We start from the raw sequence: 54,686 nt of genomic DNA on the forward strand, positions 1-54,686 counted from the left end.
CGACCCGCTGAAGGATTTCGAGTACGTGGGCCAGGTGGCCGACGTGCCGATGACCATGCTCGGCAAGAAGGACCTGCCGCCCAACACCGCCGCCGAGCTGATCAAGTACGCGCAGCAGAACAAGGACAAGGTCAATCTCGCCAACGCGGGCCTGGGCGCCGTCTCGCAGCTGTGCGGGCTGCTGTTCGAGCAGGCCGTGGGCGTCAAATTCAACGTGATCCCGTTCCAGGGCACCGCGCCTGCGCTGAACGCGCTGCTGGGCGGGCAGGTCGATCTGCTGTGCGACCAGACGACCTCGACGCTGCCGCATATCGCGGCCGGCAAGGTCAAGATGTATGGCGTCACCACGCCCGAGCGCATCAAGGCGTTGCCCAACGCGCCGACGCTGCAGGAAGGCGGTCTGAAGGGCTTCGACATGAAGGTGTGGCACGGCGTGTATGCGCCCAAGGGAACGCCGCCCGACGCTGTCGCCAAGCTGACGGCCGCGCTCCAGGCGGCGCTGAAGGACCCGGCGGTCGTCAAGCGCATGCAGGACCTTGGCGCCGAGATCGTGCCCGCCTCCAAGCAGACGCCGGAGGGCCTGAAGACCAGGCTCAAGGCGGAAAGCGACAAGTGGCAGCCCATGCTGAAACGCGCTGGCGCGGTGGCGGACTGACCGCGGAGCATCAAGCGGGCGCCCGCATGCCGTGATGGCCGCGGGCGTTTTTTATTGGCGTTCCGGCTCGCCGCCCTGCGCTGCCCCGCCCGCGGCGGGCCGCGCCAGCAGGGCGCGGATCGTCGGCAGTTCATCGGTCAGGATGCCGCCGGCATAGCCGGGCGGAATCTGCGCGAGCTGCTCGGCCGTATCGATGCCGGTCATCGCCCCGCCACCCGCGTAGGGTCCGACGACATAGACAGGACTACCCACCGACGCCATCCGGGCGACGAAACGTTGCGGCCAGCCCCAGAGCCATGGCGCGATGTCCAGCGGGACCAGCACCAGTTGCCGCGCACAGGCGTCGGGCACCACGCCGGTCCAGCCATACGCCAGATAACGCACCAGGCAGGACTTCAGCGACTGCCGCGACATCGACACCAGCGCCGGCATGCGCCGCCGGATCTCGGCCAGCGGCCGGTCGCCGCCATAGACCATCAGCAGATCGCGCTGGGCAGGCGCGAGTCCAGCGAGATAGGCGGCGAGCTTCGCGCCTTCGTCCGCGTCGTTGCTTTTGACATTGAGCAGGAAGCGATGGCCGGGAAAGGCCGCCAGCACCTCGGCCAGCGACGGCATCAGCCCCACCCCCTTGCCGCGGAACGGGAACGTGCGCCCGTCATCGGCGGTATAGCCGTAGCCGATGTCGAGCCGCTTCAGTTCCGCCATCGACCGTTCCCGCGTCGGCCCCGTACCCTCGGTGCGGCAGTCCAGCGTCCAATCGTGAAAGACGGCGAACTGCCCGTCGGTGGTGGGATGCACGTCGATCTCCACCACGTCGGCACCGGCTGCGAAGGCGGCGCCCATGGAGGGAATCGTGTTTTCGAGGTAATCGTGCTGCGGCGGGTGGATCCGCCGCGCGGTGCAGGTCTCGTGCGCGAGATTCGCGGTATCGAAGCGCTGGGCGATGCCGCGATGGGCGAGCACCGACGGCGTGACGGCAGGCTGCGCGCCGGCCGGCGCGGCGGCCACGGCGTGAAGGAACACCGTCGCCATCAGCAGCGACAGGACTGGCGGGATCTTCGTTGTCATCGGGGAGCAAAGCGCCTGAGGGAATCGGCTCCGCGGCATTATCATCTGCTTTTCCCGGCGCCTCCGTGCCCATACACCCGGACCGCCCGCGCCGCGGTCCTCGCACAAGCCATGACAACGCAACCGGAAACCACCACGCATGCCCCGCCGGAGCCTTCGGCCGCGCTGGCAACCCGCCCCACCGTCACCGTGCGCGATGCGCAGCCCTCGGACATGGCTGCCGTGCAGGCCATCTACGCCCATCACGTGCTGCACAGCCTCGCGACCTTCGAGGAAACCCCGCCGACCGTCGAGGAACTGCTGGCGCGGCGCGACACGGTGCTGCGCGCGGGCCTGCCCTATCTCGTCGCCGAACTCGACGGCCTGGTCGTGGGCTACACGTATGCCACCGCCTACCGGCCACGGCCCGCGTACCGGCACACCATCGAGGATTCCGTCTACGTCGCCGACGGCATGGCCGGCTACGGCATCGGCAGCGCCCTGCTGAGCGAGCTGATCGCGCGCTGCGAACGTGGCCCGTGGCGGCAGATGCTGGCCGTGATCGGCAACAGCGGCAACGCCGGTTCGCTGGCATTGCACCGGCGCATGGGATTCCAGCCGGTGGGCACGCTGACCTCGGTCGGCTTCAAGTTCGGGCAGTGGGTGGATACGGTGCTGATGCAGCGGCCGCTGGGGGATGGGGATGGGACGTTGGTCGGTGAGGGGAATACGGGCTGAGGCTTCGATCGGGCGGTCAGCCTCACCCTCACCCTCTCCCGCGCGCGGGAGAGGAGAAAAAACCGACGGCATGGCAGAGACTGCTGGTTTGCGCCCCTGTCCCGCCAGCGGGAGAGGCGCGGGGGTGAAGGTGACCGCCCGCCATCGCCCCAGCTGGCAAGCCACCCAGGATCACGCCTCGACCACCCCGCCCCGCGCCGCCACCACCGCCGGCATCGCCAGTTGCGCGAGCAACCGCAGCGTGGTCACCTCGACCGGCGTCCAGGCATGCCGCGCCGCCAGGAAGTTGAACGTGCCCACGCACCGCCCATGCTGGCACACCGGCACGTTGACCACCGCCGTCAGCCCCAGCCCTCGAATGGTGGCCACATCGTCGAACACCTCGGCCAGCGCGGCATCGCCCTCGCCCACATAGACCTCGCCACGATGCAGCACCTGCCGCGTCCATGGCGTATCGCCCTTGGACTTGCGACCGCCCACGGGATAGGACTGCGGATCGCTGGACCACAGCCGCACGACCTCCGACGATGCCTTCGCATAGGCGTTGATGGTCAGCAGCCCCGGGCCCAGCAGCGTAGTGGTTGCCGCGCCCAACGCGGTGAAGGTGGCCGCCTCGTCCGCGCCCGACAGCGCGTCGCACAGGGCCGCGGCCATGGCTTCGGGCCAGTCCAGGTGCGCCCCGCTCATCGGAACGGCTTGATTCACGCTCATTCTCCCTTGATCCCCAGTTCGCGGATCAGCTTGCCGTAGCGGTCGGCATCGCGGCGCAGGATGGCGCCGAACTGCTGCGGCGTCGAGGTGGCCGTTTCCACGCCGATGGCCGTCATCTTGGCCTTCACCTCGGGCAGTGCCATCACCTTGTTGATTTCGCTGTTCAGGCGCGCGACCAGCGCGGGCGGCATGCCGACCGGACCGAACGCGCCGTACCACACCGACAGCTCATAGCCCGGCACGGTCTCCGCCACGGTAGCGGTATCGGGCAGCAGCGGCGAACGCTTGGCTTCGGTGACGGCGAGCAGCTTGAGCTTGTTCGCCTTCACGTGCGGCAGCGTCTGCGTCCCGGCGGAGAACAGCAGCTGGGTCTGGCCCGCGACGGTATCGACCACGGCAGGTGCGCCGCCCTTGTACGGCACGTGCAGCATCTCGACGCCGGCCATCTTCTCGAACAGCACGGCGCTCAGGTGGTTGGTCGAGCCGGGTCCGGCGCTCGCGTAGGCCAGCTTGCCCGGATTGGCGCGGGCGTAGGCGATCAGCTCCTTCACGTTGTTCGCCGGCACCGACGGGTTGATCACCATGGTGTTGGTCACATAGGCCAGCAAGCCCAGCGGCGTGAAATCCTCGACGCCGCGGAACGGCATATTGGGCATCAGCGCCGGGTTCATCGCGTGCGTGCTCATGGAGCCGATCAGCAGCGTATAGCCGTCGGGCTTGGCGCGCACGACCATGGCCGAGCCGATATTGCCCGAGGCACCGGGTTTGTTGTCGACGATCACCGGCTGGCCCAGCGAACGGGTCAGGTGTTCGGACAGCACCCGAGCCAGGATGTCGGTCGAGCCGCCCGGTGCCCACGGCACGATCAGCGTGACCGGCTTCTGCGGATAGTTGTCCGCCGCGGCGGCCGTGGTCGCGGCCGCGCACAGCGTCAGCGCCGCGATGGATCCCAGCAGGCCCTTGAATATCGTCTTCATGTCATTTCCCCCAGTGTTGCCCTTCAACCTCGAATATCGCGGATCGCATCGCGCGATCCGGCCCCATCAAAACCTGTCGATGCCGCGCGGTACGGTTCAGCGCCCGACCGCATATCCCTGCATGCCGCGCGCGTTCGCGCCGGCCTTGAGTACCAGCCGCCCCCGCGCATCGCGCTCGCGCGTGCAGGCCGACATGCGTCCCTCGGACCACGGATCGCCCACCCTGACCTCGTGCCCGCGCGCGCGCAGCGCCTCGATCGTCTGCTCCGGCAGGCGCGATTCCACCGAGATGCGGTTGCGCACGGTCTGGCGCGGCCAGAACGAGCCGGGAAAATGGTCGATGTGCCAGGCCGGCGCATCGATCGCCTCCTGCAGGTTCATGCCGTGCACCGCATGGCGCAGGAAGAAGGCGACCGACCACTGGTCCTGCTGGTCGCCGCCCGGCGTGCCGAACACCATGTATGGTTCGCCATCGCGCAGCGCCAGCGAGGGCGACAGCGTGGTGCACGGACGCTTGCCCGGCGCGAGGGTATTGGGCAGGCCCGGCTCCAGCCAGGTCATCTGCAGCCGCGTGTTCAGCGCGAAGCCCAGCGTCGGGATCGCGGGGCTGGACGACAGCCAGCCGCCCGACGGCGTGGCCGCGACCATGTTGCCGTCGCGGTCGATCACATCGAGATGGCAGGTATCGCCCACGAAGATCTCGCGCTCGGCCCATTCCTGCACCGGCGGCAGCGCGGCGAATGTGGGTTCACCCACGCCGAAACGGATATCGGCATCGCGCAGCGTGCGCTCGGCCGCGCCCAGATCGGGCAGCTGCGGCGCCAGCCGGCCGACCGCGCCGGGGACGATCTCGGTGGAGGCACGCTCGCCGATCAGCGCGGCGCGCGCGCGCAGGTAATCGGCATCGAGCAGGCCGGCCAGCGGCACGTCGACGAAGTCGGGGTCGCCATACCAGGCGAGGCGGTCAGCCATCGCCAGCTTGGCGGCTTCCGCGACGCGGTGGACGAACTCGGGCGAGGTCGGCGCGTGGGCGTCGAGCTGGGCGTGGCGCAGCATGCCCAGCTGCTGCAGGAAGACCGGGCCCTGGCTCCAGACGCCGCACTTGGCCACGGTATGGCGGCCGAAGTCCATCGTGACGGGGGCCTCCACCGTGGGCCGCCAGTTGGCCATGTCGTCCAGGCGCAGCAGGCCGTGGTGCTTCTCCCCGGTGGTATCGCGCACGGCCTCGGTGCGGCAGAAATCATCGATGGCACGCGCCACGAAGCCGCGATACCAGCAATCGAGCGCCGCATCGATCTGCGCCACGCGCGAATCGCCGGCGGCGTGGGCCGTCTCGACGATGCGTTGGTAGGTGGCGGCAAGCGTCGGAGTGGCATGCAGCGCGCCGGGCTTGGGCACCCGCCCGTCCGGCAGCCACATCGCCGCGGAGCTGTGCCATTCGTTGAGAAAGAGTTCGCGCACGGCAAGGATGGCCTGCGAGATGCGCGGCACCAGCGGAAAGCCATCGCGCGCATAGCCGATGGCCGGGGCCAGCACATCGGCCAGCGACCAGGTGCCGTAGTCGCGCAGCATCGTCAGCCAGGCGCCGAAGGCACCGGGCACCGTCGCGGGCAGCAGGCCGATGCCGGGCACGAGGTCCAGTCCCCTTGCGCGCATCGCAGCGGGATCCGCCAGTGCCGGTGCCGGGCCCTGCCCGCACACGGCGCGCACCGCGCGCTCGCGTTCGCTCCACAGCAGGATGGGCACCTCGCCGCCGGGGCCGTTCAGATGGGGCTCCACCACCTGCAGCACGAAACCGCCCGCCACCGCGGCATCGAAGGCGTTGCCGCCGCGCTCCAGCACGCTCATCGCGGTCTGCGACGCGAGCCAGTGGGTGGACGACACCACGCCAAAGGTGCCGGTGATTTCGGGACGAGTGGTGAACATGGGAACGGCGCGCGAGGCGTCTCAGCGATGGGAACGTTCGCAGTATACGCGCCAGGAATAACCGCAAATGGCTATTGCATTATCATGGCATTCCATTCTGGTTATATGACCTTGCCACCCGCGAGCGCCGTTCAGGATCCGCCGCCATGATCGATCCCGCCGAAAAACTGCAGCACAACCTTGTCTCCCGCCTGCGGCTGAAGCATTTGTCGCTGCTGCTCGCACTCGATCGCGAGCGCTCGGTGTCGCGCGTGGCGGCCGAGCTGGACCTGTCGCAGCCCGCCGTCACGAAGGCACTGCGCGAGATCGAGGACATCTTCCTGGTGCCGCTATTCGCGCGCACGCGCAACGGGCTGGAGCCCACCGATACCGGCGTGGCGGTGCTGGCGCACGCGCGCCTGGCGATGGCCGACACCACGGCGCTCGGGCGAGAGCTGGCGGTCATCGGCGCGGGCTTGCGGGGACGGCTGCGTATCGGCGTGATTCCGTTCGTCGCCCCGGCCGTGCTCGATGCCGCCTGCACGCATGGGCTGCAGCAGCAGCCGCGGGTATCGGTGCTGGTGCGCGAGGGCACCACCGACGAACTGGTGGCGGCGTTGCGCGCGCATGAACTCGATTGCGCGGTCGCGCGCTCGTTCTACACGAGCGGCGACGACATCATGCACATCCCGCTATACCGCGAGGAGCCCACGCTGGTGGTGCCGGCACGGGCCGCGGCGCGGCTCGGCCGCGGCCGGCTGGACTGGGCGCAGCTTGCCGCGCTGGACTGGATCCTGCCGCCCGCGCATACGCCGATCCGGCGCACCATCAACACGATGTTCGCCACCGCGGGGGTCGCGCCGCCCACGCCGATGGTGGAGACCTACTCGATCAAGACCATGGCGACGCTGCTGCGCAACCAGCCGCGCGCCATCACCATCGTGCCGCGCGCGGTGGCGGCCGACCTGACGGCCACCGGCAGCGCCGCCGCGCTGCCGCACACCTTGAGCTGGGACCTGCCCTCGGTCGGCGTGATGTGGCTGCGCCGGTCCGAACACTCCGCCGCACTCACGTCGCTGGTCGATGCGCTGCGGGCGGTGCAGGTACGCAAGGCGTAGCAGAACGCTACGCCGCCGCCTCTTCCACGCGGGCGTAGTCGGTATAGCCCGACGCCCCACCGCCGAAGTACTTGTTGCGATCGCCCTGTTCCAGCGGCAGGCCGTGCTGCAGGCGATACGGCAGATCCGGATTGGCGATGAACGGCCGGCCGAAGCCGATCATGTCGGCCCAGCCCTTGCGCAGCGCTTCCTCGGCACGCTCGCGGTCGTACTTGCCGGAATAGATCAGCGTGCCGGGATAGACCAGCCGCAGCGCTTCCTTGAACGCGGCCGGCATTACCGGCGCGTCGTCCCAGTCCGCCTCGGCGATATGGAGATAGGCCACGCCGAGCCGGCCCAGCAGATGCGCCGCGGCGACATAGGTGGCCTGCGGCGTATCGTCGACGGCGCCCTGCAGCGTGGTCAGCGGCGCGAGCCGCACGCCGATGCGGTCCTTGCCGACCACGTCGATCACGGCGCGCACCACTTCCTCCAGGAAGCGCAGCCGGTTGGCGAGCGAGCCGCCGTATTCGTCGGTACGCAGATTGGCCTGCGAGTCGATGAACTGATTGATCAGGTAACCGTTGGCGCCGTGCAGCTCCACGCCATCGAAGCCCGCATCCAGTGCATTGCGCGCGGCGGCCGCGAAGTCGCGCACGATGCCGCGGATCTCGTCGACCGACAATGCCCGGGCGCGCGAGTGCTGCACCATCTCGCCGACGCCGCCCTCGGGACCGCGGCCTTCCACGTCGACAAAGACCTTGACGCCTTCGGCCAGCGTGGCGGACGACGATACCGGCGCCGCGTTGCCCGGCTGCAGCGCGGTATGCGATACGCGCCCCACATGCCACAGCTGCGCGAAGATGCGGCCGCCCGCGGCATGCACCGCGTCGGTGACCTTGCGCCAGCCCGCGACCTGCTCGGCCGAGTGAATGCCCGGCGTCCACGCATACCCCTGCCCCTGCTGGCTGATCTGCGTGCCTTCCGAAATGATCAGGCCGGCGGTGGCGCGCTGTCCGTAGTACTCGGCCATCAGATCGGTCGCGACATTGCCGGCCGCGGCCCGGGAACGGGTCATCGGCGGCATCACGATGCGGTTGGGCGCGTGGATCGGACCGAAGGTGTACGGCGTGAACAGCATGGACTGGCTCTCCTTGAACGGGTGATCGCCAGACGCACTTGGGCGCCAGCGACATGGGAATCTGGTGAGGATGGAATTATCGGAAAATGCCGCGGCGGGAAAAAGCGCTGTCGCGGCAAATTATTTTTGCGCGCGCGGCAAGAACCCGCGAGCGTGTGGAATCTCCCCTTCCGCGGGCGGGAACAGGGAGAAACAAGAACGCACCGCTGCACGCCGAGCAAATCGAACGCTCATTGCCACGGGTCGTATGAACCGACATTCCACAAATGGCCCTCGGGATCGCGGCAGGTGAAACCGCGGCCGCCATACTCCTCGTCCTTGATGTCGAGCACGATCTCGCCGGCGGTCGCCTTTACCCGCTGATAAACCACGTCGGCATCGGGCACCACCACATATATGCTTTGCGTCGCCAACCCGCCGACCTGGTCCGGCTGCCGGATCAGTTTTCCGTAGGGCGTGTCGCCCACCGATCCGATCATGATCATGCCGTTGCCCAACGACAGTTGCGCATGCGCGATGGTGCCGTCCGTGTTGTCGACGATCATGTGTTTCTCGAAACCGAACGCATGGCACAGCCATTCGATGGCGGATGGTGCGTCGCGATACAGCAGGCACGGAACAATGCCCGCGCCATGGGGATTCGGGATGGGATTCACTGGCGTTCTCCTGTGTGCGCAAGACCTGCGCGATTTGCGTTCGATCTTTGCCGATGAACTTCATTACGCAGCATAGAACATCGCGGCGCGTACATTGCGAGAGCGCGAAACCTGTGAAACGATGCAGTGCCATTGCGGCAATGACGACTTTGCACGACGCGCGGATATCACAGCGATTCCAATTTCGCAAGACTAGCGGTTATACTCCGCGCTCCACAACCAACACATAAAACACAATGGTCGTAGCCAGCAAAACCAACGCAAAGCGCGCAGTCAAAAGCAGCAAACCCGCTGCCACGAAGAAGGCTGCCGTGCCTGCAAAGAAGGCCAGCGTGCTGACCCGCGAAGCCGCAGCCGCCAAGAAGCGTCTGCTGAAACTGCGCGTCGATACGAAGAAGGCGATCGAAGCGGCCAAGCGCGAAGTTGCGCAAGCCGTCGAGGCCGCCAAGCAAGCCACGCAGTTCGAAAAGCAGGCCGCCAAGGAAAAGCTGGCTGCGGCGAAGGCAAAGAAGTCCGCCGCCGCCAAGAAGGCATCGGCAAAGAAGCCGGCAGCCAACGCCGCACGCAAGGCGGCTCCGGCAAAGGCTCCGGCCAAGTCGGCAGCAAAGCCTGTTGCCAAGGCCGCGAAGAAGCCCGCCGCCAGGAAGGCCGCTGCAGCACCGAAGGCCGCCTGAGCAGGCAGCCTGAATATCGGGCCGACCGTTGTGGTCGGCCTGCGTTGTAGCGGGACTCGAGGCGCGGCACAGGCGCGAGTCCCGATTATGTTCCCCCGGCGTTCCCGTTCATCGCGGGTTCCGCGTCTCTGGTTTTCCCGTCCGCGTTTGCTGCGCCCTCGTTGTGCGAGCGCACACGCCCCCTCTCGCGGGCTGTCACGCATTGCCCTTTTTTTGGGGGGTATTCATCCGCGTCAAAGCTTCGCATAATCGCTGTCCCTGCGAACGGCGGGCCAGGTTCCGGCACCCGCCATCGAACGACGACGCAGGACTGCGCGCGAACAATAACTAGAATGGAAACGGCAATGAAGACAGCACTGGAACACTGCCCACTTTGCACGACCGTCACCGAGGCATCGGTCCGCCCACGCTCCTACGGGCAATGGAAGCGCTATGCGTGCGCCAATGCGGATTGCGGTCCGACCGAAATCAGTACCAAGGCGCGCAGCAGGCTGCGCCGCGGCGAGCGCCAGGCCGAACTGCGCAACGTCGCCAAATCGTGCCGCGGCTCGGGCGCCCGGCTTCGCATCGGGTTCGATGGTCCCAGCGGCGAATACCAGGTCGTGGTCGAGGGCGAGCCGCAGTAGGCAGCGCGGCGCGACAGCGCCCCGCGCGCGCTCAGGGCTCCACCGACGGTTCCCTCTTCAGGCAGCGCAGCACGAAGGTAGAGCGGCTATGCCGCAGGCCGGGCAGCTTGTACAGCTTGTGCCGCAGGAATTCCTCATAGCCCTCCGTGCCGGCCACGGCGACCTTGATCAGATAGTCGTACTCGCCCGTCAGCAGATACGCCTCCATGACCTCCGGCAATTGCGCCAGCGCCTTGCCGAAGCGGTCGAACATCTCGTCGTCGTGCCGCTCCAGCGTGACCTCGATCAGCACGGTATCGGGCAGGCCCAGCGCCTTCTGGCTCAGCAGGGCCGTGTAGCCTTCGATCACGCCGGCATCCTCCAGCGCGCGTACGCGATTCCAGCACGGGGTCGCGGACAGGCCGACCTGTTCGGCCAGCTTCAGGTTGGAGAGGCGGCCATCGCGGCGCAGGTGGCGCAGGATGCGGCGGTCGGTTTCGTCGAGCTTGGGAGCGGTAGCCATGGGTCGGAGCGGAAAGCCAGGAAAGGAAGAATCTTCGCACGATTCCCATATCGATAGTGGATTCGTCCCTGAAATGGGCCGCAGGCATGAAAATCGGGAAGCTCATTTTGAGAAAGCGCTGGTAAATTGACCACAGTTGCCAACGCCTTCCATCGAGCTAAACGCCATGCCCGCCTCGTTCCCCGCTTCGTCGCTTCCCGCGCTGCATCTGTCCCTGCGCCTGGACCCGGCCGACCTGTTCGGCACCCTGGAATGGGTGCTGGCCACCGCCCGGCGCACCGGCCTCGCGCTGAGCCAACTGCATTTGCCGGATAGCGAGCCCGGCGCCCCGCGATGTGTGCGCCTGTCGGCCACGGCGCAAGAGTGCGACCGTCTCGATCTCTTCCTGCGCCGCGTGGAAAACGGTGTGGATGTCCTCGAAGTGGTGACCCTCGACGACGCTCTCGCCGCCGAGCGCCCTGACTATGCCGCGCCGGCGTCGGCCAGCGGCAGCAACTCGATGCCGTCGAGCGCCGCCGCACAGGTGTCCCGCACGATCGAGACGAAGTCACGCACGTACGGCCTGTCCTCGATGGCGGACGGCACGGTCGCGTAAAGCTCGCTCCACAGGCCCTTCGCGCCGATCCGCTTGGCCAGCACGTAGTCGTGATCGACGTAGTTCTTGACGCCCCAGTTCGGTAGCGCCGCCACGCCCCGCCGGCTCGCGACCAGTTGCAGCACCGCCACGGTCAGCTCCGCGGTGCGCCGCTGCAGCCTGATGCCGGCCGGCTCCAGTACCTCGCGGATCAGGTCGATGCGTTGCTCCGGGACGGGATAGGTGATCAGCGTCTCGCCGGCCAGATCGGCCGCTTCGATGCGCCGGCGGCTGCGCAGCCGGTGCTCGTTGGCGATCACGGCCAGGATCTCGAAGCGGAACAGCGGCGCGACGGCCAGCCCGCGCCGGTTCGGCGGCATCGAGCCGATCACCATGTCCGTGCGCCCTTCCGCCAGCAAGCCAAGCGGATCGGCGTGGAAGCCGGCGACCAGATCCACCTCCACCTCTGGCCAGCGCTTGCGGAATTCGTCCATCACCGGCATCAGCCAGTCGAAGCAGGTATGGCACTCGAGCACGATGCGCAGTTCGCCCCGCGTATCGCCCTTCAGTCTTTCCAGGTCCCGTTCCGCCGCGCTGATGGCCGCCAGCGTCTCACGCGCCAGCGCCAGCAGCCGCTCGCCGGCCGGCGTGAAACGCATGCCGCTGCGTGCGCGGTCGAACAGCGTCAGGCCGTAGTGCGCCTCGAGCGCCTTGATCTGGTGCGACAGCGCCGACTGGCTGACGTGGACCCGTTCGGCCGCGGCGGCCAGCTTGCCGGATTCCGCGATGGCGACCAGCGAGCGGAAATGCCGGACCTCGATCATCGCGCCGCCTTCGTCTTTGTATTAGTTTGATTCATGGTTTCTTTAAAACATATCACTTGATTCATTGTAAGCCGGCACGGACACTGTGCGCCACACTGATTCGGAGCAAGACATGGCACGCACACATATCCTCGGCTTTCCGCGCATCGGCGCGCAGCGCGAACTGAAATTTGCCCAGGAAGCCTTCTGGCGGGGCGAAAGCGACGAAGCCGCATTGCGCGGCGTGGCCGCCGGCCTGCGCGCGGCCCACTGGAAGCAGCAGGCCGACGCCGGCCTGGACATGGTTGCCGTGGGCGACTTTGCCTACTACGACCAGATGCTGGGCATGTCCGCCCTGTTGGGCGCGCTGCCGGCGCGCTTCGGTTTCGACGCCCGCGAGTTGACCCTTGCCCAGTATTTCGAGATGGCACGCGGCAATCGCGAACAGCCCGCGATGGAAATGACAAAGTGGTTCGATACGAACTACCACTACCTTGTGCCGGAACTGGCGCCGGACACCGCGTTCGATGGTGGCGTCTCCTGGCTGTTCGAGGAACTGGAAGAGGCGCTGGCGCTGGGGCTGACGGCCAAGCCCGTGCTGATCGGGCCGGTCACCTATCTGTGGCTCTCCAAGACCCATGTCCCCGGCTTCGATCGCCTCTCGCTGCTGCCCCGCGTGAGCGCCGCCTATCGCCGGCTGCTGGAGCGGCTGCGCGCACGCGGCATCGAGTGGGTGCAACTCGACGAGCCGGCGCTGTGCCTCGATCTGCCGCCCGAATGGCTCGCCGCCTACGACCGCGCCTATGCGGAGCTGGGGCAGGCCGGCGTCAAGCTGCTGCTTGCGACCTATTTCGATACCGCCGCCGACCACGCGGCGCGGGCCGCCGCCCTGCCGGTGCATGGCTTCCATATCGACCTGGTACGGGCCCCGGCACAGCTGGCGGCATGGCGCGAGGTGCTGCCGGCCGGCGCGGTGCTGTCGGCGGGCGTCATCGACGGCCGCAATATCTGGCGCGCCGACCTTGGCCAGGCGCTGGCACTGCTCGAGCCGCTGCACCGGGACCTGGGCGACCGGCTGTGGATCGCCCCGTCCTGCTCGCTGCTCCATGTGCCCGTATCGCTCGCGCCAGAGTCGCGGCTCGATGCGGAAATCAAGTCGTGGCTGGCCTTTGCCACGGAAAAGCTGGATGAACTGGGCGTGCTGGCCAACGCGTTGAATCACGGCGAGCAAGCCGTCGCCCCCGCCCTGGCCGAAGCCGCCGCCGCGCGCGCCTCGCGCAGCGCGTCCCGGCGCGTCGTCAATGCCCAGGTGCGCAAGCGGATGGCCGCCGTCACTCCCGCCATGGCGGAGCGGCACAGCCCGTTCGCGCAGCGCATCGTCCAGCAGCGCGACGCACTGAAGCTGCCGGCGCTGCCCACCACCACCATCGGCTCGTTCCCGCAGACTGCGGCCATCCGCCAGACGCGCGCCGCCTTCAAGCGGGGCGAGATCGGCGCGCTGGAATACCTGCAACGCATCCGCGCCGAAATCGAGACCGCCGTGCGCAAGCAGGAGGCGCTGGGGCTCGACGTGCTGGTCCACGGCGAAGCCGAGCGCAACGACATGGTGGAGTATTTCGGCGAGCAGTTGTGCGGCTATACGTTCACGGAGTTCGGCTGGGTGCAGAGCTACGGCTCGCGTTGCGTCAAGCCGCCCGTCATCTATGGCGACGTCTATCGCCCCGAGCCCATCACGGTCGATACCGCGCGCTACGCGCAGTCGCTCACCGACCGGCCGATGAAGGGCATGCTGACCGGCCCGATCACCATGCTGCAATGGTCCTTCGTGCGGGACGATCAGCCCCGCGCCGACACCGCGCTGCAACTGGCACTGGCCATTCGCGACGAGGTCGCGGACCTCGAGCAGGCCGGCATCGGCGTGATCCAGATCGACGAGCCCGCGCTGCGCGAAGGGCTGCCGCTGCGCAAGGGAGACTGGGATGCCTACCTGGAGTGGGCGGTGCGCGCGTTCCGGATTTCGGCGGCGACCGTCGCCGACAGGACGCAGATCCACACCCATATGTGCTATGCGGAGTTCAACGATATCCTGCCCGCCATCGCCGCCATGGACGCGGACGTGATCACCATCGAGACGTCACGCTCGGCAATGGAGCTGCTGGAGGGGTTCGGCGAGTTCGACTATCCCAACGATATCGGGCCGGGCGTCTACGACATTCATTCGCCCCGCGTGCCGGGCGTGGAAGCCATGCTGCAACTGCTGGAGCGCGCCTGCGAGGTCATCCCGCCGGAACGCCTGTGGGTGAATCCGGATTGCGGCCTGAAGACGCGCGGTTGGCCGGAAACGGAAGCGGCGCTGGCCAACATGGTGGCCGCGGCGCGCATCCTGCGCGAGAAGATCGGCCGGCGGGGCGCGGCGCCCTGGCAACGGGCGGTGCGCCGTGCCGCCACGGCGGGCTTTGCACCCTCGGTGGCATCGCACGCGGCGGCGTGCGATTGCGCGGCGCACGCCGGCGCCTGAGGTCGGCGCGGCCGTGCCGGCCGCGCTCGCAACCGCGCGTTAATCCACGCGCCTGACGGGGGGCGCGACCCAGCGGCCCTCGAACATGGCGGACTCCGGCCAGTAGGCGCGCAGCATCAGGTTGAAAGGCCCGTCGGGCACAGGCAGCCAGTTCGTTGCCAGCCGGCCCGGGGGGCGGCTGGCCTGGATCAGGATATCCACCGACCCGTCCGGGTTGCGGCGCAAACGGTCACGGTCGCCGATGGTCTGGCGGCCCGCCCGGTTCGACACCGGGACCGGCTTGTCGCCGTAGACGGTCAGCGACCACGACGCCTTTGCGGGCGGCAGCTCTCCCTTGGCGAAGCGGACAACGTAGCGCCCGGCGCCGTCCAGCGGCTCGCCTTGCGCGTCGACGCGGGTGCGCAGGTACATCGCGTCCTGCGGCAGGTTGGCGCCGAGGGTGTCCCACGCCGTGGCCGCGCGGCTCAGATAGTCGTCACCGAAGCGACCGACATGTTCGCGCGATTGCCACGCCCCCGACGGAGCCGTGCCGATATCGCGAGCCGCCTTGACGATCCCCGCCAGCGCCTGCGTCGCGCCTTCCTGGATGGCCCGCGCCGTTTCCGGCTCCAGCGCGGTGGTCGCATAGGGCGCGCCCGCGACGATACCGAACGCCTGGAGCTTGCGCCGCATGGCCTCGTCCCGCGGCGCAGGCGGATTGGCGGGCAACAGGGCGGCAAAGCGCGTGAAAAATGCCTGGGCGTCCATGGCGGCAACCTGTTCGACCGGCGCCGTTTCGGTGTCGACCGGCGTCTGCGTCGCCGGCGCGATGGTTCCCGGCGTCCGCGTGGACTTCGGCCACGCCGCCAGCGGCGTCAGCCGGTACTGGTCCTGGAGCCGGTGCACCGCCGGGTAATCCAGCCTGCCATTGGCATGGGTGCGCCCGATCAGCCAGGCCATCGTTGTCGGCGAGCGGATTTCCTGCATGCCATCGGGCAGCGTGCCGCGCCAGTCGGGGCCCACGATCGCATAGTCCGCGCGCCGCGTACCGGTGGTCCGCTTGCCGATCGAGGTCACCACGTTGGTCCAGCCATCGACCAGTTGCATCAGGTAATACCGCCCGCGGGTATCCGGCACCGACAGCACGACCGGCCCCTTGGACAGGTCCAGCCAGGCGGTGGAATACAGCGTGTCGGGATTCGGGCTCGCCATGTCGGTCGAGCCGGCGTCGGGCAGCGTGCGCCTGTGGGTAAAGGCGTTGGTCGGGCCCTTGGCCGTCATGATCTCGCGCGTCTTGTCCATCAGCACGAGGGGGTAAGCGTAGACATACACCTCGGCAGCCTGGGTGCGCACTTCATCGCGCGTGGATTGGACTGCCTTGGGGGTCTCCTGAATTTCCTGGGGTGCCGTGGCGCAGCCGGCCAGCAGCAAGACAAGCGCCGCGCCGGCGCCAAATTGGTATATCGACTTGATCATCCCGTTCCTTCATGAGCGGCGCCTGCCGGGCAGGTCCTGCCGGGTGCCGCTGTTCTGCACCGCATGATGGATTTGAGGGTCGGGGATTGTCAACCTGAGGTCGAACGGCGCCGCCACGGCCGCCTTTCGGCAGGAAGCGGCGGCACTGGGGCATCCGTGCGTTGACGGGCTCAGTTGTAGCCGAGCACGGCGGCGCACAGAATCTCCGGATCGAGCGTGCCGCAGTGGATCGACGACGGAAATCGAGGAAGGTAGTGTCCATAGGACCACTTGCCCGCCATGCCGGCCGAACGTGCTACCACGGCATCGGGAAAAGCGCGGACAGCCTCATCCGGTGCCGCATCCCCTTCGACGCCCATCGCCATGCATACCACCGGCGACGGCACAAGATCTGCTGAAACCATGTCGTTCTCCCTTCCGGGGGCGCGAAGGTCGCGACACCCGGGCTTCGTCATCCAGCCACAGGCAGCGCAACCGCTATCCGTGGTGCATGTGGTGGCGCGAGGCGGCGGGCGGCGGCGCTTGCTCCTCCTCCGCAGGGCCTCCCAGCCCGCCGAGGCGGCCACTCCAGTCCTTCTGCATCAGGATGAAGCTGCCGAGAATCTCCTCGAGCTGCGGCCGGTCGATCCTGGACAAGGGCAACGTGCGATGCAGGATCACCGTGCCGGACTGTGGCTCGAGCCCGATCGCAGCGCCGTTGTCCCGCAGCGGCTCGACACCCGTCGCCAGCATGTCGCGCACCAGCTCGTGATCGAGGTTCTCGGGCAGGGATTCGGTCAGCAGGCCGACCAGCACCAGGTTGTGGTTTTCGTCATCGCGACGAAACGTGATCGGGTACTCGTCGTCGATACGGATATGGCACAAGCCGTCCTCGTCGAATGCCATCTGCGGTATGCCGATCGACTCGCCAAAGTCGGCCAGCAACCGGTCGAAGCCGTCCATTCTGTTGTTCATGGGAACACCTCTCGAATAAAGCAATAAAGATGACCGGTGCACACGACATCGGTAACACCGGGAACGTTCCAAACGGCCATCAAGGCCACTGGCCTGACAACCACGCTGCGGCAACCCGCCCGCGAATCGCGCACAGACCGCGTGTCTCCTCCAGCCTCTTCGACGAGCCGACGTCGTCCCTCACTCTCGGCTCATCGTTCCATCATTCCGTGCTCATTCTTCATTCATAGACTTGGCGCATCCGGACAACGGACCAGCGCACGATTCCTAAAGCGCTGCCCGCGCAGGCGCTGCCTGCCCTCCGTCCGGGACTCGTCTTGTGGAGTGCGAAATGACGTTTCAAGTCCAACCCAACACAATGATTCCGCCACGCATGGTCCAGTCGGCTCGACGGCCCATGTCTGCCTCCCATCCCGCGAGCCGCATGCTGCTGGTCGACGACCATGCCGTCATGCGGGAGGGACTCAAGTCCATCCTGCGAAACGAATCGACGCTCACCATCGTCGGCGAAGCCGAGGACGGCCACGCCGCACTGAAGGCCTGCTTCCGGCTCAAGCCGGACCTGGTGCTGATGGACCTGCAACTCCCGTCCCTCGACGGCATCGACGCCATCGCCATGATCCGCCGACGCTGGCCCGAGATCCGGGTCGTCGTGCTCGCGGGCATGCATTCCGAAAGTCGCGCGGCGCAGGCCCTGCGTGCAGGCGCGCACGGCTATGTGCTCAAGCGCAGTCACCCCGAGAAGCTGATCGCCGCCCTGCATGCCGTACGCGACGACCTCGCCTACCTGGACCCTGCCGTAAACTTCGAACAGGTCGACGCCATGCGCAAGGCGGACGCCGCAGATCCGAAGTCCAACGTCGCGGCCGGCCTCACCCCGCGTGAACGCCAGGTGCTGAAGCTGATCGCCGAAGGCCTGTCCAACCGCAAGACCGCGGAGCGGCTGTCGATCAGTGCCAAAACCGTGGAAACGCATCGGATGAACCTGATGCGCAAGCTCGACGCCCACAACGCCGCGGAACTGTCGCAGTGGGCGCGGCGCCTCGGCCTGGTGTCGATTTAAGCGGCGCGGCGGACGACCGGCCTTACCGGTCGTCCGGCGCCCGAAACCCACCGCGGCCATCATTCCCCGTCCCCTACTCGCAAAGCCGTCTCGACCGCTTCCGCCGTCGGGACGGCCATGGCATGCCGGCTCGGCAACGCCGTGCTGGCATGCATGGGGTACACCACCTTGACCATCCCTGGCGCCTCGCTGCTCACGGGCTGCGCCCCCAGCCTTTCATAGACCGACAGCAACCTCGACCGCACGGCGTCCAGCGATGGATCGGCACTGCGCAACGGAATCAGGCCCGTCACCACCTCCACCTCGGGCACGTGACGCTCCAACGCCCGAATGAAGGCCACCAGGCGACGCACCGCTCCATCCAGCGCTTCCGGCGCGCCGGTGGCCTCCACATCGCAGATCAACAGTGCGCCGCGCTCGTACCGGTACACCAGATCGAGTCCCTTCCACAGCAAGCGCCGGCCAAGCTCGAACTCGCTCTGGCCCAAGTAGGCTACCGACGTATCGAACCGGCGCGCATGGAGGAACGCCGTGACGGGATCGATCGCGACGGGTGCCGATGTATCGTTGCCCGATGGGAATGAAGTCGACATGACAAACTCGATGGCCGTAGTGATCGGAGCCAATTACCGGGAGATATCGATGGCCTTCAGGATGTCCTGTTGTGCCTGCCACATCGTCCGCATCCCAGACAAATAGTCCTGCCGGATCGCGGCACCTTCCTCGCCCAGCGTCCCGATCAGGTGCCCGTGGGCTTCGCTGCAACCCTTGGTGAAATCCGCCCGCATCTGCGCGTCGGCCGCCTCCTTGGTCAGCGCGCCACCGGTAATGCGGCTGCCCGCGTTGGACAGCGGGCTGAAGATCCCGCTGCCGATCTGCGAGCCGATCTCCAGACCCATCGGGCCCGCCTTCCGGAAGCCGCCGAAGGCCGTGATCCCCGTTGCCACGCCACCGACGATTTCCCACGCACCGCTGACCACCGCGGCATCGAAGGTCTTCTTGATGAAGTCGGCTTGCGCGTCGAGCGAGCTCTTCTGCAGTTTCCATTGCGACAGCACGCCCTGGGCCTCCGCCTCCTTGACCGCGTTGCGCAGCTTCTGCATCGCGGCAAGGAACTCGGCCAGCATCACCGAGAAATTGAACGGCCGGGCCGACAGCCCGCCGGTTGCGGGGTTCGCCGCGGCGTGCACGTCAGTTGCAGTATCAGGCGCCGCCGTCGGCGTGCCGGTGGATGCGATTGCATTCATGATTGGTACTCCTCGATTGATATGTCGGCGCGAATCACGCCATGTTCCCTACTACCTGCTGCATGCATTCGGCCGCTTCCCGAATCCCCTTCGTCGTGTTCATCGTGAGCGCCTGGAGGTCGTCCATCAGGTTCTCGCGGAACTCCTCCTCCTGCTTCGCCGAGCGCCGTGCGCTCTCGATCAGGAAGTTCCACAAGATGGCGTCCCGCAGCAGTTCGTTGATTTCCCGTTGCTTGCCGGCGAAGTCGATTCGCATCGCGCCGTCCACGACGGGCGCGGTCACCGTCGCCCCGACGGCGACGACCGTAGTGGCCAGACGCAGCAAGGACTGTTGGGACACCGCGGCACGCGCCAGCGCACGCATGACCTCGCGCTCTACCTGGTTGGCAAACTCCGTCTCGATCAGGTTCACGGCATCGCCGTAGCGCTTGCTGGCCACCGTCTTGGCGGCGCGCATCAGCGAGTCGGACACGATCTTCTCGATCGCCTCCTCGCCAAACATCTTCGTGACGGCGTTGGCGAGCTTCGGAGAGCACGCTGCGAAGGCGCCGCGGACCGCCTCCTGCATCCGCGTGACCGAATTCCTGGCGATCTCCTTGCCCAGCGCTGTGGCGATCTGCTGCGCCGCCGCCATCGCACTTTCGCTTTCGCGCATGGCGATCTTGGCGGCCGCCTCCGTCGCAGCGCCCTTGGCCGCGTTGGCGGCTTCTTCTGCCGTATTGATCGCCCGCGACAGCGTGACGCCCAGCGCCTTGCCCTCGCCGCGTCCCAACGCAACGGCGGACTTCACCACGAACCGGCCGGCCTGAACCGCCCTGGCCGCCGAGAAGAGGCTCGCGGCACCGGAGGCCGTGCCCAGCACGAATTCCGCCTTGGCGCAGCGCTCGATGTCATCCTGCAGCTTTTCCCGGAGCTCGGGATGGCAATGCACCACCGTCATCAGTACGCATTTGGTGATGCTGGCCACCGCGGTCGCGATATCGAGTACACCTTGCGGCTGTCCCGTCAGCAGCTTGACGCAGCCGGTAATGACTTGCGCGGCCGCCATCGCCCAGTTGCAGACCAGGGAAAACACCCCGCCCTTGCCCGCTTTCTCGTTGAGCTTGGCCTGCTCCTCCCGCGCGCGGTTCTCGGCCTCGATCTTCCTGCGCGCGAGCGCGGCTTCGACGTCGCGCAGCATCGTCTGGTTCGAGCAACTCAGCGCCATCAGATCCAGGGTGCCGCTGGACAGTACGTCGAACAGCCTGAGCTGCAGGGTTTCCATCGAAATGGCCGCCCCGTAGAAGTCCATCAGCGACGCGGTGATCTCGCCGAGTGTCCTGATGGTCGGCTGCAACGCGGTCGCCGCCGTGTCGTCTTCCGGCGCATCGGCTCGCAGCTTCTCGCAAGCCGCGTCCGCGCTGCGCAGCGCAGCCAGCACGTCGCGCAGCGCCGCTTCCGCGGTACGCTCGTCAACTTCACCGACCGTCGCCGATGGCGCCGGCGGTTTCAGCGAGAACCGCTCGGTGCCCGGCAATACCGCGGCAAGCTGCAGCACTCCGGGATCCACCTGGAAGGCCGCCTGTCGCGCGCCCTTGGCCGGCATGGCCTCGTCGTCCGGCATGAGGCCATCGCCGGCAAACCAGACCGCGGCCGCGGCGCGCGGTTCTGCATATGCCACCGAGGCTTGGTGTGTCATTCCTCTTCCCCTTTGATCAAAGATTCCATCGTTCGCGTCGCTGTTGCGCGAAGCGTCTTGTGTTCTTCATGTGCCGCGCACCACTTGATCGCGCTGGAGTACGCCATGAGCGCGCGCTCCTTCTCGCCGAGCACCTGGAAACTGAGGCCCGCGAGGTAGGACGACCTCGGGTCCGCCAGCCGCAGTACCGCCGAGCGCGAAAAGCAGAAGATCGCTTCGTCGTGTCGCCGCAGTTGCTGCAGGCTGATTCCCAACGCCAGCCAGTACTCGAAGCGGTTGGTGTCGACGCCGACGAGCAGGAGGTAGATCTGCCTCGCCCCTTCGATATCGCCCGCGTCGTAGCGCTGGCATGCATAGGCGTACAAGGCATCCAGCTTCTCCGGCTCCACCCCGAAGAGCTCCCCGATCGAACCACCCTGAGCGAGATAGTCCTCGAGCATGCGACCGTGGTCTTCCACTTTTTCCTCCTGACACTGCGGTGCGATGGCGCCGCCTCCGCCGGAGACACGAGGTGTCGCCGAGGGAAGCACGCCGCGACAGGCCATCAGCGGTATGTGTTCGAGACGATCTCCTGCAACTGGCGGGCGTTCTGGCTGATCTGGCCGGTCGCACCCTGCACCACCGTCTGCACGTTGGTGATCGCCTTCTGCGTCTCGATCTGATTCTTCGGGCTCATGTCGGTGTATCCGCTGATATGGGTATCGATCGACACGGACATGGCGCGCAACTCGCCCAGGGAAAACTGCGTCTTGTTGGCGATCTCGTTGCGTGCGCTGCGGCCGTTGATCATGACGTCTTCCCTGACCAGCTCAGCGCGCAGCTCGTCCGAGATCGGCCGCGTGCTGTCGCCCTTTTCCGTCGAGTTGGAGAGATCCGCGATCACGGTATCGAGCTGGTTCTTCAGGTCGCGCCATTTGCGGGCGGCATCCTGTGCCTTCGTGGTCTTTTCCATCTGGTACAGCGCCGTGTCCTGATTGGCGTCGATGGAACGGATCCAGATTTCGAGCGCCAGCGCGTTGAACTTCATTTCCTTGTCGACATACGCGGGCGTCGAGCCACCGTCGTCGGCCAGCGCCCCCACGTGAACGGATCGGGTCAGTTCCTGAATGCCAGCAATATCTGCAGCCATTTTCAATGCTCCAATTGATTCGATGATTCATGCTTATGCAAATCGCCGGATGCGCTTTTTCACAGCCGGCACTCTTTTACCAACCGGCGTCCCGGTCGATTCCTGGCCGCGAGCGCGTTTGTCCTGCTCGAGGCGCAATTCCATTCGCTTCAGATTCGCTTTCAATTCTTCGACGCGCTGCTCGATGTCGTCGCCGCTTTGCTTCTTCTCGAGGAAATAGGCCTCGATGTTGCGGACCGCGCGGGCGGCCTCGGGATCGCGATCGGCACGGGCATAGAGCTCGACCCATTCGGCATGGATGCCACGCCATTGCTCCAGGCCCTTTTGCAATTCGCGCTTCAGCGATTCGAGTTCGTCGTATGAATTTCTCCAAAACTCGTATTCGTCGTTCATCGTCAGCCCCTCCTGCGTGAAGCCACTTTATGTTTGCCGTGCCCCGGATGCTTTTAAAATTTTCGGTGCCCTAAAGATTTCCGGTGCCGTATTCCCATAGGAAAACCCGAATATCGAAATCAGGATGAAACGTCAGTGACCAGTGACCATTTCCATCCGCATCAGGTTCGCCCGTCATTTCCGATTCCGCCGCGTTTCCCGGCGTCGGCACCGGCCGCGATGGAAGGCGTATCCGCACGCCGCATGCGGCGCCATATCTTTTCCACACTCGCCACGCCCGCATCGCAGGCGTCGAGCGACATGCGAAGGCGCTGGTAGTCCTCCGGGCGCTGCGGCTGCCGTAGCAGGCCGCGCAGCGCGGTTCGCGCGGTCTCGAGCCGCCGCCGGATTTCGGTGCGCGCGCTGCCATCCGCGTCCGCGGCCAGACGCGCTTCCAGGTCGGTTGCATGCATGTCCTTCTCCTTACAGTTCGAGCGGCAGGTGCATCAGCTCGCCGTCCCGCTCCAGGTCGATGCCGCTGCGGTCGATGCCCGCGATCACGTGCCCTGACGGCAGGCGGCTTCCCACTTTCAGGCGTGTTCCGTTGGCCAGATCGAGGAACGTCAGCTCGCCGCTGCCGCCGAAGCTCACGATCGGCGAGGGAAAGATGCCGGCCTGGATACTGGTGGTCGGTATGTTCTGGAAGATCGTCTTGGGGCCGTCGGGATGCCCGTCGGCGAACGCCTGCAACACGGCCTCGAGCGTGCGGCGCGCGCCGTCGTCCAGTACGCCGGTGACCAGCACCATGCCCTTCTCCCGTGCCACGCTGAGCTTGCCGATCAGCCCCGAGCCGCGCAGCATGTCGATCAGGTTCTTCACGCTGGCCGTCACCGGGTCGTGCACGCTCCAGTGCGCCAGTCCCCGCATGGTCGACAGCATGGCGACCGTCTTCTGCCAGCGGGCGTCGGCATGGATGCGTCCCGCGATCGTCACCGACCCGAGCGTCTCGCCCGGCCTCACGACTGCATCGCCGAACCCGTGCAGCGCCAGAGCGGCCTGGACGTTGCGCACCAGTTCGTCCTGGCACAGCGTGTTGTCGCGGAACGCGATGTCATGCGCACGCAGCGTCTGCAGCAGCGCCTTGCGCTCGGCCGATGCCTTGCAGGTTCCCTCGAGCGTGGGCAGCGCTCCACCCTCCCGGACCAGTTGGATGCCCTGCTGCCGCGCCTTCGCGCGCCACTCGTCCATCCAGTCCACCGCGTCCTGCGTCGCGCTGCCCTGCTGCACCGAGGCGTACACCCAGATGGCCGCTCCGGCGGAGCCCGACAGCAGCGCTACCAGGCAGGCATAGGCGAGGCCGCGGGACCAGGCGCCGCGCCGGCTGTCGCGGCGCTGGGGCACCCTGCACACCGGTACCTCTTGATCGCCCTCGGCCAGGATCAGCGCGAGCCCGCCGATATCGAGCACCGCGCCGGGCGGTACCAACGGCGGCGCCGGACTTGCCGGCACACCGTCGATCCAGCAGCCGCTATCGGTATCGAGCGCGACACCGTCCTCCGTGACGGTCAGCACCGCCTTGCCGTTGTCCTCCAGGGCGATGTCCAGGTCCGGATCTTCGCCCCCAATGGTGAATGACCCCTCGGGTAGCAAAAGCTGCCGGCCGGCCAGCGGCCCCGACAGCAACTTGATCTTGTATCGGTGTTTCATGGGCCCATCAGTTCAGCGCATGCGGCTCGGCCTTGATCAGGAACAGGCGCACGACGCTCAGGTTTTCGCGTGTTTCGTTGCGGAACAGCCCGCCAATGAGCGGCAGATCGCCCAGCAAGGGAATCTTTCGTTCGCCCTGTCTCTGTTTCTCCTCCACGAAGCCGCCCAGCAGCAGGCTTTGTCCCGGCTTGAGGATCGCCTGCGTGGCGATGCCGGAATTGCGCACCTGCGGCAGTTGCTCGATATTGTTCGCGGGCGCCTCCTGCCGCCCGTCCTGGATGTCCAGCGTCAGCATGACGTCCTGCGCCCCGCTGCCGTCGATCAGCCGGGGCGTGACGCGCAGCAGCGATCCCGCCGCGACCGAAGCCAGCTCGGCCACCTTGTCGCCCTGCAGCTTGGTATAGAAGGTGATGTTGCGATCCAGCACCGCCTGCACGTTATTCAGCGTGACGACCGAGGGGCGGGACAGCACCTTGGCTTTGGAGTTCTGCTGCAGCGCATTGATGCGGACAAAGAACTCCGCGGTGTTGCTGAGCACGGTCTGGAAGGTGCCCTCGGCCGCGCCCGCCCCCGAGTTGAAGCTGATGCGGCCCTTGCCCACGCCCACGCTGCCGCCCATGTCGATGCCAAGCTCCCGCATGTCGGCCGCGTCCACATCGATGATCGCCACCGATATCTCGATCTGACGAGGCTTCTGGTCCAGCTGCCGCACGAGCTCCGCGTAGATCGGCATGTTGGCCTTGCGGTCGCGCACGATGACCGCGTTGTTGCGCGCGTCGGCGGAAAAGGTCGGCACCGCGACGCCCGCCGGCGCGGCCTGGCCACCCGCGGTGGTCACGGCCAGCGCACGGCTCTTGGTCATTTCGCGCAGCTCGGAGACGACGCCCGGAATCAGCACCTGCTGGTTGCGGTAGGAATAGGTGCCGTCCACCGCGGACGCGTAGCGCAGCGGAAAGACCTCCACGACTTCCTGGGTCTGCGTCTGCTGCAGCGTCTTCTCGTCGAGCTCCTTCGACAGCTTGCCGATGCGCTGCACGCAGATGGGCACGCCGAACACCTCGATCGCGTTGAAATGGATGACCGGCCGGACCGAGCACGATCCGCCCTTGAGCACGCCGGCCTCGCGCAGGTACTGACTCAGCTCGGAGGCTTGCAGGTACTGCGGCGTCAATACTTCCGTGGCCACCTCGTGCGCCTTGTAGGCATAGAGCACCCGGCCGTCGAAATACCAGGCGAGGTTGTAGAGCTGGGCGAGCTGGTCCAGCGTCTGCTCGGGGTGGCGCCCGTGCAGCGAACCCACGAAGGTGTCGTTGACCTCCTGGCTGACGATGACCGGCACGCCGTAGTTCGCGCCAAAGTCCTTCAGCAGCGCGCTGACCTTCATGCCGCGCGACGACACGTTGAACTCGGGCCCCGTCAGGCCCAATGCGCCGGTGGCCGCCTGGGCGGCTGCCGATACGCCGAACAGGGCTGCCAGTACCGACAGCCGTCCGAACTGCTTTTTCTTCATATCAACCTTCCAATGTCCGAGCCCTTCGTGGTGCCCGGCGGCTGTGCGCTGTCGCGCAGGTGGGCACGCAGGGCGATCTGCGTGCCAAGGCGCTCATCCAGTTGCGCGGCCGGCAGCGCGTGGTCGTAGCGGCGCCACAGCACCCATTGACCATCCACGCACGACAGCGCGTCGTCGCAGGCAGCCGGCATGGCGGCGAGCCACAGTGTTGTTTCCGTCAGCCAGCGCTCGTCGATCTCTGCCAGGTCCAGATGCAGGCCGATGCACAAGCCGCCCTCGCCGTGCCACGCCCGGCCCCGCACGTCGCCCACCTCGATGCTCGCCTCGGCGGCGCGGGCCTCGAGCACCGCGACGCTGGCGCAATCGAGCAGCTTCGAGACCCATCGGGTCGATACCGCCTTGTCGACGGCGAACGGTGGGTTCATGGCTTCATCATCGTGGTGCCCGCCTCGCGGCGTGATCGGGTGATGACCTGAAAGCGGCGCAAGCGGGTCGATACGCATGCCGGCTGCACTATCTCGGTCCGGGAGAAAAGGCGTCGACGAGGCGAACAGTGGCCCCTCGCATGGCCGCTTCCGCGACCGGTCCGGCCGACGCGTCGACCACTGTGTCGGACAGGCGCGGCCGGTATGCCGACGTCAGCAGCGCGCCCATCCACGTGGCCACTGTCTGCAGCGTTCCACTGCCGGACTGCCCTTTGTCGACGGACGGCGGCGGCGAGGCCGGGGCCGCGCGCGGCGACACCGGTGCGGTGCCGAGCGGCCATCCCGCTGTGGCGGCGGCGCGGGTGTCCCCCGCGGGAGCGTCCGCGCGGCCGGCCGACACCACCGAGGAGGCCGCCGGAGCAACGTCCGACCCGGACAGATGCCGCAGCACCTTGCCCACGTAGTCGCGCGTCTCCGCGTACGGCGGCACCTGGCGCCCATGCTTCTCCACGGCGCCTTCGCCTGCGTTGTAGGCGGCCAGAGCCAGTGTCATATCGTCACCGAAGCGCGTCAGCAGCCAGCGCAGGTAGCGCGTTCCGGCCTGGATATTGGTGCGCGGATCGTGCAGGTCCACGGCGCCGAAGCGCCTGCCCGTGGCGGGCATGACCTGCATCAGGCCGATGGCGCCTTTCGGCGAGCGCGCATGCGGCTGGAAGTTCGATTCCACCTTGACCACGGCCCGCACCAGATCCGCCGACACCGCATGCTGGATCGCGGCCTCCTCGATCAGTCCGTCGTAGGGGTTGGGCGCCAGCGTGGCGGGCCGGAGGCCGACGGCGCGTCGGCCCGGGCTGGCCGTCGGCGGCACGGACCGTGGCACCTCTCCCACCGCGATCGCGGGAGCCACGGCGTCCAGCCCCAGAACCCTTGCGCTCTCTGCCCCCATGGCGCGCGCCGCGTGCTCGGCAAGCGCGCTCAGCGCCAGACGCTGCACGCCGCCCGCGGCCGGCGTTCCCACTTCCCTCGCCGCGAGCGAACGGGCTTCGTCCTCCGCCGCACTGGCGCTTCGCCATATCTGGGCAGGCGGCTCAGTCCAGGCTGCCGCCGCCTGCATTGGCTCGGGTTCACGCTCGGATGCAGTGGCGGCAGCGTCCGCATCGGGAGCGTCGGGCTCCGTGCAACATGCCAGCGCGGCGTTGGCCGACAGGCTCGCGGACAGCACCACCACGGGAAACAGGGCTTTGGTCAATCTCACGACAAGTCTCCAGCTCAATGGGACGTTGGCCGATACGGCACCGGTCCTTGGTCTATCGTTGATCCATCGTTGATCCATCTTTGGTCTATCGTTGGTCTGTCGTTGGTGCATCGCTGCCCGGAGGCGGGCGGTCATCGGCGGGCGCCGGCGCATCCGCCTCCCACGTACCGTCCGCCTCGATATCGAGGTCTTCCTCGGCCTCGCGCAACTCGTTGACCAGATTCAGAATGTCCGCCACCGGCTTGAACAGTTCGGCGGGGATGTAATCGCCCACGTCCGTGCGCGCGAACAGCGTCCGTGCCACGAACACCTCCTCGACCATCGGCACGCCCGCTTCCTCGGCGATTTCCACCATCTGGCGCGCGCGGTCTTCCGCGCCTTTCTCGATCACCTGCGGCAACGGCGTTTCTCCCGGCACGTAGTAAAGGCAGACGGCGATATGGGTCGGGTTGCGCACCATGGCGGTGGAGCGCTTCACGTTCGACGCAAGGCTGCCGCTCTGGATCTCGCGATGCTGCTCCTTGCGCTTGTGCTTGATATGCGGGTCGCCTTCGGTATTCTTGAACTCCTTCATGATCTCGTCGCGGCTCATCATCAGCTGCTTGATCAGCGAGCGCCGCTGGAAGGCGTAGTCCGCCACCGCGAAGCCGATGTAGAACAGCACCAGGATTCCCCACAGCCATGCAATCAGGACCCCGGTCACGCGCAGGCCGCATTCGATGCCGCACAGCGACAGGAACTGGAACGAGTTCAGATAGCGCTTCATCAGCAGATAGAACGTGAAGCTGAGCAACGAGACCTTGATCAGCGACTTGCCGAACTCGAACACCGAGCGCAGCGAGAACAGCTGCTTGAAGTTGGACAGCGGACTGATGCGATCGCCCTTGGGATGGATGAACTTCGGCGCGAACAGCGGTCCCACCTGGGCGAGCACGGCGGCCACGGTAGCAATGGCCAGCACAATGGCCATGGGCGACAGCAAGTACAGCGTCATCGATACCGTGCCCGTGACAATCCGGTCCATGGCCACGTCGAGCGGCAGATTGACGCTGCCGATGGCCAGTTCGAACATCTGCTCGAGGGTATCAAGCAGATCCTCGCCCCGCCACCAGAAATAGCCGAGCAGCACCGCCAGTTGCACCCCGGTGGCCACCTCCACACTCTTGGCGATCTGCCCTTCCTCGCGGGCATCCCGCAACTTCTTGGGTGTGGGCTGCTCGGTCTTCTCGCTCATCGCAGCGATCCGAGCAGTGCGGACGCCACGGCGCCGAAAGCATTGAAATGCGCGAGGTAGTCCGTCATGGCGAAGCTCATGCCCACCGCCAGCACGAACAGCGCGAGGGCGCTCTTGATCGGCATCGCGACGAAGAACACATTCAGCTGCTGCGCGGACCGGTTCACCAGACCCAGCGCCACATCGACCAGCACCATCACGACGATGGCGGGCAACGCGAAGCCGACGCACAGGTCCAGCATCAAGCGCCACTGATTCTCGATGAGTGCGGGAAACGCGCTGGAAAAGTGCAGGCCCGTCAGCGGCGGCACTGCCTGGTACGAGCCATACAGCGCGGTCAACAAGGTGTTGAAACCACCGCTGACCAGGAACAGCACGGCCAGCACCTGCGAGAAGAGGACGCCGAAGACCGACGACTGCTCCTCCAGCATGGGATTGAGCACCGATGCCATCGACGTGCCGCGGACCGTATCGATGATGGTTCCCGCCATGTCGATGGCCCAGAACGGGACGGTGGCGCAGAACCCCAGCAGCGCCCCAACCACGACCTCCTGACACACCAGCAACGCCACCGTGCTGACCGGCATGCCGGCAAAACCCGATGCGGTGGACAGATGCATCGGCACGGCGGGCAGCGCGATCACCAGAACCAGCGCATTGCGGATCAGCCCCCCGCCGAGCGCGCGTGCGGAGAACATCGGCAGGAAAACCAGCATGCCAAGCGGGCGGATCATGGCCAGCGCGAGCGTTGGCACGAAGTGCTGCCACCCCTCCACCCTATTTCCCCATCACCGAAATCTGGTCGAACGCTGTGCGGGTATAGCCCATCAACGTCGTGCCCATCCAGTGATAGGTCATCACCAGCGTGATGGACACGGCGATCAGCTTGATCAGGAACTGGATCGTCTGGTCCTGCACCTGCGTGAGCGCCTGCACGAGGCTGACGATCACGCCCACCACGGAGGCCACCACCACGACCGGCAGCGACAGCAGCAGCACCAGCCAAAGCAGGTTGGATGCCAGTTGGATAATGATTTCGTTGCTCATAGATAGGATTGCACCAACTGGCCGAGCAGCTTTTCCCACCCGCCGATCAGCACGAACACGAGCAGCTTGATAGGCAGGGAAATGGTCACCGGCGAGACCATCATCATCCCCATGGCGAGCAACACGTTCGAGACGATCAGATCGATGGCCACGAAAGGCAGGTAGAGCAGCAAGCCGATCTTGAAGGCTTCGATCAGCTCGCTCAGCGTGAAAGCGGGAATCAGCACGACCAGCGAATCGTCAGGAATGCGCTTGCGATAGGGCTCCGGCCACATCCTGTCGCCGATATCGACGAAGAACCTGACCTGCTGCGGGCTGGCCTTGGTCTTGATGAAATCGCGGTACGGTGTCAGCACCTTGCTCTCGACCTGGTCGAACAGATCCGGCGCTTCCACCTTGATCGGGTGCTGCTTGAGGTTGTCGCTGACCGCGATGCCGACCGGCGCCATGATGAACAGCGTCAATACCAGCGCCAGTCCGTAGATGGCCATGTTCGGCGGAATCTGCTGGATGCCAAGCGCATTGCGCAGCGTCGACAGCACGATCGAGATCTTCAGGAACGAGGTCCCCATCACCACGAACAGCGGCAGCAGGGACAGTACGAACAGCAGCAGAATCAACTGCAGGGGATGATCGATCATCGAAATGTTGGGCTTCGTTGCGGGCACGATCATTCTGTGCGGCTGCCGCCTGCCGGGATATCGAGCGAAGGCCTGAATCCGGACACCGGCTGGCGTCGACGCCGATGGTTCGCTAGCCGGCGTGCTGGCCGCGCGGCTACTCGACCCGCATCACCAGACGCTCGCCGACCCGCAGCAATGTGCCGGTCGCCACCGCCTGACCCGCGACGGTCAAGGTCACGCGGCCGTGGCTGGCATGGGGGATGTCCAGCACCTGGCCCGCGTGCAGGTCGCGCAGGATATCGAGCGAAAGAGACATGCGCCCCAGCTCGGCGACCGCCGTCAGCACGATGTCCTCGTCGCGCAGTGGTTCGCCGGTGGCAATGGTGTCCGTCAGGTCTTGCATGGGATGGTCCTTCTGGTAAGCGCATTCGATGCGCCAGGCGTCGTGAACGAAGCGCAGCCGCGCGAGCGGACGCTCGGCGAAAAGCCAGGCATGGCCGGCTTCCACCGGCAGCGCCTGGTCCAGCACGATGCCGTCACCGGGCTGCAGCGCCCGCAGCCGGGAGCGGGTCAATCGCACCCAGCCGGCGGCCAGCGGCATGGGAATCGGCGGCACCACGAGCGGCGCGCGACGGTCCTCCATCGTGCCCGCCAGCGCCTCGATCCAGTTCGCCGGCCAGTCCAGCAGCCGCAGCGTCAGCGTCGTGCCGTCGCGCAGCAGCGTCAGCGTCGGCGAGACGACGCGCGCACAGTGGCCGGCCTCCGCGCCCACGAAACGCAAGCCGCGCAAACCCGCCGTCCGGGCGTGCTGCTGCAGTGGCAGCAAAGCCCACTCGCCGAGCAGAGGCATCAGCTCGGCCGGGATCTGGTCGACGCGCTGCACCGGCAGACGGGGCCGGAGCCAGTCGCACCACGCATCGGCGTCGACCCAGGCGCGGGCTGGCTGCTGGTCCACCAGCAACGACAGCACCATGCCGTCGCCGCCGCAGACGAGATGGTCCAACGCCAACCCCCATTCTCCATCGACGCTCCCCGCGCCTCCGCCCCTTTCTGCGCGCCGTCCGTAGGCCGACGGCAGCAGGTCGCCGTCGTCGCCCACGCCGGATAGTTCGAGTGTGTCGAGACGGTCCAGCGTGGCGATAGGATCGAAATCCGCATCGTCCCCGGCTTCGGCAAACCCCGCTGCTGCGCGGCCGCCGCGCCCTCGGGCGCCACCCAATGGACGCAACAGCGGGTCGTCCTCCATGTGCTCCAGCGTGGGACCGCCGGTTCCGGCGCCCACTGCGCGGCCTGCGCCGATGGTGCGGGCCAGTTCCAGTTCCTTGCTGCTCCACTCATCGAGTAGCATCGGCTATCTCCAATTGCACGGCCTCGCCGCTCTCTTTCAGGATCTGGCCGGACAGCGCGGCGCTTGCCTCGGTCAATCGCTTCTGCTGCAGCCGTGTGGCAGGTTTCAGCTTCACCACGATCTCGCCGGCATGCAGCGCCGCCTGCATCTCCAGGCCGGCCCATGCTCCATGGGTGAAGCGCAGTCGGAGTTCCGCGCCCACCGGGCGAGCCGGATTGGCTGCTGCCTCCACGGCCGCCGCGTTCGCCGGCGCTTCCACCGAGGGTGGCGGCGGCGCCTGCGTGGACGATTTCCGCCCGCAGGCCGCGTCGTCCGACGGCTGTGTCGCATGAACCGCGGTCAGCGGCCACATGCCGGGGAACGGCAGTGGCAATCCCCCGAGCTGCGCAAATTCGTCGTCACCGCTCGCGGCCCGGCGCCGCCGCGGCCCGAGCAATTTTCCGAAGCTCTCGGCCTCGTGATGGCCGGGCTCGCGTGCCTTGTCGGGCGCCGGCCTGGCCTGGGCGTCCCGCTTCACCGTGATGGCGGTCATCGGCTCTCCTTCATGACGGTCTGCAACTTCTCCTGTCCGCGCAGATTGCGCGTCAGCGCAGCCGTGGTATCCGCGGCCAGTTGCCTGCGCCCGGCAACCTCGGTTGCCAGTTCCTTCAACTTGCCGGTGATGCGCTGCTCGCGCTCGTAGAAGGCGGCGAACTGCCGCTTCAGCGCCTGGAACGCGCGCGGGGACACCGATTGCGGCGCCTCGCTCGCCGCCCGCCACTCGGCGCGCAGCGCCGCCCGGTCGGCGCGCTCCTGGCCTGCCTGACGGTTGCGCTCCGCAATCTCCTGCTCGATGCGGTGGACGCGGTGGCGCAGGCCCGTCTCCCGGCATTTCTTGATGGCCAGCAATTGATCGAGCTGGTTCAACATGGCCCCTCCACGACGCGCTTGAGCTGCGCCAATGTGGTGTCGAAGTCGGAACGCTCGTGGGTGCCCTGCCGCAGGAACGCTTCGAGGGCGGCCCGGCGGTCCAGCGCATCGTCGGCCTCGCGGTCGTTGCCGCGCTGGTACTCACCGACCCGGACCAGCAGTTCGATCTCGCGGTACTGCGCCAGCAGGCGGCGCGCGCGTCCCGCCAGTTGCTGGTGCTCGGGCGCGGTCACCTGGTTCATCACCCGGCTGGTACTGGCCGGCACGTCGATCGCGGGATAGTGGTTCTTTTCGGCAAGCGCGCGGGACAGGACGATATGGCCATCGAGAATCGAGCGGACCTCGTCTGCAATCGGCTCGGTCATGTCGTCGCCCTCGACCAGCACCGTATAGATGCCCGTGATGCTGCCCTCGGCGGCACAGCCGGCACGCTCGAGCAAGCGCGGCAGGCGCGCGAACACGCTCGGGGGAAAACTGCCGGCGGCCGGACGTTCGCCGGCGGCCAGCCCGATTTCGCGTCCCGCACGGGCGAAGCGCGTCAGGGAATCGACCATCAGGAGGACGTTCAGGCCCTGGTCGCGGAAGTACTCCGCCACCGTGGTGGCCGTGTAGACCGCCTTCAGGCGTTCGAGCGCCGGACGGTCGGAGGTCGATACCACCACCACGGAACGCGCCCGCGCCTGCGCGGACAAGGTCTGGTCCAGAAACTCGCGGACCTCGCGCCCTCGCTCGCCGACCAGGCCAAGCACCACGACATCCGCGAGGCTGCCGTCGCATATCATGCCGAGCAGCGTGCTCTTTCCACCGCCGGCCGCCGCGAAGATGCCCACGCGCTGTCCCCGTCCGCACGTCAGGATGCCGTCGATCGCACGCACCCCGAGCGGCAGCGGCTCATCGATCAGTCGGCGCGTCAGCGGATCGGGCACCGCCGCCTCGAGCGGCCGCGTGTCGCAATGCCAGGGCACCGGTGGTCCGCTCAGCCGCCGGCCCAGCCCATCGATCACGGACCCGATCAGATGCGGTCCCACCGCCATTCGATGCTCCGTGCCGAGCGATCTGACCAACGCGCCGCACGACATGCCGGCGGGCTCGGCAAACGGGGACAGCAGCGCGATCTCGCGCTCCAGACCCACGACTTCCGCCTGCAGCGACGGCCCGATCAGGCAAAGTTCCCCGAGCGCGGCGTCAGGCAGGCTGGCCTTGATCAACGTCGGGCCGATCTCGACCACGCGGCCGAAGCGCTCGATGGCTTCCACCGGGGCACGCGAGCGCAGCGTCGGCGCGATCATGGACGCCACCACGTCCGGATCAGGCATACGCATCGTCGTATTCCCCGATCAGGTCGATATTGCCCAGGACATGAAGCTGTACGTCGTCGCCCATCTCCTGGAACGACAGCACGGGCAGCCGGAACAGTTCGCGCTCGAGGAACTTGCGCAGGAAGCGGCGCACGTCGATTGCGGTGACCAGGGCCCCCTCGATATCCTCGCGGCCGGCGATACCGGCCTTGATGCGCGCCACGATGGATTCGACCTGCTCCGCGTGCAGCGTCGAATAGGCGCCGGCCGCGGTCTGGCGGACCGAGTCGCGGATCATGTTCTCGATGCCATCGCCGATCAGCCAGACATTGGCGCGCGGCTCGCCGCGCGTGTGCCGGCCCACGATCTGCCGGCGCAGGGCGACGCGCACATACTCCGTCAGCATGACAGTCTCCTTCTCCTTGGGCGCCCATTCGATCAGCGCCTCGAACACCGTGCGCATGTCGCGGATCGAAATCCCTTCGGCGACGAGCCGTTGCAATACCTCGGATATCTTGTTCACCGGCAGCTGCCGTTGCAGTTCCTTGACCAGCTCCGCATAGCGCGCTTCCATCGCATCCATCAGGTACCGCGTCTCCTGCACACCGATGAACTCGTCGGCGAAGCGGTCCACGGTCAGCGACAGCGCATAAAGAATGCCCTCGGCGTCGCGGTACAGCGGTAAGCCGGTCTGCGCAAGGGCCTCTTCGTGGCGGGGATCGACCCATTGCAGCGTCAGTCCGCCGAACGGCATTTCGTCTACCCTGGCCGCCAGCGGCAAGGGCGTCGTCTGCTTGCCCACCAGCAGCATCGTGTCGGGACAGGTGATGCGCAGCACCGGCTCGCTGTAGAGCAGCACGCAGAACGTGCGCTGCGGCAGCGACGAGTCCGCCTGCAGTTCGATCTTCGACAGCGCGATGCCCAGCCATTCGAATTTCTGCCAGCGCAGCCTCTCCAGCGCATCGCCAATGCCGGGCAGCGCCGCCAGATCGGGAGACAGCTTCAGTGTCAGCGGCTCGGCGCCCGGTGTCATTCGTCCCGCGCCCTCGCCGTCGGCCGCCGGCGCACCGTCGGCGTCCGCGCCACCCATCTTCTGGCGGCGACGGGCCTGCCAGCCGACCGCCGCCACGCACATGGCGAGCGGCAGGAAGATCAGCGTCGGGAAACCGGGCACGAGGCAGAAGGCCAGCAGCACGCCGGCGGCAATCATCAGCGCATGCGGCTGGCGGGAGAACTGGGTAGCCAGGTCCTGCGCGAGGTTTTCGCGCTTCTCGCCGGGCACACGCGTCACCACGATGCCCGCGGCGATAGAGATGATCAGCGCCGGAATCTGCGCGATCAGGCCGTCGCCGATGGAGAGCACCGCATAGAGCTCGAGCGCCTTGCCAACGCCCATGCCGTGCTGCATGGTGCCCACCGCAATGCCGCCGACGATATTGACGAGGATCACGATGATGCCGGCGATGGCATCGCCCTTGACGAACTTCATCGATCCGTCCATCGCGCCATAGAGCTGGCTCTCCTTCTGCACCAGCTGGCGCTGGCGCTTCGCCTCGGCAGGATCGATGGTGCCGGCGCGCAGGTCGCCGTCGATGCTCATCTGCTTGCCGGGCATGGCGTCCAGCGAGAAGCGAGCCCCGACCTCGGCGACGCGTTCCGCGCCTTTGGTGATCACGATGAACTGCACGATCGTGATGATCGAGAAGACGATGATGCCGACCGCCAGATTGCCGCCCACGACGAAGTTGCCGAACGCGGTAACGATCTCTCCGGCGTCGTGCTGCAGCAGGATCAACCGGCTGGTGCTCACCGTCAGCGCCAGCCGGAACAGCGTGGTGATCAGCAGCAACGACGGCAGGGCCGACATATCGAGCGGATCGCGCACATAGATGGACGTCATCAGCAAGAGCAGCGACATGCCCAGGTTGATGGCAATCAGCAGGTCCACCAGGATCGTCGGCAACGGCAGGATCATCATGAAGACCGCGACCATCAGGATCACCGCGAGCACGACGTCCTGACGGCCACCGATGGCCATCAGCCATTGACTGATGCGCTTCATGGCAGCAACTCCCACGGCTTGTCGCCGTCCGGCGTCGACCGCGCGCGATCCTTCACCGTGCCCGCGGCGCGGCGCGCGCGCGAGGCGTCCCACAGCCGCCAGGCCGTTCCAGCGACCAGCGAGGCGAGATAGAGCACCGTGACCGCCACCAGTACGAACACGCCGATGGCGGCGACCAGCGGCAGCAGCAGCACGACCTTGATGCCTTTCATGCCTTCTCCTTCATGCGTCTTCCGCGGTGCAGGCCGACAGCAACCGGCGCTGCGCGCGGTGAACGCGATACCAAAGTTCCGCGCCGCTGCCCGGCGGCATGGCCGCCGATACCAGCACGCCCTCCTCGAGACTGCAGGCCCGCAGCGGCACGCCGCTCAACATGGCGGGCGACCAGCGCGACAGCACGGCAAGGACGGCCGCGTCCGCGTACGCCGGCTCGACCGCGGTCATGGCCGACAGCAGCACCCTGGCATCGCGCACTTCGACGAAGATGCGGATATCGCCATCCGCGATCTCGATATGCGGGTCGATCGTCACGGGCTTCACGTCCATCAGACGAAAGAGCTTCTCGAGATTGCGCTGCGTTCGAATATCCATTCCTGATCCTTGATCCGACTGCGGGGGACTACGCCGGCAAGCCACAGCCCTCGGGCGCGCCCTACGTGGACCGGCACCATCGTGCGCCGGGCCCTGGCAGCCCGACATCGGGCACTCACCTGAATTGGGGATCGACTACTGGCCGGGGGCGCCGGACGGCGTCTCCATGGGTGCCTCGTCCTCGCGCTCGCCGTACTCGGTCAGCGCCTCCACCATCTGGCGCCGCTGGTCTTCGTCGCGAAAGCAAGGATCCGGAAGCATCTTGACCAGGCCGGTGATGCCCCGCGCTAGCCGATAGGCCCGCGCGTCGCCGAGTCTCTGCTCGGCACAGTCCGCCGCGATCCAGTCGGCGTACAGCCATGCCTGGTCGATCAGCCGGATCAGGAAGCCCAGCACGGTATCCGCCTCGACGACCGGTTCACCAAGACCGCGGGCAATGCGGGCGCATTGCTCTTCGCAGCCGATGAACATCAGCAGCCGCTTCAGATCGCGCACCACCGCGGCCAGACGCGTGCCTTCGGCCGGGTCGTCGTCGCAGCCGGACAGCTCCGCACCCAGCGCCCGGATCAATACCTTGAGCTTGCGGCGACGCTGCGACACGCCGGTCAGCTTCTGGAAAAAGCTGGACAGGCCTTGCCTCACCACGTCGGTGCGCTGGTACAGGGCCTTGAGTTGCGCCATCTGTTCGCGGTCCATCGGCCCGAACTCGAGCCAGCCCAGCATTGCGAGCTCCCAGTCCGTGCCGTCGCCGATCAGCTCGCCAAGCGCGTCGTCGAGCCGGCTCCGCTTTCTGCCCGCACGGTGCTGTTGCGCCATCGCGGCCAGGAGCAGCGCGGACGCCGATGGATTCAGTGCCGCCTTGCCCATGGCCGACAACAGCTCGTCCACGTCCTCGATGTCGCCGAACTGCAGCATCAGTTGCTCCAGCCTGGAGTCCTTCTGCGACATCATTCCCTTGGCGAGCCGTCCGACCAGCGCACGCGCCATCAACGCCTCGTTGCGCCGCGCGCCGCGCAGCAGCGCATGCAGCTTTGGATTGACCCCGGCAGCGACTACCTGCATGTTGCGCGCGGCGTTCAACGCTCGCGCAGCCATGTCCATGGCCGAGCGGGCGGGATAGACCTGCTGCGGAACCCCGCGTGGCCCCGGTTGCGCGGGCGATGCGGGTGGGACCGGCCGGACCGGCGGCAGGCCAGGAGTCCAGCCCGTGCCGTCTACCATGGCTTGCATGCGACATCGTCGCCGGGTAAGGAAGGATCGCCTGCATCGGGCGGCTCGGCACGCTCGCCGATAGCCGCCAGCAGTTCGCGAAGATGGCGCTCAAGATCGATCCGAAGCTGTACGAATGGGCTGTCCAGCAGCGCCTGCCCCGGATGCAGGGAAGGGTCGAGGATCAGCTCGAAGCGAACATCGCGCGGCAGCCGGCCCGCTATGGCGTCGAACTCGGCGGGGCAGACACGCACTGTGAACATGCCATGCGCGGAAAGCTGCCTGATACGGGCTTCGATGCGCGCGGCCACCAACGCCGTTCGATCGGCCTGCCCGGCAAACTCGGCGACCGTCTCGCCGACCCAGGCGCGCAGCCGCTCCGCCATTCGCTCCGCCACGCTCGCCTCGAGCTCGCGCTCATTTACCAGCCAGGTGACCACGTCCCGGCAAGTCGCATCGTGGGCCGCTCGTGCCGCGGCTTCCGCCCGCGCCTCGCCCTCGATGCGGGCCGCCTCCAGCCGTTGCGCCGCGGCCTCGGCCAGTTCGGCGCGGCGGCGGCGGGCGCGGCGCAGCACGGCGGCGGCCCGGGCGCGCGCATGCTCGACCACGGCGGCCACACTGATGTACTGATCCAGTTGCCGCGCGGGGATGACCCCGCCCACGGGGATATCCCCGTGAACCCTGGTCACGACAATGCCAAACGGATTCATAGCAAACGCTCCAGCCGAAACAGCACCGGCAATGCCGGACCGTCCGGCAGCGGATCGGGCGGGACTTCCGGTGGGGAAAGGCGGATGGCCATGGCCTGCCAGACGGCGCTGGTCCGCATCGACGCATCCAGCCACGCTTGCCCAAGCCTGCGCATATCGTCCACGGCATGCTCGGGTTCCACGCTGGCCCACGGGCCGCGCGCGCATGGCATCAACGCCGCCAGTTGCTCGCAGCCGGACTCTCCCAACACGTCGGCGAAGTGCCGCCGAAAGGACCGCAGCAACAACAGATCGGGCTGCCGACGGGCGATCAGACCAAGCGCCACCAGCAGCGTGGGCAACCGCTCCTCAAGCCCGAGCAACCGGAGCTGCTGCTCGGTCAAGGCACCCGGCAGCGCCGCGCTGGGAAAGCCACGACGCTGCACGATCAGCGCATCCAGCGCGCGCCGGCATCCCGGATGGCGTTGGTAGTCGTCCCGCCATTGCCCCAGATCCAGGCGCCGCCACCAGTCCTCGTGCAGGAATTCTCCCGGCTGCCAGGCCAGTGCGTGCAAGCGATGGACGCCCGGACAAAGTACCGCGCCGGCGCCGGCCTCAGTCGCGGCGTCATGCATGCGACATGCCCCGGCGGCGAACCAGCCATGCCGCCAGACCAGCCAGCGTGCATAGCGCAAGCACCCCGCCGCCAACGGCGATCGCCGCCTGCCGCGGGCTGGCTTCGAGCCACCTGTGCCAGGCGGACGGCTCGGCCTCGACGGGCGCGGCCTCCTGATACCGGTAGTCGGCGGCCTGCATGACGACGCTGATCTGATCCGACGCGATATCCGGCACGCCATCGCGCACCAGGCTGCGGATCTGAACCTCGTAGGTACTCAGGTTGAACTGGGGTGAATACTTGATGAAGACTGCCGCCGAGGGCGTGCCGGTGGGCTTGCCGTTCTCGTCGGTCTTCTGCGCGATCGACACCTTGGCACTGATCACGCCGTCCATCGCGGAAATCATCCCTTCCAGCTGCTGCTCTTTGAGCAGCAACATCTTGGCGCGCTCCTGCGCGGGCGAGGTCACCAGCTGATTGGAGGGGAACAGGTCCTCCATGCCGAGACGCTTGTTCTGTGGGAACCCGTTTTGCCTCAGTACCTCCACCGCATTGATGAATTCGTCCTTCTCCACCCTCAGCGTCACCGTGCCGCCCTTCTCCACCACCTTCTCGGCCGGAATCTTTCGCAGCATCAGCAATGCCAGCATCTGGTTCGCGTCCGCCTCGCCAACATTCGAATAGAGCGTGATCTTGCAGCCCGCCAACGCGGCGGCGAGCACCAACGGCAGCCCGAATTTCAAAAGCGAATTCATTGCATCGATGTCAGTTTGTTGATCGCCTGCGACAGCACGCCGGTGACCTTTGCCAGCACGTCGACGTCCGTGCGCATTTCCAGCATTGCCCTCTGCACGCCCAGCATCTTCGCGGGGTCGCGCACATCGGCAGCGGACAGTACCTCCGCCTTCTTCGCCAGGACCGCCTCGGTTCGCTGCATGGATTCCACTGCGGCTTGCTCGGGTTTCGGCACGCTGGCCGACATGGCGGCCGCGAACGCGTCCACGTCGCCGGTCGATGGGGCCTTGACAGCCGGCTCCAGCCGGTCGATGGGCATCTGGGGAATCATGGACGGATCGATATTCATGACGGTTACCTTTCGAGTGGTTGCCTCCGCGCCGCGGAGGCAAGGATGTTTCGTGTCGTGCGGCGGCGTGGATTGCACCGGCGCGCGCTCAGCGGATAGGACGCGCGGTGGGCGCGGACCCGCGCTGAAGCGCGATCATGTGCGACAGGGTTCGCGCCAGGTCCGGACGGCAGCCAGGCAGGCACGCCGTCGCCTCGTGCAATTCGCCCAGCTGGAAATGGAGATAGGCGCGAGTGGCTTCGCGGTCCTCGACATCCTCGATCAGCAGGTCCAGGACATCGAGGAAGGTCCGCACCTCTTTGCGCAAGCGGTGATGCGCCGCGGCGAAGGCGAGTTCGGCGAGCAACTTCCTGGTATCGCGATCCAGCATCGCGCTCACATCTTCTGGAGAATGCTGGCGATCGAATCGTGGCTGAACTTGATCGCACCACTCTCGAACGAGACCAGGATGTTGAACGTCGCCATTTCGCGTTGCGCCTTCAGGTAGTCGGTCGGCTCGCCGGTCTGCGCGGCGAGCGCCATGGCCGCGAGCATGCTCTGGCCGGTACTCGCGACGTTGCCGTCCATCGAGTCGATGATTGCGTTGAAATTCATGATTACTGTTCCTTTCGTGGCTCGCCCACGCCGCCCTGATGCGATTGCCGCAGCAATCGCGGGCTTGCCTCATACCGCCGCCTGAAGCTGACACTGAAATGGGCATGGCTGTTGAAGCCACACTCCTGCGCGATGTCGGTAACCTTCATCGAAGTCAACAGCAACAGTTCCCGGGCACGCTGAAGACGCCGCTCCAGCAGCCAGTTCTTCGCCGACACGCCGAACTTCTCGTAGAAGAGAACGTTGAGCTTGCGCACCGGAATGCCGAGCGCCTTGGCGTACTGCGTGACCGGCCACGCGCTCATGCTGTTTTCCTCGATGAACTCGAAGAAGTCGCGGCTGCCGTCGATCAGGTGATGGAGCAGCCGCGAGAAATATTCGGGCTCGGTGCCCATGCAATAGACATACGCGAACCGGAGCATGGCGCGCGGCTCGACCGAGCCGAGATGGCGGATCACGTTGATGGTGTCCTCCGGCACGCTGACCTTCTTCACCGGCTGCCGCCAGAAGGGCGCGCCGCGCCGGTAGCGCCCGGCCAGGTCGTGCAGTTCCCTGTAGATTTCCTGGAAGTCTCCCGAATGGAAGATGTATGTGTCGATGCCTTCGCGAGCCGCGACTGCCGAAGCGTTGGCCCCGGTATAGACCAGGCTCCCACTTGGTATGTCGAACGTCTCACCATTGCACTCGATCCGACCGGATCGCCCAAAGACCATTAGCTTGACTGCCCCCATCATTCCCTCGAACGCTCGTGCTCAGTTGTTGCATCATTCCACCGCCCGAGCGCCCGTCCGATCAGGTGATGACCTGAAAGAACCGCCACTCAGGCTCCCAATGCCCCCGTACACCGAGAATCGTTTTCCGCCCTGCGGGCGACACACATCAAACCATCAACCACACGAAATTGGAGAAACTGAGAGGTTCTTCGAGGTTTTTCCCGAAAGTACAAAGCCGATTTCTATAACTTCTTTTTCGTTCGTGGAATTCGCCGATGAGAACGGTCCGCGATCCGTCATGACATGATGCTTTTTCCGTCTTGTTGCGCGTCGCATTCGCAGAACGGGATCGCACAGGGCGTTCGCCATGGCGCGTCGTGCCAGGAACGCATGGAGACGTCCGGATGCGATAGTCCGGCGACAGCGCGCGCCGTCTCACGCTCAAAAAAAAGTCCACCGAGGAGCGGTGGACCAAGCAGAGGCGGGACCCGGTGAACACATGGACCCGGGCGCGATTGTCTGCGGATCGTCGCGCGTAGATGTTCATAAAACATCACCGACTATCGTTCCGCTGCCATGTCGTTGCGCATTTCACTTCGCACGGCGACCGTTTGATGGATGCTCACTGGGGAATTCCCGAAGGTACTCGCACCCGCCTCGCGGTGCTTCCATGTGTAAGCTGGTAAATGGCGTGCACCCATAGGCGCCAGCCAAGGGCGGCGGTCTTACTTTTCCGGAGTTGCGAACCACCATGCGCATCCTGTTGATCGAGGACGATCTGCAGATTGGCAAGAGCCTGCTGCGCGCGCTGAAGGAGCACACCCAGTGCAGCGTCGACTGGGTGCGCGACGGCATGGCGGGACAGGAGGCGGTCAGGCAGGCGGCATACACCGTCATCCTGCTGGACCTCGGGCTGCCGCGTCTGGGCGGCATCGACCTGCTGCGCTCGCTGCGGGCGTCGGGCAACGAAACGCCGTTGCTGATCCTGACCGCGCACGACGATCTCGAGACGCGGGTACGGGGCCTCGACGCTGGCGCCGACGACTTCGTGCTCAAGCCGTTCGAAGTGCCCGAACTGCTCGCACGGGTCCGCGCCGTGCTCCGCCGCAAGGCGGGCTACGCCACGTCCAATCTCGGTGACGACACCATTTCGCTGAACCTGGAAACCCGGCGGCTGACCGTGGGCGGCCACGCCGAAACGCTGTCGGCGCGCGAGTTTTCGCTGATGCTCGCGCTGCTTGAGCGTCCGGGAACGATCCTGTCCCGCGCGCAATTGGAGCAGCGCATTTACGGCTGGGGCGAAGAGGTCGAGAGCAATGCGGTGGACGTACTGATCTATTCAGTCAGGAAGAAGTTCGGCGCGGCCGCGATCCGCAATGTGCGCGGCCTTGGCTGGACGGTGCTGCTGGGCAAGGAAGGCGCCACGGACAAGGAGCGTCCGCCCGGCAACGAGACGCAGACCGGAGCATGAACGGCGCGCGACGCGCGGCGGAAGATCGAAAACGACAGGGAGATCGAAACTAAGACAATTGCGGCGCAATCGGGCGGCTTATTCTTGCGCGACAAACCGAAAGCCATCGAGGATGCGCCGCGGTCGGCGCAATGTGCGGCTCGGCATCGCGCGGCGCCCGGAGTCGATCTCCATCGCTGCAACGGCCGGGCACAATGTGCCGGCGCCGCACGATGCCGGGCTTTCCACACGGCTCTCCCTATGCGCACGGACGCCCGGCAGCCGCCCTCGCGGCCAGTCAGTGAATCGCCCTCCCCTGCGCCCGCGCGCCATAGCGCGCACGACGCACCGCGTCCCTCCACCGCCACGCCAAAGCCATCGCCGGCGAACCGCTCCCTGAGCCTGATGCTGAGCCTCGCGCTCAGTATCGTGATCGCCGTCGTGGCCGTCGCGCATACTAGCTGGACCTATATGCTGGCGACCGACGAAATTCATGCGCTGCTGGACCGCCGGCTGGAGGACGTCGCCTCCCGCATCGGGGAGAATCTCCCCGGCACACTCGCCGCCCTGTCGTCGCACGGCGGCAACAGCGAAGGCCTTGTCGTGCACGTGTGGCTCGGCCGGGCCAGCGCGCCGGCCTGGAGCAGCGACCCGGCCGTCCGCTTCGACCGCGACACGCCGGAAGGGCTGACGACCTGGCGCGCCGGGCGGGAGCCCTGGCGGATCTTCACCATGCTCGGCGACGGATGGGTGGTCCAGGTGGGACAGCGCGAGGGACTGCGCCGGCGGATCGCGGCAGAGGCCGCGATGGTCGGCATCGCGCCCGCCCTGGTGATGATCCCGTTGTCGTGGCTCGCCATCTTCCTGATCGTGCGGCGGGCATTCCGGCGGATGGGCGAACTCGGCGAGCGCGCCAACCGGCTGGAGATCGGCCGCTTGGAAGCGTTGCCCACCGACGATGTGCCGCGGGAACTGCTGCCGCTCGTGCAGTCGATCAACCGGATGATTCGACGCCTGTCGTATGCCGTGGAGGCGGAGAAGACCTTTATCGCAGATGCCGCGCACGAACTGCGCAGCCCGCTCACCTCGCTGCAGATCCAGGCCGACAACCTGAAGCGCACGCTGACCGGCGCCGCGAGCCTCGAGCAGTTTGCGGCGCTGGAACAGGACATCTCGCGCAATGCGAGGATGATCGGGCAGTTGCTGCGGCTGGCGCGCGCCGACGCCCCGCTGGACGGCTTCCCCACGGAGGTCATCAACGTGCGGGACATGATTCCGCAGGTCATCGCCATCCACTTGCCGCGTGCCGCCGCGCATGGGATCGATCTCGGGGTCGAACAGCTGGAAGATCTGCCGGTAGGCGCGAGCCCCGCGGATCTGCGCGCGGCCATCAGCAACCTGGTCGACAACGCGATCCAGTACACGCCGGACGGCGGCACGGTGGACCTGCGCGCCTATCGGGCCGAGGGCTTCGCCTGCGTCGAGGTGCGCGACACCGGCCGGGGCATTTCCGAAGACGCGCTCCCCCGCGTGTTCGATCGCTTCTTTCGCGCGGATGGCGGCACGGTGGAGGGCAGCGGGCTGGGACTGGCCATCGTCAAGGCCATCGCGGAAAAGCACCGTGGAACGGTCAGCATTGCGAATCGCACCGACGTCGCGTCCGGCGTGGTCGCGCGTATCTGCATCCCGCTGTTCAGGCGGGACGGCGGGCGCGACACCACGGCGTCCGTGGCGCAGAAGCACGGCGGGTAGCCCGGCAGGGGCACCAACGAAAAAGGGCTTCCATTGCTGGAAGCCCTTTCTCTTGCTGAAGGTGGCGCGGCTGGCAGGATTCGAACCCACGACCCCTTGGTTCGTAGCCAAGTACTCTATCCAACTGAGCTACAGCCGCACGCGAGGGCGCAATTCTAACCCAGCGGCGTGGGAATGCAAGCATTTATTGCAACGGCCCGGCGACGCGCGCTACCAGTGATACCGCGCGCCGATCGTCGCGCCCGCATTCCGCCCGAGCTTGACCTTCATCCACAGCTTGACGCCGGCCTTTGTCGTGCCGTGCGCGCCGACGTTCAGCGCGAACAGGCCCTTCAGCTTCTCGGTATCGATACGCGTGCCGATCACGTCGATGGTCTGGCTGCGGCTGACCTGGAACCAGCTTGCCTCGACAAACGGATAGATGCCCGCGGTGCGGCTCGGTTGCGATCCGTACAGGCGCAGTGCAACCCCGGTCCCACCAGGCTGGCGCGGCACCGTGCCCGGCTGGGGAGCCGGCAGGCCGGCCTCGTTGGGGCGATAGGCCAGTTCGACACGCGGCTGCACCGTGACGCCGCTGCCGGCCAGCACAGTGTCGAGCGCGACGGCAACACTCTGCATGCGGCTGTCGGCGATGGCCGCCACGGGCGTCGCGTCGTCGATGTGCAAGTGCAAGCTTGCGTATAACGGCCGCATGGGGTCGGGCTCCACGGCTGCCGAGGCTGTGGCAGAGGCAGGCGTTGGAATCGGGGCGTCGCGAAAGGCGTCGGCGGCGACCGAGAGTGGTGGCAGCGAGAAGCCCTCCGCCTGCCCAATATCGACGGGCGCTGCTGCGTCGGAAGCGCTGGACGTCGCGTCCGACAGCGACGTTGACAGGGAAGACGGTGAAGACGATGAAGACGGTGAGGACCGGGGGGATGAGAGGAATGTGCGGGGCGGGGACACCATCGCGATCAGTTCGCCGCCGAGCGGGCTGTCCCAGGCGGAGCCCGACTGTGCGCCGGGCGATCGCTCTTCCGCCTGCGCCGCCCCGCCGAGCAGCACCGCCAGCACCGAACAGCATTGGAGCGACTGGCATCGGCCGGCATGACGGCCGTTCAAGCAAGCACATGCTGGCACGCCGGGCGCGCCATCCTCCCTCTCGCGTGACACTGACTGCAGCATCGTCATGGCAGCACCTCGAGCTTTTTGTTGCGGGGGCCCGATTTGCTTGCAGCATAGTGCAAAGGCAGCGCCGCCGTTAGGCCGCGGGGAGCGCGATTCGCGATGGAGACGCAGGTCCGTTGCGCCGGGGCAGCAATCCACCGACGCAAAAAGAAAAGGCCGCTGCGTTTGCAGCGGCCTTTGCCTTTTAACCTGGTGCCCAAGAGAGGACTCGAACCTCCACAGTGTTGCCACCGCTAGGACCTGAACCTAGTGCGTCTACCAATTTCGCCACCTGGGCTTCGTTCGCTGCGTTGTTACTGCTGCGATGCGAAGAACGAGATTATGCAAAGACAGAAGCGCCTCGTCAACCCCCTTCAACGAAAAAATTCATGTCGCGCGGGCCACTTCATTTAAATTCTGAAATCGACCCGGTCCGGCCGGCCTTCCAGCCGTAGCGTCGCGGCGCTGGCGGGCGTGGTGGCGACGACCTTGCCGGCGCGCAATACCAGCAGCCGGGTGGCCCGCAGCCGGATGGCCTCGACCGGATCGCGCGCCTGGAGCAGGACGAGGTCGGCCCGGCAGCCCGGCGCGAGCCCGTACCCTTCGAGGCCCAGAATAGCCGCGGGCACGTCGGTCACCGCGGCGAAGCAGGCCCGCATGGCCTCCTGGGCAGTCATCTGGGCGACGTGCAGCCCCATATGGGCCACCTCCAGCATGTCGCCCGAACCGAGTCCGTACCAGGGGTCCATCACGCAGTCGTGGCCGAAAGCGACCGGCACCCCGGCGGCCATCAGCTCCGGTACGCGCGTCATGCCGCGCCGCTTCGGGTAGGTGTCGTGCCGGCCCTGCAGCGTGATGTTGATCAGCGGATTGGCGATGGCCGCCACGCCGGCCTCGCGTATCAGCGGGATCAGCTTGGACACGTAGTAGTTGTCCATCGAGTGCATCGACGTCAGGTGCGAGCCGGCCACCCTGCCCTGCATGCCCAGCCGCACGCTCTGGCTGGCGAGCGACTCGATATGGCGCGACATCGGATCGTCCGTCTCGTCGCAATGCATGTCCACGCGCAGGCCGCGCTCGCTCGCCAGCTCGCACAGGATGCGCACGGACTCGGCGCCGTCCGCCATCGTGCGTTCGAAGTGTGGAATGCCCCCTACCACGTCGACGCCCATGTCCAGCGCGCGCTTGAGATTGTCCAGCGCGCCGGGCGAGCGCAGCACGCCGTCCTGCGGAAACGCGACCAGCTGCAGATCGAGGTAGGGCTTGACCCGCTCGCGCACGTGCAGCAGCGCTTCGGTGGCGAGCAGGCGCGGATCGCAGACGTCCACGTGCGAGCGGATCGCCAGCAGGCCGCGCGCGACGGCCCAGTCGCAGTAGGCCAGCGCGCGCTCGACGATGGCGTCCTGCACCAGCGTGGGCTTGAGCTCGCCCCACAGGGCGATGCCCTCGAGCAGCGTGCCGGACTGGTTCACGCGCGGCAGGCCGTACGACAGCGTCGAGTCCATATGGAAATGCGCGTCGACGAACGGCGCGGTGACCAACTGGCCGGCCGCGTCGATCTGCTCGGCCGCCTCGCCGGCCAGTGCGGGCTGCACCGCCGCGATCCGGCCGCCGGCGATGCCGATGTCGATATCGGTGCGGCCGTCGGGAAGGGTGCAATGGCGAAGGATGAGATCGAACATGGGGATACGGTTCAGAGAGATCGAAGTCCGGGATCAGCGCTCGCCCTTGCGGTAGGGCTTCATCAGCGCCTGGGGATAGGTGGCGCGGCGCGCGACCAGCACCAGCGCAAGGATCGACAGCACGTACGGCAGCATCAGATAGACCTGGTAGGGTAGCACCGGCATGCCCGGCAAGGCCGCGCCACCCTGCTGCAGCCGCAGCTGCAGCGCGTCGAAGGCGGCGAACAGCAGCGCGCCGACAAGGGCCCGGCCCGGCCGCCACGAGGCGAAAACCACCAGCGCCACGCAGATCCAGCCACGGCCGTTGATCATGTTGAAGAAAAAGGCGTTGAAGGCCGACAGCGTCAGGAAGGCGCCGCCCACGGCCATCAGCGCGGAACCGGCCATCACGGCGCCGATGCGCACCGCGCCCACGCGGATGCCCTGCCCTTCGGCCGCGGCCGGGTTTTCGCCGACCATCCGCAACGCCAGCCCGAGCGGCGTGCGGTACAGCACCCACGCGATGGCCGGCACCAGCACGAGCGCCAGCACGGTCAGCGCGGTCTGCGCGGACAGCACCGGCCCGACCACCGGCAGGGACTCCCATCCGGCCAGCGGGGCGAACGGCGTGATGGTGGGCGGCGAAGAGACCGAAGCGAAGGCCAGCCGATAGCCGTAGTAGGACAGGCTGGTCGCCAGCATGGTCAGCCCGAGACCGGCGACGTGCTGCGACAGCGCGAGCGATACGGTCAGCCAGCCATGCAGCAGGCCGAAGGCCAGGCCCGCGCCGGCCGCGACGGCGACCCCGCCCCACAGCGGCATGCCGTGATAGACGGCGAACCAGCCGCAGAAGGCGCCGGCCACCATGATGCCCTCGATGCCTAGGTTCAGCACGCCGGCGCGCTCGCACAGCAGCACGCCCAGCGTGCCGAACAGCAGCGGCGTGGCGACGCGCAGGGTGGCGACCCAGAATGGCGTCGATGCGATCAGATCGATCAGCTCCATCACGCGGCCCTCCGCGCGGTATCCAGGCGCAGCCGGTAGCGCGTCAGCATGGTGGCGACCAGCATCGACAGCAGCGCGACCGCGACGATGACATCCGCGATCGTATTGGGTACCCCGACCGCCCGGCTCATGCCGTCTGCGCCGACCAGCACACCGGCCACGAACACCGATGCCACCACCACGCCTAGCGGGTGCAGGCCCGCCAGCATGGCGATGACCACGCCCGCGTAGCCGTAGCCGGGTGAGATATCGAGCGTGAGGTAGCCCGTGCGGCCCGCCACTTCGACCACGCCGGCCAGGCCGGCCAGCGCGCCGGACAGCAGCGCCGCCAGCACGGTGACGCGGGCCACCGGCATGCCGGCGAAAGCGGCCGCGCGCGCGTTGGCGCCCACCGCCCGCATCCGCAGTCCGAACACCGTGAAGCGGTTGACGACCCACAGCACCAGCGCCAGCGCGCAGGCGGCCAACAGGCCGGTATGCACGCGGGAGCGCTCCATCAGGCGCGACAGTTCGAGCTCGGGCGGCAAGGCCACCGACTGCGGCCAGCCCATCGCCATCGGGTCCTTCATCGGCCCGTCCAGCATCATCGATACGAACAGCAGCACGATGAAGTTGGCCAGCAGCGTGGTGACGACCTCGTCCACGCCGAGCCGCGTCTTCAGCAGGGCCGGTCCCAGCAGCAGCAAGGCACCGGCCAGCGCCCCCGCCGCCACCATCAGGGCGAACCACAGCGGCGGCGGCAGTCCCTGCGCCCACGGCGCGGCGCCGATCGCGACCGCGGCCAGCGCGCCGAGATACAGCTGCCCTTCCGCGCCGATATTGAACAGCCGCGTGCGGAAGGCCACCGAGACCGCGAGCCCGGTGAGGATCAGCGGCGTGGCGCGCGTCAGCGTCTCGGACCAGGCGAAGCGCGATCCGAAGCCGCCCTCCAGCAGCAGCAGATAGGCGCGGCCCACCGGCGCGCCGGCGGCCATGACCAGCAGGGCGCAGACCAGCATGGTGAGCGCCACGGCGCCGAACGGTGCGCCGATCTGCGCGAGGCGGGACGGGGTGGTACGGGCTTCAAGCCGCATCGCACGCCTCCTCGCCCACGTGCGCGGACCCGCGCGCGGCCGAGCCGGCCATGGCCATGCCCAGTTCGGCCAGAGTCCATTCGGATGCGGGACGCGCGACCGTCAGGCGACCATCGTGCATCACGGCGATGCGGTCGGAGAGGGCGCGCAGCTCGTCCAGATCGTCCGAGATCAGCAGCGCCGCGGCGCCCTGCTCCGTGGCCGCCAGCAACTGGCCGTGGACGTAGGCGACCGCGCCGATATCCAGGCCCCAGGTGGGCTGGTTGGCGACCACCAGCCACGGTGGCCCGGCCTCGCCGCGCACCGACAGCGCGCGGCCGAGAATGAGTTTCTGCATGTTACCGCCTGAAAGGGCACGCGTCGGCGCATCGATGCCGCCCCCGCGCACGTCGAAGCGCCGGATAAGGTCCGCGGCGAAGCGGAACGCCGCCGCGCGGCGGATCCATCCCCAGCGCGAGAATGCCGGAGCTCCCAGTTGTTCGATGATGGCGTTCTCCCAGATGGCCAGGTCGCCGACCGCGCCCACCGCGTGCCGGTCCTCCGGCACGCGTGCGACGCCGGCCGCCACCCAGGCGGCGGGCCGCGCCGGCATCGTGCGGCCGGCGAGCCTGACGCTGCCGGTGTCGGCGCCCAGCGTGCCGCTCATCAGTCCGGCCAGCGCAAGCTGGCCATTCCCCGCGACCCCCGCGATGCCGACGATCTCGCCGGCATGCAGGCGCAGCGAGACGTCGCGCAGCCCGGCGCCCCGGCCTGCGCGCGCATGCACGCTGACGTGCTCCAGCTCAGCTACCACGGCCGCCTCGGCAACCATCGCGTTGATCGCGCCCGCGGCCGGCTGCCGCGCCGGCATGGCGACCGCGCGGCCGACCATCAATTCCGCCAGCTCAGCCTTGTCGGTCTGCGCGGCGGGCCGCGTGGCCACGAGCCGGCCCCCGCGCAGCACGGCGATGCGGTGCGACACGCGCAATACCTCGTCGAGCTTGTGGCTGATGAAGACGACCGACAGACCTTCGGCAATCATCTGCCGCAAGGTGTCGAACAGCCCCTGCGCTTCCTGGGGCGTCAGCACCGCCGTGGGCTCGTCCAGGATCAGCACGCGCGCGCCGCGATACAGCGCCTTGATGATCTCCACGCGCTGCCGCTCGCCGACAGACAGGTCCGCCACGCGCGCCTGAGGCCGGATATCGAGCCCGAAGCGCCGCGCCAGCGCCGCCACCTTGTCCCGCGCGGCGCGATACCCCAGGCCCGCCTGCCACAGCGGCCGCGTGCCGATGACGATGTTCTCGAGCACCGTGAGGTTGTCGGCCAGCGTGAAGTGCTGGTGCACCATGCCGATACCAGCGGCAAGCGCCGCACGCGGCTGGCCCGGCGGCAGCGCCTTGCCGTCGACCTCGACGGTGCCGGCATCGGCCACGTAGTGCCCGAACAGGATGCTGACCAGCGTGCTCTTGCCGGCGCCGTTCTCGCCCAGCAGCGCAAGCACTTCGCCGCGCTGCAGTTCGAGAGAGATATCGTCGTTGGCGACCAGCGTGCCGAAGCGCTTGGTGATGTGGGAAAGCCGAAGTACAGGTGAAGTCATGGAGATGTGCGCCCCTCTCCCGCAAGCGGGAGAGGGGCGGGGTTGAGGGTGAACGCGCGTCATGCCGCGGACGTCGCGGCCGTGGTAGCACCACGCGGCGTCAGCGTGCCCGTCATGCCAGAAGCAGCGCTACGGCGTCGACTTGGGCTCCGTCTCCACCACCTTGACCGCGAACTTGCCATCGAGAATGGCCTTCTCCTTGGCCTTGACGCGCGCCATCAGCTCCGCCGGCACCTTGCCCTCGAAGGTGCCGATGGGCGCAAGCTCGGCGCCCTTGTGCTTCATCAGCGAATACGCGCCGTAGTCCTCGCTCTTGAATTGCCCGCCCTTGACCTTGCCCAGCGCCGCGGCGATGGTCGGCTCCATGTGCCACAGCGCGGAGGCGACCACGGTGGCCGGATACTGCGGCTGCGTGTTGACGACGTTGCCGATCGCGAGCTTGCCCCGCTCCTTGGCTGCATCCGACACGCCGAAGCGCTCCGCGTACAGCACGTCGGCGCCCTTGTCGATCATCGCGAACGCCGCTTCCTTGGCCTTGGGCGGATCGAACCAGGAGCCGATAAAGCTCACCGTGAACTTCACCTTCGGATTGACCTCGCGCGCGCCTTCCATGAACGCGTGCATCAGCCGGTTGACCTCCGGAATCGCATAGCCGCCCACCATGCCGATATGGTTGGTCTTCGTCATGCCGCCGGCGATCATGCCGGTCAGGTACGACGGCTCCTGGATGTAGTTGTCGAACACCGAGAAGTTGGGTGCCTGCGGCTTGCCGGACGAGCCCATCAGGAAAGCGGTCTTGGGATAGTCGCGCGCGACCTTGCGTGCGGCCGATTCCACCGCGAACGACTCGCCGACGATCAGCGCCGATCCCTGCTCGGCATACTGCCGCAGCACGCGTTCGTAGTCGGCGTTGGACACGCTCTCCGAGAACGCGTAGTCGATCTCGCCCCGCGCCTTCGCCTCGTTCAGCGCCTTGTGGATGCGCGAGACCCACTGCTGCTCCACCGGCACCGTGTACACCGCAGCCACCTTCAGCTTTGCCTGCGCATACGCCTGCGGCACGCCGCCCAGCGCCGCCGCGCCGGTGGCGAGCATCAGCGCGGCGAACTTCACCAGGGTACGGCGCTTGCCTTCGCCGGCCGCGTTGCAGGCGCACCGCTCACTTTCAGACTTCATCAGAGACTCTCCCGTTGTCAATTTGGTTTGGCCTTCGCCAGCCGCGGCAGCGGCAGCAACCCGCAGCCGCGCAGCAACAGCGCGACCAGATGCTCGGTCGCGCGCTCGTAGTCGCGCCGCCCGAGCTGGCTCACGCCCAGCACGGCGCAGATCTGCGATTCGAAATCCGCATAGGTCTGGGTCGCGGCCCAGATCGTGAAGAACAGATGACTGGGATCGACCTCGGCCATCTGCCCGCTATCGATCCACATGCGGATCACGCCGGCCTTGCGCAGCACCAGCGCGCGCAGCGCATCGCGCAGGATGTCGCCGATCTCCGGGGCGCCATGCAGCAGCTCGTTGGCGAACACGCGCGACGCATCGGGATGGCTCGCGGACAGCCGCATCTTGGCGCGGATGTACTGCTCCAGCGCCGCCTGCGGGGTCTGGTCGGCGCTGATGATGTCGGTCTCCGACAGCCACAGGTCCAGCGTGTTGGCGAGCACGGCGCGGTACAGCGCCTGCTTGGTGCGAAAGTAGTAGTGCAGGTTGGACTTCGGCACGCCGGCGCGCACCGCGATGTCCGCCATCGTCGCGCCCGCGAAGCCGGCACGGGCGAACACGTGCTCGGCCGCACGCATGATGCGGGCCTCGTTCTCCTGGCGTATCCGCCCGCCTACCGCCTCGCGCACGAGGCTCGGGCGGGGACGGGCAACGGGCGTCAGCGCGTCCATTCCATCAGCGTCCGGTCGGGGAGTCGGATACTGGCGTTGACGGCGGCCGGCACGCTAGCGCGTGCCATACAGGCGGTCCCCTGCGTCGCCGAGACCGGGCACGATATAGCCGTGCTCGTTGAGCTTCTCGTCGATCGCCGCGGTCACGATGGCCACGTCCGGATGGGCGGCCTGCAGCGCCATCAAACCCGGGCGCGAGGCGATCAGGCAGACGTACTTGAGCGCGCTCACGCCCGCCTCCTTCAAGCGGTTCAGCGCCGCGATGGCCGAATTGCCAGTGGCCAGCATCGGGTCGACCACGATCACCAGCCGCTCCTGGATATCCTCCGGCATCTTGAAGTAGTACTCGATGGGCTCGAGCGTCTCGGGATCGCGGTACAGGCCGATATGGCCGACCCGGGCTGCGGGGAGCAGGTCCAGCATGCCGTCGAGGAAGCCGTTGCCGGCGCGCAGGATCGACACCAGGCACAGCTTCTTGCCCGAGAGGACCGGCGACTGCATCGGCGCGATCGGCGTCTTGATGGCGATCGTCTCCATCGCCAGGTCCCGCGTCGCCTCGTAGGTCAGCAGCTGGCTGATTTCGCGCACCAGCCGGCGGAAGTTGTCGGTGGTGGTGTCTTCGCTGCGCACCAGCGTGACCTTGTGCTGCACCAGCGGATGATCCACCACCATGAGCGACGGGGCTGCGGCCGGCATCGCGGGCATCGCACCGGACGCCTGCGTGGGCGCGGCCGCCGAAACTGCGGAAAGGTCGTTCATGGTGGCCCTCCTTGGGGCGATCGGTGGGAAAGGATGCGCTGCGATGCCGCGTGATACTCAGAACACGGTGCCGTCGCTGTCGATGGCAAAGGGCGGCGCGCCACCCGGCCGGCGCTTGGCCGCGATGCGCCGCCCGGCCGCCCACGTCCCGCCTTCGAGCACCCGCGCCAGGGGGAACGCCTCGGCTTTCAGGCCGAGAGCCTCGCGCACGGCCGTCGCCACCAGGTCCAGGCCGGTGACGGTCAGCGCGCGCCATTCCACGATGGCGGGTTCGTCAACGGTATGGGCCACCTGCACGAACGTGGCATCGCGCGGCACCATCACCTCGAAGTCGAACAGCAGGCCGCCGTTGCGGTACTCCGGCAGGCCGGTCAGCACGTCCAGGCCCGTCACGGTCAGGCCCGCGTCCTCCAGCGGCTCGAGCAGCGAGTAGGTCAGCCACTGCGTCAGCTTGTGGAACGGCACCAGCCCGTCGGGACTGGCGTCGTGCCGCCAGCAGTCGCCCAGCGATACGCCGTCGATCGATACCCTGCCCGGCCATACCGGGCCCAGCGCGACCAGCAGCGTGCGCAGCACGAAGGCGGCCTCGATGCGACCGTCGGGCGCGTGCGCCTTCAGGTAGTCGTACAGATTGCCCAGCCGGGCCGGCGCACCGAAGACGGCCGGCGTGGCCGCGGCCACCTCGCCCAGGCGGCGCAGCAATTGCGCCCGCCCCTCCAGGCCGACCAGCGGATTGTGCTGCGCCACCTGGAACGCGGTGGCGATGGTCGATGCATCGATCTGCGCGAGCCGGTCGGCGTCGGCCCGCAACGGCTCGCCCGGCACGGCGGAAAAGCCGCCGCGCGCGAACAGGTCGAAGCTCGCCACGCCCAGACCCTCCGAGCGCGTGAGGGTGAGGTCGCTGGCCGGATCGCGATAGCGCCAGTCCGCACCGGCGCC

Annotated in this window: 59 protein-coding genes and 2 tRNA genes (2 of these 61 only partly in view); 9 read left to right on the top strand and 52 right to left on the bottom strand. The window is 67.2% G+C overall.

From position 1 onward, the window contains the following. Positions 1 to 655: the 3' portion of a tripartite tricarboxylate transporter substrate-binding protein gene (locus LDO27_RS03725; RefSeq protein WP_224039748.1), read on the top strand. 350 nt of this gene lie to the left of the window's left edge; the window shows 655 of its 1,005 coding nt (coding positions 351-1,005); its start codon lies off the left edge, out of view; its stop codon occupies positions 653 to 655. A gap of 51 nt (positions 656 to 706) precedes the next feature. On the opposite strand, the gene LDO27_RS03730 is transcribed toward LDO27_RS03725, so the two are convergent. Continuing rightward, entirely contained in the window at positions 707 to 1,723 is a 1,017-nt protein-coding gene (locus tag LDO27_RS03730; RefSeq protein ID WP_224039750.1) for a glycerophosphodiester phosphodiesterase family protein, read from the bottom strand. Between the two features lie 111 nt (positions 1,724 to 1,834). Between LDO27_RS03730 and LDO27_RS03735 the strand changes: the two genes are divergently transcribed. Next, the gene (locus LDO27_RS03735; RefSeq protein WP_224039752.1) at positions 1,835 to 2,440 is read left to right on the top strand and encodes a GNAT family N-acetyltransferase; all 606 of its coding nucleotides are present in this window, start codon (positions 1,835 to 1,837) and stop codon (positions 2,438 to 2,440) included. 171 nt (positions 2,441 to 2,611) lie between these two features. On the opposite strand, the gene LDO27_RS03740 is transcribed toward LDO27_RS03735, so the two are convergent. The 3 genes from LDO27_RS03740 to LDO27_RS03750 form a co-directional block, all read right to left on the bottom strand. Further along, entirely contained in the window at positions 2,612 to 3,145 is a 534-nt protein-coding gene (locus tag LDO27_RS03740) for a GAF domain-containing protein (protein WP_377747350.1), read from the bottom strand. A gap of 2 nt (positions 3,146 to 3,147) precedes the next feature. Further along, positions 3,148 to 4,128 carry a tripartite tricarboxylate transporter substrate binding protein gene (locus LDO27_RS03745; protein WP_224039754.1) on the bottom strand — a complete coding sequence of 327 codons (981 nt, stop codon included), beginning with the start codon at positions 4,126 to 4,128 and terminating at the stop codon, positions 3,148 to 3,150. A 96-nt stretch (positions 4,129 to 4,224) separates the two neighbouring features. Beyond that, positions 4,225 to 6,054 carry a gamma-glutamyltransferase family protein gene (locus tag LDO27_RS03750; RefSeq protein WP_224039756.1) on the bottom strand — a complete coding sequence of 610 codons (1,830 nt, stop codon included), beginning with the start codon at positions 6,052 to 6,054 and terminating at the stop codon, positions 4,225 to 4,227. Positions 6,055 to 6,200: 146 nt separating this feature from the next. On the opposite strand from LDO27_RS03750, the gene LDO27_RS03755 reads away from it, so the two are divergent. Beyond that, complete coding sequence (locus tag LDO27_RS03755; protein WP_222206789.1) at positions 6,201 to 7,151, top strand: LysR family transcriptional regulator; 951 nt, start codon at positions 6,201 to 6,203, stop codon at positions 7,149 to 7,151. A 7-nt stretch (positions 7,152 to 7,158) separates the two neighbouring features. Here LDO27_RS03755 and LDO27_RS03760 read toward each other — a convergent pair whose 3' ends face one another. Both LDO27_RS03760 and LDO27_RS03765 read right to left on the bottom strand, forming a co-directional pair. Continuing rightward, complete coding sequence (locus LDO27_RS03760) at positions 7,159 to 8,271, bottom strand: alkene reductase (RefSeq protein ID WP_224039758.1); 1,113 nt, start codon at positions 8,269 to 8,271, stop codon at positions 7,159 to 7,161. Positions 8,272 to 8,501: 230 nt separating this feature from the next. Next, entirely contained in the window at positions 8,502 to 8,927 is a 426-nt protein-coding gene (locus LDO27_RS03765) for a VOC family protein (RefSeq protein ID WP_224039760.1), read from the bottom strand. Positions 8,928 to 9,163: 236 nt separating this feature from the next. On the opposite strand from LDO27_RS03765, the gene LDO27_RS03770 reads away from it, so the two are divergent. Together LDO27_RS03770 and LDO27_RS03775 are read left to right on the top strand one after the other, a co-directional pair. Beyond that, positions 9,164 to 9,601, top strand: a complete 438-nt coding sequence (locus LDO27_RS03770; protein WP_222206793.1) for a fumarate hydratase — start codon at positions 9,164 to 9,166, stop codon at positions 9,599 to 9,601. A 344-nt stretch (positions 9,602 to 9,945) separates the two neighbouring features. Further along, positions 9,946 to 10,227, top strand: a complete 282-nt coding sequence (locus LDO27_RS03775) for a hypothetical protein (protein ID WP_222206795.1) — start codon at positions 9,946 to 9,948, stop codon at positions 10,225 to 10,227. 31 nt (positions 10,228 to 10,258) lie between these two features. On the opposite strand, the gene LDO27_RS03780 is transcribed toward LDO27_RS03775, so the two are convergent. Both LDO27_RS03780 and LDO27_RS03785 read right to left on the bottom strand, forming a co-directional pair. Next, positions 10,259 to 10,729 (bottom strand): Lrp/AsnC family transcriptional regulator, encoded by a 471-nt coding sequence (locus tag LDO27_RS03780; protein ID WP_222206797.1) that lies wholly within the window; start codon positions 10,727 to 10,729, stop codon positions 10,259 to 10,261. A gap of 462 nt (positions 10,730 to 11,191) precedes the next feature. Further along, the gene (locus tag LDO27_RS03785; protein ID WP_224039762.1) at positions 11,192 to 12,127 is read right to left on the bottom strand and encodes a LysR family transcriptional regulator; all 936 of its coding nucleotides are present in this window, start codon (positions 12,125 to 12,127) and stop codon (positions 11,192 to 11,194) included. Between the two features lie 112 nt (positions 12,128 to 12,239). Between LDO27_RS03785 and metE the strand changes: the two genes are divergently transcribed. After that, positions 12,240 to 14,624: a 5-methyltetrahydropteroyltriglutamate--homocysteine S-methyltransferase gene (gene metE / locus LDO27_RS03790; RefSeq protein WP_224039764.1), complete on the top strand. Its 2,385-nt coding sequence runs from the start codon at positions 12,240 to 12,242 to the stop codon at positions 14,622 to 14,624. A gap of 39 nt (positions 14,625 to 14,663) precedes the next feature. Here metE and LDO27_RS03795 read toward each other — a convergent pair whose 3' ends face one another. The 3 genes from LDO27_RS03795 to LDO27_RS03805 all read right to left on the bottom strand — a co-directional run bounded on the left by LDO27_RS03795 (position 14,664) and on the right by LDO27_RS03805 (position 17,033). Then, positions 14,664 to 16,079 carry a DUF1254 domain-containing protein gene (locus tag LDO27_RS03795; RefSeq protein ID WP_224039765.1) on the bottom strand — a complete coding sequence of 472 codons (1,416 nt, stop codon included), beginning with the start codon at positions 16,077 to 16,079 and terminating at the stop codon, positions 14,664 to 14,666. A gap of 170 nt (positions 16,080 to 16,249) precedes the next feature. Next, on the bottom strand, positions 16,250 to 16,483 hold the full coding sequence (locus tag LDO27_RS03800) for a hypothetical protein (RefSeq protein ID WP_224039767.1): 234 nt from the start codon (positions 16,481 to 16,483) through the stop codon (positions 16,250 to 16,252). Positions 16,484 to 16,556: 73 nt separating this feature from the next. Beyond that, positions 16,557 to 17,033: a type III secretion system chaperone gene (locus LDO27_RS03805; RefSeq protein WP_222206806.1), complete on the bottom strand. Its 477-nt coding sequence runs from the start codon at positions 17,031 to 17,033 to the stop codon at positions 16,557 to 16,559. Positions 17,034 to 17,457: 424 nt separating this feature from the next. On the opposite strand from LDO27_RS03805, the gene LDO27_RS03810 reads away from it, so the two are divergent. Continuing rightward, the gene (locus LDO27_RS03810) at positions 17,458 to 18,096 is read left to right on the top strand and encodes a two component system response regulator (protein WP_224039769.1); all 639 of its coding nucleotides are present in this window, start codon (positions 17,458 to 17,460) and stop codon (positions 18,094 to 18,096) included. Positions 18,097 to 18,155: 59 nt separating this feature from the next. Here the strand turns inward: LDO27_RS03810 and LDO27_RS03815 are convergent, their stop codons facing one another. The 30 genes from LDO27_RS03815 to LDO27_RS03960 all read right to left on the bottom strand — a co-directional run bounded on the left by LDO27_RS03815 (position 18,156) and on the right by LDO27_RS03960 (position 41,457). After that, positions 18,156 to 18,689, bottom strand: a complete 534-nt coding sequence (locus tag LDO27_RS03815; RefSeq protein WP_224039771.1) for a hypothetical protein — start codon at positions 18,687 to 18,689, stop codon at positions 18,156 to 18,158. Between the two features lie 33 nt (positions 18,690 to 18,722). Further along, entirely contained in the window at positions 18,723 to 19,343 is a 621-nt protein-coding gene (locus tag LDO27_RS03820; RefSeq protein WP_224039773.1) for a hypothetical protein, read from the bottom strand. 34 nt (positions 19,344 to 19,377) lie between these two features. Next, positions 19,378 to 20,928, bottom strand: a complete 1,551-nt coding sequence (locus LDO27_RS03825; protein ID WP_224039774.1) for a type III secretion system translocon subunit SctE — start codon at positions 20,926 to 20,928, stop codon at positions 19,378 to 19,380. Positions 20,929 to 21,017: 89 nt separating this feature from the next. After that, entirely contained in the window at positions 21,018 to 21,461 is a 444-nt protein-coding gene (locus LDO27_RS03830) for a tetratricopeptide repeat protein (protein WP_222206816.1), read from the bottom strand. Between the two features lie 104 nt (positions 21,462 to 21,565). Next, positions 21,566 to 22,150, bottom strand: coding sequence for a hypothetical protein (locus LDO27_RS03835; protein ID WP_222206818.1), 585 nt, complete (start codon positions 22,148 to 22,150; stop codon positions 21,566 to 21,568). A 33-nt stretch (positions 22,151 to 22,183) separates the two neighbouring features. Further along, positions 22,184 to 22,543 (bottom strand): hypothetical protein, encoded by a 360-nt coding sequence (locus LDO27_RS03840; protein WP_224039776.1) that lies wholly within the window; start codon positions 22,541 to 22,543, stop codon positions 22,184 to 22,186. 161 nt (positions 22,544 to 22,704) lie between these two features. Further along, complete coding sequence (locus LDO27_RS03845) at positions 22,705 to 22,995, bottom strand: EscE/YscE/SsaE family type III secretion system needle protein co-chaperone (RefSeq protein ID WP_224039778.1); 291 nt, start codon at positions 22,993 to 22,995, stop codon at positions 22,705 to 22,707. A 10-nt stretch (positions 22,996 to 23,005) separates the two neighbouring features. Further along, positions 23,006 to 24,229 carry a type III secretion system inner membrane ring subunit SctD gene (sctD, locus tag LDO27_RS03850; RefSeq protein ID WP_224039781.1) on the bottom strand — a complete coding sequence of 408 codons (1,224 nt, stop codon included), beginning with the start codon at positions 24,227 to 24,229 and terminating at the stop codon, positions 23,006 to 23,008. A 7-nt stretch (positions 24,230 to 24,236) separates the two neighbouring features. Then, positions 24,237 to 25,739 carry an EscC/YscC/HrcC family type III secretion system outer membrane ring protein gene (locus LDO27_RS03855; protein WP_224039782.1) on the bottom strand — a complete coding sequence of 501 codons (1,503 nt, stop codon included), beginning with the start codon at positions 25,737 to 25,739 and terminating at the stop codon, positions 24,237 to 24,239. Continuing rightward, positions 25,736 to 26,164, bottom strand: coding sequence for a hypothetical protein (locus LDO27_RS03860; protein WP_222206827.1), 429 nt, complete (start codon positions 26,162 to 26,164; stop codon positions 25,736 to 25,738). The genes LDO27_RS03855 and LDO27_RS03860 overlap by 4 nt, the downstream gene beginning before the upstream one ends. Positions 26,165 to 26,252: 88 nt before the next feature. Continuing rightward, positions 26,253 to 27,419 carry a lytic transglycosylase domain-containing protein gene (locus LDO27_RS03865; RefSeq protein ID WP_224039785.1) on the bottom strand — a complete coding sequence of 389 codons (1,167 nt, stop codon included), beginning with the start codon at positions 27,417 to 27,419 and terminating at the stop codon, positions 26,253 to 26,255. A gap of 85 nt (positions 27,420 to 27,504) precedes the next feature. Beyond that, positions 27,505 to 28,653 (bottom strand): EscU/YscU/HrcU family type III secretion system export apparatus switch protein, encoded by a 1,149-nt coding sequence (locus LDO27_RS03870; protein WP_224039787.1) that lies wholly within the window; start codon positions 28,651 to 28,653, stop codon positions 27,505 to 27,507. Next, positions 28,650 to 29,408 carry a type III secretion system export apparatus subunit SctT gene (gene sctT, locus LDO27_RS03875; RefSeq protein ID WP_253074074.1) on the bottom strand — a complete coding sequence of 253 codons (759 nt, stop codon included), beginning with the start codon at positions 29,406 to 29,408 and terminating at the stop codon, positions 28,650 to 28,652. Before sctT ends, LDO27_RS03870 begins: the two co-directional genes overlap by 4 nt. A gap of 22 nt (positions 29,409 to 29,430) precedes the next feature. Further along, the gene (sctS, locus tag LDO27_RS03880; RefSeq protein WP_222206833.1) at positions 29,431 to 29,700 is read right to left on the bottom strand and encodes a type III secretion system export apparatus subunit SctS; all 270 of its coding nucleotides are present in this window, start codon (positions 29,698 to 29,700) and stop codon (positions 29,431 to 29,433) included. Further along, positions 29,697 to 30,347, bottom strand: a complete 651-nt coding sequence (sctR, locus tag LDO27_RS03885) for a type III secretion system export apparatus subunit SctR (protein WP_290368803.1) — start codon at positions 30,345 to 30,347, stop codon at positions 29,697 to 29,699. The genes sctS and sctR overlap by 4 nt, the downstream gene beginning before the upstream one ends. 130 nt (positions 30,348 to 30,477) lie before the next feature. After that, the gene (gene sctQ, locus LDO27_RS03890; protein WP_224039793.1) at positions 30,478 to 31,671 is read right to left on the bottom strand and encodes a type III secretion system cytoplasmic ring protein SctQ; all 1,194 of its coding nucleotides are present in this window, start codon (positions 31,669 to 31,671) and stop codon (positions 30,478 to 30,480) included. Then, positions 31,658 to 32,203: a hypothetical protein gene (locus LDO27_RS03895; RefSeq protein WP_224039795.1), complete on the bottom strand. Its 546-nt coding sequence runs from the start codon at positions 32,201 to 32,203 to the stop codon at positions 31,658 to 31,660. Before LDO27_RS03895 ends, sctQ begins: the two co-directional genes overlap by 14 nt. Continuing rightward, a complete protein-coding gene (locus tag LDO27_RS03900) occupies positions 32,200 to 32,580 on the bottom strand; it encodes a hypothetical protein (protein ID WP_224039797.1) in 381 nt (126 codons plus the stop codon). The genes LDO27_RS03895 and LDO27_RS03900 overlap by 4 nt, the downstream gene beginning before the upstream one ends. Further along, positions 32,574 to 33,902: a type III secretion system ATPase SctN gene (gene sctN / locus LDO27_RS03905; RefSeq protein WP_290368797.1), complete on the bottom strand. Its 1,329-nt coding sequence runs from the start codon at positions 33,900 to 33,902 to the stop codon at positions 32,574 to 32,576. Before sctN ends, LDO27_RS03900 begins: the two co-directional genes overlap by 7 nt. Beyond that, positions 33,889 to 35,940 carry an EscV/YscV/HrcV family type III secretion system export apparatus protein gene (locus LDO27_RS03910; protein WP_224039799.1) on the bottom strand — a complete coding sequence of 684 codons (2,052 nt, stop codon included), beginning with the start codon at positions 35,938 to 35,940 and terminating at the stop codon, positions 33,889 to 33,891. The genes sctN and LDO27_RS03910 overlap by 14 nt, the downstream gene beginning before the upstream one ends. Beyond that, positions 35,937 to 36,152 carry a hypothetical protein gene (locus tag LDO27_RS03915; RefSeq protein ID WP_224039801.1) on the bottom strand — a complete coding sequence of 72 codons (216 nt, stop codon included), beginning with the start codon at positions 36,150 to 36,152 and terminating at the stop codon, positions 35,937 to 35,939. Before LDO27_RS03915 ends, LDO27_RS03910 begins: the two co-directional genes overlap by 4 nt. Positions 36,153 to 36,162: 10 nt before the next feature. Next, a complete protein-coding gene (locus LDO27_RS03920) occupies positions 36,163 to 36,531 on the bottom strand; it encodes a hypothetical protein (protein ID WP_224039803.1) in 369 nt (122 codons plus the stop codon). 135 nt (positions 36,532 to 36,666) lie between these two features. Further along, entirely contained in the window at positions 36,667 to 37,593 is a 927-nt protein-coding gene (locus tag LDO27_RS03925) for a TyeA family type III secretion system gatekeeper subunit (protein ID WP_224039805.1), read from the bottom strand. Between the two features lie 152 nt (positions 37,594 to 37,745). Further along, on the bottom strand, positions 37,746 to 38,450 hold the full coding sequence (locus tag LDO27_RS03930; protein WP_224039807.1) for a FliH/SctL family protein: 705 nt from the start codon (positions 38,448 to 38,450) through the stop codon (positions 37,746 to 37,748). Beyond that, positions 38,447 to 39,064 carry a type III secretion system domain-containing protein gene (locus LDO27_RS03935; protein ID WP_224039809.1) on the bottom strand — a complete coding sequence of 206 codons (618 nt, stop codon included), beginning with the start codon at positions 39,062 to 39,064 and terminating at the stop codon, positions 38,447 to 38,449. Before LDO27_RS03935 ends, LDO27_RS03930 begins: the two co-directional genes overlap by 4 nt. Beyond that, complete coding sequence (gene sctJ, locus LDO27_RS03940; RefSeq protein WP_224039811.1) at positions 39,057 to 39,800, bottom strand: type III secretion system inner membrane ring lipoprotein SctJ; 744 nt, start codon at positions 39,798 to 39,800, stop codon at positions 39,057 to 39,059. The genes LDO27_RS03935 and sctJ overlap by 8 nt, the downstream gene beginning before the upstream one ends. Further along, complete coding sequence (gene sctI, locus LDO27_RS03945; protein ID WP_222206859.1) at positions 39,797 to 40,129, bottom strand: type III secretion system inner rod subunit SctI; 333 nt, start codon at positions 40,127 to 40,129, stop codon at positions 39,797 to 39,799. Before sctI ends, sctJ begins: the two co-directional genes overlap by 4 nt. 88 nt (positions 40,130 to 40,217) lie before the next feature. After that, on the bottom strand, positions 40,218 to 40,499 hold the full coding sequence (locus tag LDO27_RS03950) for a DUF1039 domain-containing protein (RefSeq protein WP_224040796.1): 282 nt from the start codon (positions 40,497 to 40,499) through the stop codon (positions 40,218 to 40,220). 5 nt (positions 40,500 to 40,504) lie between these two features. Beyond that, positions 40,505 to 40,723 (bottom strand): EscF/YscF/HrpA family type III secretion system needle major subunit, encoded by a 219-nt coding sequence (locus LDO27_RS03955; protein WP_222206863.1) that lies wholly within the window; start codon positions 40,721 to 40,723, stop codon positions 40,505 to 40,507. 2 nt (positions 40,724 to 40,725) lie between these two features. Next, positions 40,726 to 41,457: a helix-turn-helix transcriptional regulator gene (locus LDO27_RS03960; protein ID WP_222206865.1), complete on the bottom strand. Its 732-nt coding sequence runs from the start codon at positions 41,455 to 41,457 to the stop codon at positions 40,726 to 40,728. A 730-nt stretch (positions 41,458 to 42,187) separates the two neighbouring features. Here LDO27_RS03960 and LDO27_RS03965 point away from each other — a divergent pair. Next, the gene (locus tag LDO27_RS03965; RefSeq protein WP_222206867.1) at positions 42,188 to 42,907 is read left to right on the top strand and encodes a response regulator transcription factor; all 720 of its coding nucleotides are present in this window, start codon (positions 42,188 to 42,190) and stop codon (positions 42,905 to 42,907) included. Positions 42,908 to 43,291: 384 nt separating this feature from the next. Beyond that, the gene (locus LDO27_RS03970) at positions 43,292 to 44,638 is read left to right on the top strand and encodes a sensor histidine kinase (RefSeq protein ID WP_224039813.1); all 1,347 of its coding nucleotides are present in this window, start codon (positions 43,292 to 43,294) and stop codon (positions 44,636 to 44,638) included. A gap of 62 nt (positions 44,639 to 44,700) precedes the next feature. Here LDO27_RS03970 and LDO27_RS03975 read toward each other — a convergent pair. The 11 genes from LDO27_RS03975 to LDO27_RS04025 all read right to left on the bottom strand — a co-directional run. Further along, a tRNA-Arg gene (locus LDO27_RS03975) sits at positions 44,701 to 44,777 on the bottom strand. A 71-nt stretch (positions 44,778 to 44,848) separates the two neighbouring features. After that, positions 44,849 to 45,805, bottom strand: coding sequence for a hydrolase (locus tag LDO27_RS03980; RefSeq protein WP_222206871.1), 957 nt, complete (start codon positions 45,803 to 45,805; stop codon positions 44,849 to 44,851). A gap of 187 nt (positions 45,806 to 45,992) precedes the next feature. Then, positions 45,993 to 46,079: transfer RNA gene (locus LDO27_RS03985), tRNA-Leu, on the bottom strand. Between the two features lie 112 nt (positions 46,080 to 46,191). Next, entirely contained in the window at positions 46,192 to 47,463 is a 1,272-nt protein-coding gene (locus LDO27_RS03990) for an amidohydrolase family protein (protein WP_224039814.1), read from the bottom strand. A 33-nt stretch (positions 47,464 to 47,496) separates the two neighbouring features. Beyond that, entirely contained in the window at positions 47,497 to 48,447 is a 951-nt protein-coding gene (locus LDO27_RS03995; protein WP_224039816.1) for an ABC transporter permease, read from the bottom strand. After that, complete coding sequence (locus LDO27_RS04000; RefSeq protein WP_224039818.1) at positions 48,447 to 49,520, bottom strand: ABC transporter permease; 1,074 nt, start codon at positions 49,518 to 49,520, stop codon at positions 48,447 to 48,449. Before LDO27_RS04000 ends, LDO27_RS03995 begins: the two co-directional genes overlap by 1 nt. Continuing rightward, positions 49,510 to 51,099 (bottom strand): ABC transporter ATP-binding protein, encoded by a 1,590-nt coding sequence (locus LDO27_RS04005; RefSeq protein WP_224039820.1) that lies wholly within the window; start codon positions 51,097 to 51,099, stop codon positions 49,510 to 49,512. Before LDO27_RS04005 ends, LDO27_RS04000 begins: the two co-directional genes overlap by 11 nt. A gap of 129 nt (positions 51,100 to 51,228) precedes the next feature. Beyond that, a complete protein-coding gene (locus LDO27_RS04010) occupies positions 51,229 to 52,194 on the bottom strand; it encodes a BMP family protein (protein WP_224040798.1) in 966 nt (321 codons plus the stop codon). 98 nt (positions 52,195 to 52,292) lie between these two features. Further along, entirely contained in the window at positions 52,293 to 52,988 is a 696-nt protein-coding gene (locus LDO27_RS04015; RefSeq protein WP_222206883.1) for a TetR/AcrR family transcriptional regulator, read from the bottom strand. Positions 52,989 to 53,042: 54 nt separating this feature from the next. Continuing rightward, positions 53,043 to 53,747, bottom strand: coding sequence for a uracil phosphoribosyltransferase (upp, locus tag LDO27_RS04020; RefSeq protein ID WP_224039822.1), 705 nt, complete (start codon positions 53,745 to 53,747; stop codon positions 53,043 to 53,045). 57 nt (positions 53,748 to 53,804) lie between these two features. After that, positions 53,805 to 54,686 carry the 3' portion of a URC4/urg3 family protein gene (locus LDO27_RS04025; protein ID WP_224039824.1) on the bottom strand. It continues 444 nt past the right edge of the window, so the window shows 882 of its 1,326 coding nt (coding positions 445-1,326); its start codon lies beyond the right edge, outside the window; the stop codon is at positions 53,805 to 53,807.

Source organism: Cupriavidus respiraculi (assembly GCF_914271545.1).
In the GTDB taxonomy this organism is placed as follows: domain Bacteria; phylum Pseudomonadota; class Gammaproteobacteria; order Burkholderiales; family Burkholderiaceae; genus Cupriavidus; species Cupriavidus respiraculi.

Bases quoted from the DNA above. Each gene is read 5' to 3' on its own strand.
- LDO27_RS03830 (WP_222206816.1), bottom strand. From the start codon at position 21,461: ATGCTCGAGGACTATCTCGCTCAGGGTGGTTCGATCGGGGAGCTCTTC.
- LDO27_RS03910 (WP_224039799.1), bottom strand. From the start codon at position 35,940: ATGAAGCGCATCAGTCAATGGCTGATGGCCATCGGTGGCCGTCAGGAC.
- LDO27_RS03730 (WP_224039750.1), bottom strand. From the start codon at position 1,723: ATGACAACGAAGATCCCGCCAGTCCTGTCGCTGCTGATGGCGACGGTG.
- LDO27_RS03840 (WP_224039776.1), bottom strand. From the start codon at position 22,543: ATGAACGACGAATACGAGTTTTGGAGAAATTCATACGACGAACTCGAA.
- LDO27_RS03900 (WP_224039797.1), bottom strand. From the start codon at position 32,580: ATGTTGAACCAGCTCGATCAATTGCTGGCCATCAAGAAATGCCGGGAG.
- upp (WP_224039822.1), bottom strand. From the start codon at position 53,747: ATGAACGACCTTTCCGCAGTTTCGGCGGCCGCGCCCACGCAGGCGTCC.
- LDO27_RS04010 (WP_224040798.1), bottom strand. From the start codon at position 52,194: ATGCTCGCCACCGGCGCGGCGGCGCTGGGCGGCGTGCCGCAGGCGTAT.
- sctD (WP_224039781.1), bottom strand. From the start codon at position 24,229: ATGAAACACCGATACAAGATCAAGTTGCTGTCGGGGCCGCTGGCCGGC.
- LDO27_RS03950 (WP_224040796.1), bottom strand. From the start codon at position 40,499: ATGCTGGATCGCGATACCAGGAAGTTGCTCGCCGAACTCGCCTTCGCC.
- LDO27_RS03895 (WP_224039795.1), bottom strand. From the start codon at position 32,203: ATGACCGCCATCACGGTGAAGCGGGACGCCCAGGCCAGGCCGGCGCCC.
- sctS (WP_222206833.1), bottom strand. From the start codon at position 29,700: ATGAGCAACGAAATCATTATCCAACTGGCATCCAACCTGCTTTGGCTG.
- LDO27_RS03955 (WP_222206863.1), bottom strand. From the start codon at position 40,723: ATGAATTTCAACGCAATCATCGACTCGATGGACGGCAACGTCGCGAGT.
- LDO27_RS04000 (WP_224039818.1), bottom strand. From the start codon at position 49,520: ATGCGGCTTGAAGCCCGTACCACCCCGTCCCGCCTCGCGCAGATCGGC.
- LDO27_RS03845 (WP_224039778.1), bottom strand. From the start codon at position 22,995: ATGCATGCAACCGACCTGGAAGCGCGTCTGGCCGCGGACGCGGATGGC.
- LDO27_RS03770 (WP_222206793.1), top strand. From the start codon at position 9,164: ATGGTCGTAGCCAGCAAAACCAACGCAAAGCGCGCAGTCAAAAGCAGC.
- LDO27_RS04015 (WP_222206883.1), bottom strand. From the start codon at position 52,988: ATGGACGCGCTGACGCCCGTTGCCCGTCCCCGCCCGAGCCTCGTGCGC.
- LDO27_RS03860 (WP_222206827.1), bottom strand. From the start codon at position 26,164: ATGAACCCACCGTTCGCCGTCGACAAGGCGGTATCGACCCGATGGGTC.
- LDO27_RS03745 (WP_224039754.1), bottom strand. From the start codon at position 4,128: ATGAAGACGATATTCAAGGGCCTGCTGGGATCCATCGCGGCGCTGACG.
- LDO27_RS03775 (WP_222206795.1), top strand. From the start codon at position 9,946: ATGAAGACAGCACTGGAACACTGCCCACTTTGCACGACCGTCACCGAG.
- LDO27_RS03855 (WP_224039782.1), bottom strand. From the start codon at position 25,739: ATGAAGAAAAAGCAGTTCGGACGGCTGTCGGTACTGGCAGCCCTGTTC.
- LDO27_RS03995 (WP_224039816.1), bottom strand. From the start codon at position 48,447: ATGGAGCTGATCGATCTGATCGCATCGACGCCATTCTGGGTCGCCACC.
- LDO27_RS03935 (WP_224039809.1), bottom strand. From the start codon at position 39,064: ATGCATGACGCCGCGACTGAGGCCGGCGCCGGCGCGGTACTTTGTCCG.
- LDO27_RS03755 (WP_222206789.1), top strand. From the start codon at position 6,201: ATGATCGATCCCGCCGAAAAACTGCAGCACAACCTTGTCTCCCGCCTG.
- LDO27_RS04005 (WP_224039820.1), bottom strand. From the start codon at position 51,099: ATGACTTCACCTGTACTTCGGCTTTCCCACATCACCAAGCGCTTCGGC.
- LDO27_RS03750 (WP_224039756.1), bottom strand. From the start codon at position 6,054: ATGTTCACCACTCGTCCCGAAATCACCGGCACCTTTGGCGTGGTGTCG.
- LDO27_RS03825 (WP_224039774.1), bottom strand. From the start codon at position 20,928: ATGCCGGCCAAGGGCGCGCGACAGGCGGCCTTCCAGGTGGATCCCGGA.
- LDO27_RS03965 (WP_222206867.1), top strand. From the start codon at position 42,188: ATGCGCATCCTGTTGATCGAGGACGATCTGCAGATTGGCAAGAGCCTG.
- sctQ (WP_224039793.1), bottom strand. From the start codon at position 31,671: ATGCTACTCGATGAGTGGAGCAGCAAGGAACTGGAACTGGCCCGCACC.
- LDO27_RS03930 (WP_224039807.1), bottom strand. From the start codon at position 38,450: ATGAATCCGTTTGGCATTGTCGTGACCAGGGTTCACGGGGATATCCCC.
- LDO27_RS03820 (WP_224039773.1), bottom strand. From the start codon at position 19,343: ATGAATGCAATCGCATCCACCGGCACGCCGACGGCGGCGCCTGATACT.
- sctI (WP_222206859.1), bottom strand. From the start codon at position 40,129: ATGAATATCGATCCGTCCATGATTCCCCAGATGCCCATCGACCGGCTG.
- LDO27_RS03915 (WP_224039801.1), bottom strand. From the start codon at position 36,152: ATGAAAGGCATCAAGGTCGTGCTGCTGCTGCCGCTGGTCGCCGCCATC.
- LDO27_RS03780 (WP_222206797.1), bottom strand. From the start codon at position 10,729: ATGGCTACCGCTCCCAAGCTCGACGAAACCGACCGCCGCATCCTGCGC.
- LDO27_RS03835 (WP_222206818.1), bottom strand. From the start codon at position 22,150: ATGGCTGCAGATATTGCTGGCATTCAGGAACTGACCCGATCCGTTCAC.
- LDO27_RS03925 (WP_224039805.1), bottom strand. From the start codon at position 37,593: ATGCAGGTAGTCGCTGCCGGGGTCAATCCAAAGCTGCATGCGCTGCTG.
- sctJ (WP_224039811.1), bottom strand. From the start codon at position 39,800: ATGAATTCGCTTTTGAAATTCGGGCTGCCGTTGGTGCTCGCCGCCGCG.
- LDO27_RS03920 (WP_224039803.1), bottom strand. From the start codon at position 36,531: ATGGATATTCGAACGCAGCGCAATCTCGAGAAGCTCTTTCGTCTGATG.
- LDO27_RS03980 (WP_222206871.1), bottom strand. From the start codon at position 45,805: ATGACGATGCTGCAGTCAGTGTCACGCGAGAGGGAGGATGGCGCGCCC.
- sctN (WP_290368797.1), bottom strand. From the start codon at position 33,902: ATGCGTATGCCTGATCCGGACGTGGTGGCGTCCATGATCGCGCCGACG.
- LDO27_RS03990 (WP_224039814.1), bottom strand. From the start codon at position 47,463: ATGTTCGATCTCATCCTTCGCCATTGCACCCTTCCCGACGGCCGCACC.
- LDO27_RS03960 (WP_222206865.1), bottom strand. From the start codon at position 41,457: ATGATGGGGGCAGTCAAGCTAATGGTCTTTGGGCGATCCGGTCGGATC.
- LDO27_RS03815 (WP_224039771.1), bottom strand. From the start codon at position 18,689: ATGTCGACTTCATTCCCATCGGGCAACGATACATCGGCACCCGTCGCG.
- LDO27_RS03810 (WP_224039769.1), top strand. From the start codon at position 17,458: ATGCTGCTGGTCGACGACCATGCCGTCATGCGGGAGGGACTCAAGTCC.
- LDO27_RS03800 (WP_224039767.1), bottom strand. From the start codon at position 16,483: ATGGTTTCAGCAGATCTTGTGCCGTCGCCGGTGGTATGCATGGCGATG.
- LDO27_RS03795 (WP_224039765.1), bottom strand. From the start codon at position 16,079: ATGATCAAGTCGATATACCAATTTGGCGCCGGCGCGGCGCTTGTCTTG.
- LDO27_RS03970 (WP_224039813.1), top strand. From the start codon at position 43,292: ATGCTGAGCCTCGCGCTCAGTATCGTGATCGCCGTCGTGGCCGTCGCG.
- LDO27_RS03785 (WP_224039762.1), bottom strand. From the start codon at position 12,127: ATGATCGAGGTCCGGCATTTCCGCTCGCTGGTCGCCATCGCGGAATCC.
- LDO27_RS03870 (WP_224039787.1), bottom strand. From the start codon at position 28,653: ATGAGCGAGAAGACCGAGCAGCCCACACCCAAGAAGTTGCGGGATGCC.
- LDO27_RS03760 (WP_224039758.1), bottom strand. From the start codon at position 8,271: ATGCTGTTCACGCCGTACACCTTCGGTCCGATCCACGCGCCCAACCGC.
- metE (WP_224039764.1), top strand. From the start codon at position 12,240: ATGGCACGCACACATATCCTCGGCTTTCCGCGCATCGGCGCGCAGCGC.
- LDO27_RS03735 (WP_224039752.1), top strand. From the start codon at position 1,835: ATGACAACGCAACCGGAAACCACCACGCATGCCCCGCCGGAGCCTTCG.
- LDO27_RS03805 (WP_222206806.1), bottom strand. From the start codon at position 17,033: ATGAACAACAGAATGGACGGCTTCGACCGGTTGCTGGCCGACTTTGGC.